This is a genomic window from Salmonella sp. SAL00672 (assembly GCF_046552175.1).
In the GTDB taxonomy this organism is placed as follows: domain Bacteria; phylum Pseudomonadota; class Gammaproteobacteria; order Enterobacterales; family Enterobacteriaceae; genus Salmonella; species Salmonella enterica.
Genome location: NZ_JBGDUQ010000002.1, coordinates 459,830 through 517,500, shown reverse-complemented (window position 1 = coordinate 517,500; position 57,671 = coordinate 459,830). Strand labels below are relative to the sequence as shown.

Here is a 57,671-nt window from a genome sequence, read left to right as displayed (position 1 = left end):
TTATGCATCCTCCGTCAGAGGCGCTAATGTAGCCGTCCGGAGAAAGCCAGATAAGTCCGCGCTTCAACGATATACTGTCAAAATAATTTTGACAGTAAAGGAGCTCGCCATGCTCAATTTGCAGCGTATGTCGCTGTTTATCGCCGTGGTAGATAGCGGCAGCTTCACGGCCGCCGCCGCCGCATCGGGCCAAACAAAAGCAGTAGTGAGTTTTAATATTCGGCAGCTTGAAAAAGAGCTTGGCGTAACGTTATTGCTACGTTCCACCCGACGACTGACGCTCACAGACGCCGGCGTCCTCTTTTACCAAAAAGGCGTGAATTTACTCAACGCAGCGAAAAATTTGCAGGATGAAGTGCGTGCCAGCCATAGTGGGCTGGGCGGCGAGTTACGTATTACCACTACGCCCGAGTTTGGCGAACAGGTGGTCATTCCGGTACTGGCGCAGTTTAGTCAGCGCCATCCCGATCTCCGTATTCGGCATATGTCCTCATCACATCATGCCGATTTAATTGCCGAGCGCTTTGATGTGGCGATTCGGCTTGGCTCGCTGGCGGACTCCCGCTATCGCGCCGCGCTGATATCCCGCTTTACCATTCTGCCGGTCGCCGCGCCGCAGTGGCTCGCCCGCCACCCCGTGTCGTCACTGGAGTCGTTGGCCCAGGCGGAATGGATTATTCATGAGCGATTACCTACGCCGCTACGGTGGACAGTAACGAATAATCATGGCCAACACTCACGCCTGGAGATAAGCAAAGCCGGCAAAATTTCTGTCGACAGCGCTCGCTCGCTGATGGCCTTCGCTCTCGCGGGAAGCGGCGTCGCATTACTGCCGCAATGGTTAGTCAACACCGCACTGGAGGATGGAACGTTAATTCACCTGTTACCCGACTATCATTTTCCCCGTCAGGGCATTTATGCCGTTTATCCGGACGCCCGCCATGTATCGACAAAAGTACGCGCATTTATTGATTTTTTACGTTCGCAATGGGATTGCGGGGAGCACGCCCCATCATTGTAGCCAGTCCGGGAGCATTGCGCTCCCGGACGGATAATACCGTCTTAATCCTTAACTACCAGCTTGTCTTTGATCCCCTGCGCCTGCCAACGCACCCACAGCATAATTGCCGCCAGAATGACGATCGGCAGTAACGGATCGAGCCAACTGCCGCCGGAACCGAACAGCAGGTTAATCAGCGCCACGCCGGTGCCGCCAATCGCCCAGGCAATGGTCGTCGGTACAGACCAAACCACCATCTGCTGTTTGACATCAGAGACGCCCATCATGCGGTTAACCACCCAGAACAGGCTATCGTTGAAGTAGCCGAAGAACAGCGACCCCATCGTTGCGGCCTGAGCGGCAAGCAACATATTGATGCCGGGGATCTGCGCCAGGATCGGCGCGGAAATCGAGGCGGCAGTGATCATCGCCACCGTCCCCGATCCCTGAATCAGGCGTACCAACGTCGCCACGATAAACGGGATCAGGATCGGCGAGATCGGCAGGTTGGCAACCTGCTCCGCCAGCTGTTGCCCCGCGCCGCTGTCGCGCAGGATCGCGCCCAACGCGCCGCCAGCGCCCGTGACCAGTAAGATAATCCCGGCGCTTTGCAAGCCCTCTTCCAGACGCTCTGCGGTGGTATGTTTATCCATGCGCGGCACCAGCGTATATACCGCCAGCAGAACGCTGATGGCCAACGCGATCACCGGGCTTCCCACAAAGTTGATTGCCTGTACCACCGGATGCGTCGCCAGGCCGGACCATCCTTCTACAGTGGCGAGGGTGGAACAGATAGCCTTCAGGAAGATCAGCACGATCGGCACCACAATAGGCAGCAGAGAGAGCGTCAGGCTCGGCAGATCCTTTTGCTCTTTCTCTTTATTGTACTGCTCCAGCGCGGCATTGACTTCATCGGCGTTCAGCGTACGCGGCACGAAATCAGGGTAGCGTTTATCCAGCCACTGCGCATAGAACACAATGCCGATCACACAGGGCACCGCCAGCGCCATCCCGGTCAATAACATTGCGCCGATGTCGACGTTAAAAATCCCGGCTACCCCCAGCGGACCGGGCGTCGGAGGTACCGTATGGTGAGTGACCACCAGCCCGCCCGCCAGCGCGACGCCCAGCGTCAGTAGCGAACGCTTACCGCTTTTCGCCAGCGCTTTCGCCACCGGATAAAGAATGACAAAAGCGGAATCGACGAAAATGGGGATGCTGACAATATAACCCGTGATCGCCAGCGCCCACTCTTCACGGCGTTTCCCCAGCCATTTGATAAAGCTCCAGGCGATACGCTCCGCCGCGCCGGAAACCTCCAGCAAGCGCCCCATCATTACGCCGAGACCAATCACCAGGCCAATGCTGCCCAGCGTCGTACCGAATCCGCTGGTGATGACAGAGAGCGTTTTATCAATGCCCATTCCCCCCAACAGACCGGCGATACAGGCCGCCGCCAGCATCGCGATCAGCGCATGAACACGGGTGCGTAACACCAGCCATACCAGCACGAAAACGGCAACGATCAGGCCGATAATTGGGGTCGGTAAACTTGTCATGACCTCCCCTCCATATCATCTTGTCGAAAGCGTTCGATAATGTCATCGAAGCGTTTATCGGCGACAAAACCTAACGCCAGCGCACGCTGGTTATCGATACGTCCCGGCCAGGAGGCGACAATTTTCTCGACGCCTTCGTCGCGCTGATGCGTAACCCGATCGCGCGCCGCCTGGCCGCCCGCCTGACACAACGTTTCCAGCATCTCGCCCACGGTTACGCTGATCCCGGGTAAGTTGATGCTGCTCGCCTCGCCAGGCGCGGGTAACGTTGCGGCCAGCGACAGGTTATGGATCACCGTCGCCGGGCTGGAAATCCACAGCCGCAAACTTTCCGACACCGGGCAGACGGTCGTCTCGCCCTGCAACGGTTCACGAATAATCGCGCTGACAAAAGAAGAAGCGGCGCGGTTTGGTTTACCCGGGCGAACACAGATCGTCGGCAAACGCAGCGCCAGCCCATCCACATAGCCTTTGCGGGTATAATCGTTGACCAACAATTCACAGGCGGCCTTCTGCGCGCCATAAGACGAGCGCGGCGTGAGCGCGGTGGTATCGGTGACGCATTCCGGCAGCGTACCGCCATAAACGGCAAGCGAGCTGGAGAAGACAAAACGAATTTTCTGCGGTTGTCGACGACACGCCTCAAGTAACTGGCGGGTAAGATCCAGGTTAACTTTCCATCCCAGATCGAAATCGTCTTCCGCATGACTGCTGACAATCGCAGCGAGATGATAAACAACGGAGGTATTAGCGGTAATCACACTCTCCAACACGCCCGGCTGGGTTAAGTCAGCTTCCAGGCAGCGTAAACGAGGGGAATCTGATAACCGTGCAGGCATTTTTAAATCAACAAGAAGCAGTTCGTTAAACGCCAGCGATGAGTTTAATAAGGCGCTTGCGAGTTTCTGGCCTAAAAAGCCGCCCCCGCCGGTAATGATAATCTGCATCCGGATGTCCTCTTTATTGTTGTGTAGGGTAGTTCAGGGTTAGCGCCAGGCGTTAAACCAGCCAAGCCCGTCCTGAGTGGTATTCCGTGGTTGGTATTCGCAGCCTATCCAGCCGCGATAACCTACGTCATCGAACAGCCGGAACAGCCACGGGTAGTTGATCTCGCCATCATCCGGTTCATGTCTGTCCGGTAGCGAGGCGATTTGTACATGGGCATAGCGGCCCGCGTACTCGCGAATCAGGTGACTCAAATTGCCATCCACTTTTTGCGCGTGGAAAGTGTCGAGCTGGATGAACACATTCGGGCGGTCAACCTCTTCTGCAATGCCCAGCGCCTGATATTGGCTGGAAAAGAGGTAGCCGGGTTTAACGCCGGGACTCAGCGCTTCGATCAAAATACGTTTATCGTGGGCGGCAAACCGGTCGGCGGCATAACGCAAATTATCGATAAACGTGGCGCGATAACGTGCGCCATCAGCGCCATCCTGCACTACGCCCGCCATGATGTGAACCTGCTCGCATTCCAGCGCCAGAGCGTATTCCAGAGCCAGTTCAATATCGGCGCGCGCGTCGCGTTCGCGCCCCGGTAGCGCGGCACGTCCCCACTCGCCCGCCGCGGTATCGCCCGCCGAAGTATTAAACAGCGCCAGCGTCAGATCATGACGCGATAGCTGGGCTTTAATCTCGCTGGCGGCAAAGCCGTAGGGGAACAGAAACTCAACGGCCTGAAAACCGGCTTCGGCAGCGGCGGCAAAACGCTCGATAAACGGCACTTCGGTAAACATCATCGACAAATTGGCGGCAAAACGCGGCATCGGGTTATCTCCTTAACTGCGCAATTTCTTCGGTGGTTAAATAACGAATCGGGCGTTCGCCAAGGATGAAAATCAGCTTTGCCGTCTCTTCCAGCTCCTCGGTATTATTAGCGGCTTCCTGCAAATTCTCCCCGCACACGACCGGCCCATGATTAGCCAGTAAAAAGGCCTGATGCCGGGCCGCCAGCGCGGCCAAATCGCGGGCAATTCGGTCATCTCCCGGGCGATAGTAGGGAACCAGCGGAATGTCCCCCATCCGCATCACCACATAGGGGGTAAACGGGCGAATCACATTTTGCGGGTCCAGTCCTTCGAGACAGGAAAGCGCCGTTGACCAGGTGCTGTGCAGATGAACCACGGCCTTGCAGCAAGGGTTATTGCGATACAACGCCAGATGAAAACGCACCTCTTTAGACGGTTTATCGCCGCTGAGCCATTCGCCTTGCGGGTCCACTTTGGATAGCCGCTGCGGGTCGAGATTACCCAGACACGAACCGGTGGGCGTCGCCAGAATATTGCCGTCCGGCAGTAACAGCGAGAGGTTGCCTGCCGAGCCGGTGGCATAGCCGCGCTGGAAAAACGAGGCGGCTATCCTGACCATCTCTTCTCGCAAAGCGTGCTCTTCTTTTGCCAGTATCGTCATACCTGAAACTCCCTTTGAGCGCGGATGAAAAAGGATTCATCGCCAAAATTGCCTGACTTTAGCGCCAGCGAGACCGGCGCATGGAGCGCGTTGACCCACGGCACGCCGGGTGAAATGCACGGTCCAATGTGAAAACCGGTAATACCGAGGCTTTGCGTCACCACGCCCGAGGTTTCGCCGCCCGCCACGATAAACCGGGTGATACCGCCTTCCGCTAAGCGAGCGGCCAGCAGGGAAAAGAGCGCCTCTACCGCATGGCTGGCTTCGGTAGCGCCATATTGCTGCTGGATGGCGGCCAGCGCCTGCGTGGAGGCGGTGGCGCTAATCATTGGCGCCAGTTCGCTGTCCTGACTGAGCACCCACTGCGCCAGCGCTTCAGCGTAGGCCTCGCGCGTCTCGGATGACAGGCAGCGCGCCACATCAACGTCGCGTGTGGGAGCATGTTGTCGATAGAAAGCCACCTGCTGATTCGTCATTTGCGAACAGGAACCGGAAAGCACCACCGCGCGACCGCTCAGCGGATAGCCTGCGGAACGGGCCTGAGAAACGCCGTGCTTCGCCCACTGACGCGCCAGCCCCATTGCCAGCCCGGAACCGCCGGTCACCAGCGGGACATCACGCAAAACCTCGCCCTGAATTTCCAGGTGTCGCTCATTGAGCGCGTCAAGTACCGCGTAGCGATATCCTTCCTGCTGTAAACGCGACAGCGCCGCACGGGTCGCGGCAACGCCTTCATCAAGCGTCTGAGCCGGAATAACGCCGCAGCGCCCTTGCGCCTGCGCTTCCATCAGACGCGGCAGGTAGCTGTCGGTCATCGGATTGATAGGGTGGTGGCGCATACCGGACTCCGCCAGCAAGTGGTTCATGACAAACAGATAGCCCTGATAAACCGTGCGTCCGTTAACCGGCAGCGCGGGAGAAATCACGGTAAATGAGGTATCCAGCGCCACCATCAGCGCGTCGGTGACCGGGCCGATATTGCCTTCGGCGGTACTATCGAAAGTCGAGCAATATTTGAAATAGACTTGCTGGCAGCCCTGTTTTTTTAGCCATACCAGCGCCGCCAGCGATTGTTTTATCGCCTCTTGCGCCGGGCATGAGCGGGTTTTCAGGCTGATAACCACCGCGTCGCATCCTTCCGGTTGCGTCCCGGTTGGAACATCATTGATCTGCACTGTCGGCATCCCGTTTTCGACCAGAAAACTGGCGATGTCAGTCGCGCCGGTAAAATCATCGGCAATGACGCCAATTTTTAACATGACGGCTCCTCAGGCGTGACGCCAGGCAGAGTAATCCCTGAGAAAATTTTGATCACAGCGCTGTCATCCTCTTTGCCATAACCGGCGTTACTGGCGCTGGTGAACATATTTAACGCCGTAGAGGCCAGCGGTAAGGGGAAGCGCAGCGCTTTCGCCGTGTCGGCAACCAGCCCCAAATCTTTGACAAAAATGTCGACGGCCGAACGCGGGGTATAGTCGCCGTCAACGACATGCTGCATACGGTTTTCAAACATCCAGGAGTTGCCGGCGGCATGGGTCACAACGTCATACATCACGTCCAGAGGAATACCGGCCCGCGCGGCCAGCGCCATCGCTTCGGCCGCCGCCGCAATATGCACGCCAGCCAGCAGTTGATGAATGATTTTGACGGTTGAGCCTGCGCCCGGCGTATCGCTGATGCGATAAACGTTGCTGGCAACGGCGTCCAGCACAGGCTTCAGGCGGGTAAACGCCGCCTCGCTCCCGGAGGCCATCACCGTCATTTCGCCCTGCGCCGCTTTTACCGCGCCGCCGGAAACCGGCGCATCCAGCATGTTAAGATTCAATGCCGTCAACGCCGCGGCGATCTCTTGCGCGTCGGCGCTTGAGATCGTGGACGAAACCATCACCGCGCTTCCGGGTTTCATCAGATGGGCGACGCCATCCTCACCGAATAACACCTGTCTGACCTGGGCGGCATTGACGACCAGAATGACTAACGCATCCACGACGCCGGCGAACTCCCTGGCGCTGGCGGCAGCCCCACAAGCCCCTTCAGCGAGAAGATTCGCGCACGATTGCGGGTTAAGATCGGCCCCCCATGTGGAAAGCCCGGCGCGCAGGCATGAACGCGCAGCGCCCATTCCCATTGAGCCAAGCCCCACAATGCCGACATGAAAATCGGTTCCTGTTGTCATTATCACTCCATGTTAATTTACGTGATATTATGTTTTGTTATGTGAATATAGGCGTTTTTGTAAACAATTGCGGTGAGTTGTTTCACAAAAAATAACAAAATGTGTTATTTTTTGTGAAGGCAATCCTCATAGAACTTCACACGCTGTGACGAGAAATCGCGTAAAATCGCGACAGGACTAAAGAAAGGAGCAGACGTTGATACCTACTGAGCGTCGACAAATCATTCTTGATATGGTGGCGGAGAAAGGCATCGTCAGTATCGCTGAACTGACCGAGCGCATGCATGTATCCCACATGACTATCCGCCGTGATTTACAAAAACTGGAGCAGCAAGGCGCGGTAATCCAGGTCTCTGGCGGCGTGCAATCATCGACTCGCGTGGCGCACGAACCCTCGCATCAGATCAAAACCGAACTGGCGACGCCGCAGAAAGCGGCGATTGGCAAACTGGCCGCCAGCCTGGTACAGCCAGAAAGCTGTATCTACCTTGATGCAGGTACGACCACGCTGGCGATTGCCAGGCAGCTGGTTACGATGAATAAACTTACGGTGGTGACGAATGATTTCGTTATCGCCGATTACCTGATGGACAATAGCAATTGCACAATTATTCACACTGGCGGGGCGGTATGCCGGGAAAACCGGTCGTGCGTCGGTGAAGCCGCGGCGACGCTTTTGCGCGGGCTGATGATTGACCAGGCCTTTATTTCCGCCTCTTCCTGGAGCGTGCGCGGTATTTCAACGCCGGCAGAAGATAAAGTCACGGTGAAACGGGCCGTCGCCAGCGCCAGCCGCCAAAAAATTCTGGTGTGCGACGCGACCAAATACGGCCAGGTCGCTACATGGCTGGCGTTACCGCTGGCGGAATTCAACCAAATCGTCACCGATGACGGCCTGCCGGAAAGCGCAATTCGGGCGCTGGCCAAAGTGGATATCTCACTGCTGATGGCCAAACAATAGCGAAGCGGCGCAAGCCGCTTACGTCATCATCTTGCGAACCAGTTGCGTAAACTGTTCGCGTTCTTCAGTGCTCAGTCGCCCCAAAAACTCATCGTCAACGCGATCCCCCAGTGGTATCGCGGCGGCGAGCAACGTTTGGCCCTGAACGGTGAGATAGACAAAACGCCGACGTTTATCCAGCGGATCGTTTTCTCGCTTTACCAGCCCACGATTTTCCATCCGGCTTAACATCTCCGCCAGCGTCGCTTTAGTGCTGACCGCCGCTTCGGTCAGATCGACCTGTTCAATACCCGGATGTTCAGCAATAACGCGCATCACCGCATATTGAGGTTTGGTGAGCTCCGGTAGTTCATGCTGCCAGCGTGCGGTATGTTGCTGAAAAAGTTGGCGTAACAGATGAAACGCGGTGTTTCGTAACTCCATGAGCGCTCCGGATAAATTAACTTTTTCTATCATAACGACTTATGCGCGGTTTTTTAATGACGAATGCTTTAGCTAAACGTGCGCAGGCGTCGGGAGCGATCTTGTCGCAAAGGCCGTGTGGGCGTATTTTGATCAAAATGTTCGTATACGAACGATATTTGAGGTAAGAAATGAGATTGATTGTGGGGATGACCGGTGCGACCGGCGCGCCGCTTGGCGTCGAGTTACTCCAGGCATTGCGGGCGATACCTGATGTTGAAACGCATCTGGTAATGTCAAAGTGGGCGAAAACCACTATTGAACTGGAGACGCCCTACACGCCCGCTGAGGTAGCCGCCCTGGCAGATTATTGTCATAGCCCGGCCGATCAGGCGGCGACCATTTCCTCCGGCTCATTTCGTACCGACGGCATGATTATTATCCCCTGCAGTATGAAAACACTGGCGGGGGTTCGCGCCGGCTATGCCGAGGGGCTGGTAGGACGCGCTGCCGATGTCGTGTTGAAAGAGGGTCGCAAGCTGGTGCTTGTGCCGCGGGAAATGCCGCTCAGCACGATTCATCTGGAAAACATGCTTGCGCTTTCTCGTATGGGGGTGGCGATAGTGCCGCCCATGCCCGCGTTCTACAACCTGCCGCAAACCGTTGACGATATTATCCAGCATATCGTAGCGCGCGTTCTCGACCAGTTTGGTCTGGAGCATACGCGCGCGCGTCGCTGGCAAGGACTGCGACAGGCAGCAAATTTTTCACAGGAGAATGGATAATGGCATTTGATGATTTGCGCAGTTTTTTACATGCGCTGGATCAGCAGGGACAACTGCTGAAAATCAGCGAGGAAGTGAATGCGGAGCCGGATCTCGCAGCCGCTGCCAACGCAACGGGACGAATCGGCGATGGCGCGCCCGCGCTGTGGTTTGACAATATTCGTGGTTTTACCGACGCCCGCGTGGCGATGAATACCATCGGTTCCTGGCAGAACCATGCCATCTCACTGGGTTTGCCGCCTAACACGCCGGTTAAAAAACAGATCGATGAATTTATTCGCCGCTGGGACAATTTTCCGGTAGCGCCGGAACGGCGGGCGAATCCGGGCTGGGCGGAAAATACCGTCGACGGCGACGCAATCAACCTGTTTGATATCCTGCCGCTGTTTCGTCTGAACGACGGCGACGGCGGATTCTATCTGGATAAAGCCTGTGTGGTATCACGCGATCCGCTCGATCCCGATAACTTCGGCAAGCAGAATGTCGGCATCTACCGCATGGAAGTTAAAGGCAAGCGTAAGCTGGGTCTGCAACCAGTGCCGATGCATGATATCGCATTGCACCTGCACAAAGCTGAAGAGCGCGGGGAAGATCTGCCGATTGCGATCACGTTGGGTAACGATCCGATCATTACCCTGATGGGCGCAACGCCGCTGAAATACGATCAGTCAGAGTATGAAATGGCAGGCGCGCTGCGTGAAAGCCCCTATCCTATCGCCACCGCGCCGTTTACCGGTTTTGATGTACCGTGGGGATCTGAAGTCATTCTTGAAGGGGTCATCGAAAGCCGTAAACGTGAAATTGAAGGACCGTTCGGCGAATTTACCGACCACTATTCCGGCGGTCGCAACATGACCGTGGTGCGTATCGATAAGGTCTCTTACCGCAGCAAACCCATTTTTGAATCGCTCTATTTAGGTATGCCGTGGACAGAAATCGACTACCTGATGGGGCCGGCGACCTGCGTGCCACTGTATCAACAGCTGAAAGCCGAATTTCCGGAAGTGCAGGCGGTAAACGCCATGTACACCCACGGCTTGCTGGCCATCATCTCGACCAAAAAACGCTACGGCGGCTTTGCCCGTGCGGTGGGCCTGCGAGCGATGACGACGCCGCACGGTCTGGGATATGTGAAGATGGTGATCATGGTCGATGAAGATGTCGATCCATTCAATCTGCCACAGGTGATGTGGGCGTTGTCGTCGAAAGTGAATCCGGCAGGCGATCTGGTACAGCTACCGAATATGTCCGTCCTGGAACTGGACCCGGGCTCAAGCCCGGCGGGGATTACCGACAAGCTGATCATTGACGCCACCACGCCGGTTGCGCCAGATAACCGTGGTCACTATAGCCAGCCGGTTGTTGATTTACCGGAAACTAAAGCCTGGGCTGAAAAGCTGACCGCCATGCTGGCCAACCGTAAATAAGGAGTAACCGATGATTTGTCCACGCTGTGCCGATGCACATATTGAACTCATGGCGACTTCGCCGGTAAAAGGAGTCTGGACGGTATATCAGTGTCAGCATTGTCTGTATACCTGGCGCGATACCGAACCGTTACGCCGTACCAGCCGCGAACACTATCCACAAGCGTTTCGCATGACGCAAAAAGATATTGATGACGCGCCAATGGTGCCGAGTATCCCGCCGCTGCTGGCAGAAGACAAACGGTAAAAAAAAGGCCAGTCGACAGACTGGCCTTTTTTTGACAAGGGTACTTACTCGCGGAACAGCGCTTCGATATTCAGCCCCTGCGTCTGCAGAATTTCGCGCAGACGGCGCAGGCCTTCAACCTGAATCTGACGAACACGTTCACGCGTAAGACCGATTTCACGGCCTACATCTTCCAGTGTCGCAGCTTCATATCCCAGCAGACCGAAACGGCGCGCCAGCACTTCACGCTGTTTGGCGTTCAGTTCGAACAACCATTTGACGATGCTCTGTTTCATATCGTCATCTTGCGTGGTGTCTTCCGGACCGTTCTCTTTTTCATCGGCCAGGATGTCCAGCAACGCTTTTTCGGAATCACCGCCCAGCGGGGTGTCTACCGAGGTAATGCGCTCGTTGAGACGAAGCATACGGCTGACGTCATCAACCGGTTTATCCAGTTGCTCTGCAATTTCTTCCGCACTCGGTTCGTGGTCCAGTTTATGCGACAACTCACGTGCGGTGCGCAGGTATACGTTCAGCTCTTTAACAATGTGAATCGGCAAGCGAATCGTACGGGTTTGGTTCATAATCGCCCGTTCGATTGTCTGGCGAATCCACCAGGTTGCGTATGTTGAGAAGCGGAACCCGCGTTCCGGGTCAAACTTCTCGACTGCACGGATAAGCCCCAGGTTGCCCTCTTCAATCAGGTCCAGCAACGCCAGTCCACGATTGCCATAACGGCGGGCAATTTTTACCACCAGACGCAGGTTACTCTCAATCATGCGACGGCGAGAAGCGACATCTCCACGCAGTGCGCGACGCGCAAAATAGACTTCTTCTTCGGCTGTTAACAGTGGTGAATACCCAATCTCACCAAGGTAAAGCTGAGTCGCGTCCAACACACGCTGTGTGGCCCCTTGCGATAACAGCTCTTCTTCAGCCAGGTCGTTATCACTGGGTTCCTCTTCACTCAAGGCTTTTTCGTCAAAAGCCTCTACTCCGTTCTCATCAAATTCCGCGTCTTCATTTAAATCATGAACTTTCAGCGTATTCTGACTCATAAGGTGGCTCCTACCCGTGATCCCTTGACGGAACTAGCAAGTCAAAGCCTGGTTCCGCCGCTTTATCGCTGCGGTAAATAACGCAGCGGGTTTACGGATTTCCCCTTGTAACGAATTTCAAAATGCAAGCGTGTAGAGCTGGTGCCGGTGCTACCCATAGTAGCGATTTTTTGCCCCGCCTTAACTTCCTGTTGTTCCCGGACCAGCATCGTATCATTATGGGCGTAGGCACTCAGGTAATCATCGTTATGTTTGATGATAATAAGATTACCGTAACCACGCAGTGCGTTACCGGCATATACGACGCGCCCATCAGCGGTTGCGACGATAGCCTGTCCCTTACTGCCTGCAATGTCGATCCCTTTATTGCCCCCTTCGGAAGCGCCAAAGTTTTCGATCACTTTGCCATCCGTCGGCCAGCGCCATGCGGAAATCGGCGCGCTGGTTGACGTACTGCTTGCATTTGGTTCGGTCGTGCTTACCGTTGGTGCCGTTACAGGCGCTGTGACAACCGTCCCAGCAGGCTTGTTGTTTGGCAACATTTTGTTAGCACTTTGTTCACCTGAGCCCTCAGAATACGTAATTGTTGGTTGAGACGCAACTGCAACGGTGGAATTTTGTGCAGACCTGGTCACAACTCCTTGCTGTGCTGCATCCGCCTGGGTGATCGCATTTCCGCCAGTAATTGGCGTACCGGATGCGTTACCAACTTGCAAAGTTTGCCCTACATTCAGGCTATACGGGGCAGAAATACTGTTTCTCTGGGCCAGATCGCGGAAATCGTTCCCGGTAATCCAGGCGATGTAAAAAAGCGTATCACCCTTTTTCACGGTGTAAGTACTGCCGCCCGTATAGCTACCTTTCGGAATATTCCCATACTGGCGATTGTATACGATTCGCCCATTTTCCATCTGCACGGGTTGTTCCGTGACCGGTTGAGTTTGCATGGGCTGCGTTACAGGACGCTGAACGGGTTGAATTTGCGGCGCTTGTTGCGGCGTCGCGCCCATTTTTGGCGGCGGTGTGATCAACATCCCGGAATTGGTATTTGATGACGAACCACTGTCCACAGACGTGACCGGCGCCGGAGGGTTTGACGAACTGGTACAACCTGCCAGCCATAGTGAAACCAGTGATAGTGCCGCAATGCGACTAACGGTGAATTTTGGGCTTCCCGCGCTCATTTATCCCCCAGGAAAAAATTTGGTTAACAACCAGTGACGTAAGAACCGTGCAACGCATTAAGTGAACACGGGAAAATGTGTTCACGATACGCTTAACCCACCGGGAATAACCAGGAAAACTCCAGGTATTCGTTTCGGCTTCATCAGGCGTAAGAGTGGGTGTTTGCAGGGCAAACTAGGCCAGCTCTCCCTTGACTAACGGGACGAAGCGAACGGCCTCCACGGTATCGATAATAAATTCGCCGCCCCGGCGACGCACGCGTTTCAAAAACTGCTGCTCATCGCCCACGGGCAGAACAAGAATGCCGCCTTCATCCAACTGTGCCATGAGCGCGGTAGGAATTTCCGGCGGCGCGGCCGTCACAATGATAGCGTCAAACGGCGCACGCGCCTGCCAGCCTTGCCAGCCATCGCCATGACGGGTAGAAACATTATGTAAATCGAGCTGCTTCAGACGGCGGCGCGCCTGCCATTGCAGCCCCTTAATCCGCTCAACGGAGCAAACGTGATGCACCAGATGCGCCAGAATCGCCGTCTGATAGCCGGAACCGGTGCCAATTTCCAGCACCCTGGATTGCGGCGTCAGTTCGAGCAGTTCCGTCATTCGCGCCACCATATAGGGCTGCGAAATCGTCTGACCCTGGCCTATCGGCAAAGCGATATTTTCCCAGGCCTTATGTTCAAACGCTTCATCAATAAATTTCTCGCGCGGCACTGCGGCAAGCGCATTAAGCACCTGCTCATCTCTGATGCCCTGCGCGCGCAATTGTTCAAGAAGAGCCTGTACACGTCCACTTACCATTGCGTGCCAACTCCCACGCTGTCTAACCAGTCTGAAACCACATCATGCGCGCTGTGCGCGGTTAAATCCACATGCAACGGCGTGACGGAGACGTAGCCTTCATCCACCGCCGCGAAATCGGTATCCGGCCCGGCATCGTATTTATCGCCCGGCGGGCCAATCCAGTACAATGTATTACCGCGCGGATCTTCCTGCGGGATCACTTTATCCGCTGGATGGCGACTACCGCAGCGAGTCACGCGGATGCCTTTAACCTGCGCTAACGGTAGATCCGGGACATTCACGTTGAGAATACGCCCGGTACGCAACGGCTCCCGGCTTAACCCTCGCAAAAGCGCGCAAGTCACGGCCGCCGCCGTATCATAATGCTGATAGCCGTTAAGGGAGACCGCTAATGCCGGAAAGCCGAGATGACGACCTTCCATCGCCGCGGCGACAGTACCGGAATAGATCACATCATCGCCCAGATTCGGACCCGCGTTAATACCGGAAACGACAATATCCGGACGCGGACGCATTAAGGCATTAACGCCCAGATAGACGCAATCGGTCGGCGTCCCCATCTGTACAGCGATATCGCCATTATCAAAGGTAAAAGTACGAAGCGAAGATTCCAGCGTGAGGGAATTAGACGCGCCGCTGCGGTTACGATCCGGGGCTACGACCTGTACATCAGCAAACTCACGCAGCGCTTTCGCCAGCGTTTGTATACCGGGCGCGTGAACCCCGTCATCGTTACTCAGCAATATGCGCATAATCACCCATTGTGTTGATCAGTTCCCTTACTACGCTGGTGGCAAAACTGCCTGCGGGCAGCCAGAAACGTAACTCGACGGTAACGTCATCCCACCAGTTCCAGCTTAATTGTTGCGGATAAAGCAGCATCGCTCTGCGCGACGCCTCTACTTTTTCGCGCAGCAACAGCGATTGCAACACCGTTTCCTGGGCAATGGCATCTTGCTCAAACGCCAGCGCCGCACGCTGTGTTCCCCACTCTCCGCTGCCCGGCAACGACGCTGTAATCATCAGCTCTTTTTCGTCTACCCGGCGCTGCAATTCAGGCAGTTCTTCAGATGTCGCGACGAACCAGCTTCCACGCCCCGCTAATTGTAGCGCATCGCCGTCAACAACTTGATTAAAGTCTGGTTTCTTCAGCCGCTGGTGAACAATTTGATTAAACAACGCGCTACGCGCCGCCGACAACCAAAAACTGCGTTTATTGCGATCGCGCACCGGCGCGTTACTTTGCGCCCAGCGCAGCGCGCCCTGCAAGTTGCTGCCGCCAATGCCGAATCGTTGTGCACCAAAATAGTTCGGCACGCCGCCATCGCGAATCGCCTGCAATCGTGTTTCGACATCGCGGCGATCGCTTATTTCACGCAATACCAGCGTAAAGGCATTGCCTTTCAGCGCGCCTAAACGCAGCTTACGCTTGTGACGCGCGTATTCCAGCACTTTACAACCTTCCAGCTGAAAGGCGCTGAAATCGGGCATCTCTTTCCCCGGCACGCGCGCGCACAGCCACTGCTCGGTAACGGCGTGTTTATCTTTTTGCCCGGCAAAGCTCACTTCGCGAGCGTGAATTTTCAGGAATTTCGCCAGCGCGTCAGCGACAAAACGGGTATTGCAACCGTTTTTCAAAATACGCAGCAGAATGTGCTCGCCTTCACCATCCGGCGTAAAGCCTAAATCTTCAACCACCACAAAATCTTCCGGATTCGCTTTCAGCAATCCGCTACCTTGTGGTTTTCCGTGCAGCCAGGTGAGATTGTCAAACTCTGTCATTTCGCCGCCTTCATCAGCAACGCGACCGCTTCGCAGGCAATGCCTTCTCCGCGTCCGGTAAATCCGAGCTTTTCCGTCGTCGTCGCCTTCACGTTAACGTCATCCATATGGCAACCGAGATCTTCGGCGATAAAGACGCGCATTTGCGGAATATGCGGCAGCATTTTCGGCGCCTGCGCAATAATGGTGACATCCACGTTGCCGAGGGTGTACCCCTTCGCCTGAATACGACGCCAGGCTTCACGCAGTAGTTCGCGGCTATCCGCTCCCTTAAATGCCGGATCGGTATCCGGGAAGAGCTTGCCGATATCGCCAAGCGCCGCCGCGCCCAGCAGCGCATCGGTCAGCGCATGTAACGCCACATCGCCATCGGAATGCGCCAATAGCCCTTTTTCATAAGGGATACGCACGCCGCCAATAATAATCGGCCCTTCTCCGCCAAACGCGTGTACGTCAAAACCGTGTCCAATTCGCATTATGCTTTCTCCTGGTGGATGGTTCGGGTCAGATAAAATTCCGCCAGCGCCAGATCTTCCGGACGGGTGACCTTGATGTTATCCGCGCGACCTTCTACCAGCGCCGGATGAAAACCACAATACTCCAGCGCTGACGCCTCGTCGGTGATGGTCGCGCCTTCATTCAGCGCACGCGTCAGACAATCGTGCAAGAGTTCGCGGGGGAAAAACTGCGGGGTGAGCGCGTGCCATAAATCGGCGCGCTCTACGGTATGGGCAATCGCGTTTTTCCCCGGTTCGCCGCGTTTCATGGTGTCGCGCACCGGACTGGCGAGAATACCGCCGACCCGGCTGTTTTCGCTGATGGCCAGTAACCGCGCAAGGTCATCCTGATGCAAACAGGGTCTTGCCGCGTCGTGCACCAGCACCCACTGCGCCTCTGCAACGGCCTGTAACCCGGCCAAAACGGAATCAGCGCGTTCGTTGCCGCCATCCACAACGGTGATTTGCGGATGATCCGCCAGCGGAAGTTGGGCAAAGCGATGATCGCCAGGGCTGATAGCAATAACAACGCGTGTCACCCGAGGATGCGCCAGCAGCGCATGAACTGAGTGCTCCAGAATGGTTTTATTACCGATTGAGAGATACTGCTTAGGACATTCTGTTTGCATTCGGCGGCCAAATCCGGCCGCCGGCACCACGGCGCAAACGTCCAATAAAGTGGCTGCCATGTTAAATCCCTGGATGGTTTATCGATGAGTTTGCCCCGCCGTTGCCGCGCGTTTTGAGGCGTCAGGCACCAGACGATAGAAGGTTTCGCCCGGTTTGGTCATGCTAAGTTCGTTGCGCGCGCGCTCCTCAATCGCTTCCTGGCCGCCATTGAGATCGTCAATTTCGGCAAAAAGCTGATCGTTACGCGCTTTAAGTTTGGCGTTTGTCGCCTGCTGCGCGACCACATCATCGTTGACGCGGCTATAGTCATGTATGCCGTTCTTACCGAACCACAGCGAGTACTGTAGCCAGACCAGTAAAGCCAGCAACAGCAGCGTTAGTTTACCCATCCTGCCCCCTGAAAAACGGCATCATCATCCCATAACGTCCTCTGTGACTCCACATTCAGGACGGGATTGCCGCGACAACGCCGGCAAATGTACCACATTTGCCGGATGTTACGTATACCCGAGTAAGGAGAACATAATCTCATTGTTGGTTACGGTTTGAATTATGACCGGAGGCGCAGTGATAACCCGTCTACCCTAATAGCCATATGAATAACGCGCCGAACAGCGCGCCTACGGCCAGTAGAGTAAACATGATGCTAAAAAGTATTTTGCCCTTTACCAACAGATGCAACGCAATGCCGATAATCACCGATACCGGCATTAACGCGAGGAAAAAGGGCCAGGTATAGAGGAAAAAAAACAGCGGGTTAGGGCCATAAAGCAGAAAAGGGATCCCCAACGCCAGCAGCCATGACACAAAGCCGACCACCGCCCCCGGAAATGCACTGGTGGCGTCATCGTCGACCATGAAGGCGTCTGACCTTGTGAAAGTAATGTTATGGCTATTACGCATATTAAATCCTGTAACCTTGACCATACCAGGCATACAAGCCCGGTGGTGTCTCAGGATCTGATAATATCGCGCCGTCTCAGCAGGTCTAATAATTGGGAAACCAAATTTGTTACTAATTGTTCACCATTAAGATGAACCTGGGGCGAGTCAGGCGCTTCGTAAATGGCGTCGATGCCGGTAAAGTTACGCAACTCGCCCGCGCGCGCTTTTTTATACAACCCTTTAGGATCGCGCTGTTCACAGATAGCCAGCGGCGTATTGACATAAATCTCGATAAAACGATCGTGGCCGACGCGCTCTTTTACCAGTTGCCGCTCGGCGCGGTGCGGAGAAATAAATGCCGTCAAAACAATCAGGCCGGCGTCCGCCATCAGACTGGCCACTTCGCCTACCCGCCGAATATTTTCCTGGCGATCGGCATCGCTAAAACCTAAATCACGGCACAAACCGTGGCGCACATTATCGCCATCCAACAGGTAGGTACTGACGCCACGCTGATGTAACGCCTCTTCCAGCGCGCCGGCCACCGTTGACTTTCCCGAACCGGAGAGTCCGGTAAACCACAGCACCACGCCACGGTGGCCGTGGAGCTGTTCACGGGCGGCGACAGTAACGGGATGAGAGTGCCAGACCACGTTCTCATCATGCAGCGCCATGTTTATCTCCCAGCAAATCTCGGGCGTCCCAGTGCGGAAAATGACGGCGTACCAGCGCATTCAGCTCCAGCTCAAACGCACTGTATTCCACGGGCGGCGTCGCTCCGCGTTCATCCAGTTCCCGCACCATGCCAGCGCCCACGGTAACGTTAGAAAGTCGGTCGATAAAAATCAGTCCGCCCGTCACCGGATTTTGCTGATAAATATCCAGCGCGAGCGGCTCATCGAATGTCATCTCCACCAGACCAATACCGTTTAACGGCAGGCTCTCGACGTCTCGTTGGGTCAGATTGTTGATATCAATCTGATAGCGAATAGCCTCGATACGCGCGCGGGTTTTCTTACCCGCAAGTTTAACATCGTAGCTTTGGCCCGGCGCCAGCGGCTGTTCCGCCATCCATACCACGTCGATCGCAGCGTGCCGCGCAGGTGCCAGCGTCTCGTTTGCCGCCAGCAGCAGATCGCCGCGGCTAATATCAATGTCGTCGTTGAGTACCAGGGTAATGGCTTCGCCCGCACAGGCTTCTTCTTTGTCGCCATCAAAAGTGACGATACGCGCCACGCTGGATTCCACGCCGGACGGCAGCACTTTAATGCGCTCTCCGACTTTGACGCTACCAGACGCCAGAGTGCCGGCATACCCCCGAAAATCAAGATTCGGGCGATTGACGTATTGTACCGGAAAGCGCATCGGCTGACGGTCTACCGCACGCTGTATGTCTACCGTTTCCAGGACTTCCAGCAGCGTCGGACCGCTGTACCAGCGCATATTCGCGCTCTGCGCGGCGACATTATCCCCTTCCAGCGCCGAAAGCGGGACAAAGCGAATGTCCAGATCGCCCGGCAACTGTTCAGCAAAGGTCAGGTAATCTTCACGAATACGGGCGAAGGTCTCTTCGCGGTAGTCAACGAGATCCATTTTGTTGATTGCCACCACCAGGTGTTTGATCCCCAACAGAGTGGAGATAAAGCTATGGCGACGCGTCTGATCCAGCACGCCTTTACGCGCGTCGATCAGTAGGATCGCCAGATCGCAGGTGGACGCCCCGGTCGCCATATTCCGGGTATATTGTTCATGGCCCGGCGTGTCGGCGATAATAAATTTTCGTTTTTCCGTGGAGAAATAGCGGTACGCGACGTCAATAGTAATGCCCTGCTCACGCTCGGCCTGTAGCCCATCTACCAGCAGCGCCAGATCGAGTTTTTCTCCCTGCGTGCCATGACGTTTACTGTCATTATGCAGAGAAGAGAGCTGATCTTCATAAATTTGCAGAGTATCGTGCAGCAAACGACCTATCAGCGTACTTTTACCGTCATCAACGCTGCCACAGGTTAAAAAACGCAGCAGGCTTTTGTGCTGTTGGGCAATCATCCAGGCTTCGACGCCGCCTTCATTGGCGATTTGTTGTGCAAGTATGGTGTTCATGGCGGCTCCTTAGAAATACCCCTGACGTTTTTTAAGCTCCATCGACCCCGCCTGATCGCGGTCAATCATCCTCCCCTGGCGCTCGCTGGTGGTAGAAACCAGCATCTCTTCGATAATTTCCGGCAGCGTTTGCGCGTGGGATTCCACCGCCCCGGTGAGCGGCCAACAGCCAAGTGTACGGAAGCGCACCATCCTTTTTTTGATGACTTCGCCAGGCTGGAGATCGATACGATCGTCATCCACCATCATCAACATGCCGTCACGTTCCAGAACCGGGCGTTCAGCAGCCAAATACAGCGGCACGATGTCGATGTTTTCCAGCCAGATGTATTGCCAGATATCCTGCTCTGTCCAGTTGGAGAGCGGGAAGACGCGTATACTTTCGCCTTTATTAATCTGACCGTTATAGTTACGCCACAACTCTGGCCGCTGATTTTTCGGGTCCCAGCGATGGAAACGGTCACGAAAGGAGTAAATACGTTCTTTCGCGCGGGATTTTTCCTCATCGCGCCGCGCGCCGCCGAACGCGGCATCAAAACCGTACTTATTCAGCGCCTGCTTTAACCCTTCGGTTTTCATAATGTCAGTGTGTTTAGCACTACCGTGAACGAACGGATTGATGCCCATCGCCACGCCTTCCGGATTTTTATGTACCAGCAACTCGCAGCCATATGCGTTGGCGGTACGATCGCGAAAGGCGTACATCTCACGGAATTTCCAACCGGTATCAACGTGCAATAGCGGGAACGGCAACGTACCCGGATAAAACGCCTTACGCGCCAGATGCAGCATGACGCTGGAGTCTTTACCAATGGAGTACAGCATGACCGGGTTAGCGAATTCCGCTGCCACTTCACGGATAATGTGGATACTTTCCGCCTCCAGTTGCCGCAGGTGGGTGAGTCGTTTTTGATCCATAACCGTTCCTTTGCAATACCGTTTTTTGCTAAACATTTCGATTACACGACTATAGGGAGCGCAGGAGAGTGAATGAAATGACGAATTGGAATGAGTAGTTCCTCAAAGGAATAACGCGGCCCAAAAACCAATATCAAAAAATGCTTAACGTACCGGATTGCCAGCATTTAGGAGCAAATGAAATTGTATTAACACGATCGCGGTTTCATACTAGCCACGTAAAATTTTGTTCTGTATTTAAGGACTCATTATGTTTTCCGCAACGCGCCGCTTTGCCGTCATTCTGGCGCTCGGCGTAGGCTTTATCCTTCCTGCACAAGCAGCATCACCAGGGCCTGGTGAAATAGCGAATACTCAGGCACGACATATCGCCACCTTTTTTCCCGGGAGAATGACGGGCTCCCCCGCCGAGATGTTGTCTGCCGATTATTTACGCCAACAATTTACCCAGATGGGATACCAAAGCGATATTCGAACGTTTAATAGCCGATTTATTTATACCACGAAGGATAATCGCAAAAACTGGCATAACGTGACGGGCAGTACGGTCATCGCCGCCCATGAAGGGCGCGTGCCGCAACAGATCATCATTATGGCGCATCTGGATACGTACGCTCCGCAGAGCGACGCTGATGTCGATGCCAATCTGGGCGGTTTAACGTTACAGGGAATGGATGATAATGCCGCGGGATTAGGCGTTATGCTGGAACTGGCGGCGCGTCTGAAAGATATACCGACCCATTACGGGATTCGTTTTATCGCCACCAGCGGGGAAGAAGAGGGAAAGCTAGGCGCGGAAAATTTACTCAAACGAATGAGTGACGCTGAGAAGAAAAATACGCTGCTGGTCATTAATCTCGATAACCTGATTGTTGGCGACAAGCTCTATTTTAATAGCGGGAAAAATACGCCGGAAGCGGTGCGTACACTGACCCGCGATCGGGCATTAGCGATTGCGCGCCGTTATGGTATCGCCGCCAACACCAATCCGGGACGCAATCCATCCTACCCCAAAGGAACGGGTTGCTGTAATGATGCGGAGGTTTTCGATAAAGCAGGAATATCGGTGCTTTCTGTTGAGGCGACGAACTGGAATCTGGGTAAAAAAGACGGATACCAGCAACGCGTGAAAAATGCATCCTTCCCGAACGGCAATAGCTGGCACGACGTACGGCTTGATAATCAACAGCATATTGACAAGGCGCTGCCAGGGCGGATTGAGCGCCGTAGCCGCGATGTAGTGCGGATAATGCTGCCGTTGGTAAAAGAGCTGGCGAAGGCGGAAAAAACGTCCTGATATGCTGTTGAAACGTGTTTATCCCCGCTGGCGCGGGGAACACGCAGGATGACCGGCGGCTGGTTCTCCTGCGTTCGGTTTATCCCCGCTGGCGCGGGGAACACTCTCTTGTCCCGCAGAATTCATCTGGCGTCTCCGGTTTATCCCCGCTGGCGCGGGGAACACGATGAGCAACACGCCCGCACTGGCGTAACTTACGGTTTATCCCCGCTGGCGCGGGGAACACATATCCAGCCTGCGATAGAGATAGTTTTCCGGCGGTTTATCCCCGCTGGCGCGGGGAACACTTTTCAGCTCGCCGCAGAATATCAGTGAGGCGCGGTTTATCCCCGCTGGCGCGGGGAACACGATAAGAACGTGACCGTCAACGCAATCTAATGCCGGTTTATCCCCGCTGGCGCGGGGAACACAAAGAAAGCGTTTGGGGTGATCTGACGCACGGCCGGTTTATCCCCGCTGGCGCGGGGAACACTGATTTCCCTGTTTTGTTCGTTTTAGTTAACGCGGTTTATCCCCGCTGGCGCGGGGAACACACTGCTACAGCAATAAGAATAGCGATTTCAAACGGTTTATCCCCGCTGGCGCGGGGAACACAAAAACCAGGACTTTCCTTGTTTCCCCGGCCACGGTTTATCCCCGCTGGCGCGGGGAACACCGCACCGCCATGCTCCGGGGTAATCACAGAGACGGTTTATCCCCGCTGGCGCGGGGAACACGCAATAACAGAACGATAGTCACTCACGATTTTCGGTTTATCCCCGCTGGCGCGGGGAACACGTAATTTTTTATAATCAGCCAAGGATCAACCTCGGTTTATCCCCGCTGGCGCGGGGAACACGTAGCGTCTATCATTTTCAGCACAAGTTGGGTCGGTTTATCCCCGCTGGCGCGGGGAACACGCCAGTCTTTAAGCGCCATCCCCTCAGCCATGCGGTTTATCCCCGCTGGCGCGGGGAACACTCTAAATCTACCCAATTGAATTTAAATACTTTTTTAGCGCACAAAAAACCCACCAACTTTTCCTAATTTTTAAAGATCTATAACTTATTGATTTTCAACAGGTAGAAACGACACCAATCGCAGTCCATCAAGATCTACCGGAATACGTCGATTTACACCAAAAGTCTGAAACTCAAAACTTGATTCTGTATTTGTCGCCCACGCCATAACAACATTTCCCTCATCTGCCAGAACGGAAACCTGTTGCCATATCATCTCGCGGATCTTTGTGGAAACATCACCAACATACACACCAGCTCGAATTTCCAGTAACCAGACGGCCAGCCTCCCCCGCAGACGAGGAGGAACATTTTCGGTAACGACAACCAGCATACTCATCGTTAGGTACTCCGATGACCGGAATCTCCCAACGCAACAGGAAGAGGGATCGCTATGGGTTGTGAATCTTCAGGAGGTAACGGCGGTTGAATTTCCCCTGCCGCGAGAACATCTTCAATAAGAGGAATCAATTTCGCCAATGTTTTTCCACTGCGGAAGATATCCCGGCAGGCAATACGGACATCACGATCAGGCTCGGCAGGATTACGTCGCGCAATTTCAAATGCTTTCGGTACAACGGTCTCAAATTTAATGATATCGGCAATATCATAGACAAAAGAAAGCGGCTTGCCGGTGTGCACAAATCCAATCGCGGGCGCATATCCGGCAGCCAGTATTGCCGCCTCCGTTACGCCATAGAGGCAGGAGGTTGCCGAGCTGATACACTGATTAATGACATCGCCTTTCTCCCAGTCTTTCGGATCGTAGCGACGTCCCTGCCATTTCACGCCATACTGCTTAGCAAGTAGTGCATAGGTTGCCCGCACACGGCTCCCCTCAATACCACGCAATTGATCTACAGAACGACGGCTCGGCGCGGGTTCGCCAAAACGTAATTCAAACATTTTACGCACGACCTTCAGCCGCAAATCTTCATCCAGTGCAAGTTTCGCCTGATAAAGCAATTTGTCGGAACGGGCACCACCAGGCTGCCCCGAAGCGTAAACGCGTACGCCCGCTTCCCCCACCCACACCAGTAACGTACCCACCGTTGCCGCAAGTCGCACGGCGGCATGGGAAACCCGCGTCCCCGGTTCCAGCATGATGCAGGCCACCGATCCAACAGGAATATGGGTACGTACACCCGTTTTATCGATAAACACAAACGCACCGTCGATCACATCTATTTGTCCGTACTGGAGAAATATCATCGAAACACGGTCTTTCAACGGGATGGGATTCAGCGGCAGCCAGCTCATCAGCGTTTCCTTTTTACCATCAGCATTCCGCAGCCCAGCGCTTTACTTTTACCTAATCCGGAAAATAAAGCCTGTTTAAACAGTGCTGCATCGGTGATACAGAGCGCACCGTTAAAATCAACGCTACTGAAAGTGATCGGTTTTTGCTGGTCTTTACGGACAAAACGATGCTGCTGATACGCTTGCACGCATCCACAATGCGCCTGCAATTCACTGTACTCGTCACCAGCCCACATAGCGAAATCATCAGGTTCCGGTGCAATCAACCGGAAACCATGCTGCTGCCCTTGTTGTTCCAGCCACGCCTGCGCGGCCTGCTGTTGAAGCTCCCACCACCGCTCTTTCTCCACACCATTCGCCTTCGCCTGATGTTTCGCGTTCATCATCACGTCACTGCGCTTACCGTTACGGGTTATCACCGGGTTAGCTCGTAGTTGAAAATCAAGCTCAAGACCATTTGTCAGTTGCGGATTAAATAGTTTGGTTTCAATAAGAAACAGGGAGTGCTGCAATAACGGCGGTATTGCCGAGAGCATAAAAAAGCCGCCATGCGCCTCTTCGCGAAACAGAAACTGACGCAATTCCTGTTCCGGAAAGAGCTGCCATAACCACTGGTGGCTGGCATAAGGCCTGGCTGAATTCCACTTTGCCAACATCTCCGGTCGCAAATTATTAAACCGGAGTTGAATACGAGAAAGATACATTATGTTCTCTCCTGCAACGGCCCATTGAAGCGGGTGTAGCCGCCAAACTGCCAGCGTTGGCGGCTAACTGGCTGGTTATTGCTATGCTGCTTTTGTTGCCAGACCAGACTCTCCTCATCAGGATCATCCCAATAACAAATGCCCTCACGCAGGGTAAATCCACTTAATTCCGCTGCGGAAATCTCCTCCACAGCATGGGTGAATACCTCTTTTAAGGTGCCGGTCATTAAACGCGCCGCTAACGGTAACGCCAGCGGGCAGGATTTTCTCCCCAGATAGAGCGGAAAATGCGGTGTCAGCAGCGCCTCTCGCAATTCGCTAAGCGAATGTGGTGCATCAGGCGTGGCGCTTATTGCCACATGCCAGTAGCCGTCGCAGCGATATTCTCGCTGCGAGATAAGCGTCCCCACTTCATCCGGCGCGAGAGTCAGTTCATCCCGGCGCGTGTAATAACGATACTTTTTGTTTTCTCGCGGCGCGCTAACCGTGTGATAATCCCGCAACCAGCGATCTTGTGAAGCCAACGCGTGCACCGCCAGATGATAGTGCCGGTTAAAGTTATTCAGCCGCGCTTCTTCGTCGCGACGAATTCCTAACGCTGCGGCAAGCAGACCCAATAGCGCAGAGCGCGTGGGAACCGTAGCTGAGTGGCGAATCTCGCCAGACGCTTCTTCCCCCCACGACGCCAGCGGCGCATAGAGCTGAAAAACCAGATATTCCTTCATTATTCATCCTTACTGGCTAACAAAGGCCAGTAATTCCGCCAGAGATCCCGTACCTTCCTGAACGTTCAACTCGCGATAATCGTCTGCACAGTTTCCGTATACGCTATCGAAGCTGGCGCGCTGCTGTTTTAAACGGGTTATTGCCGCAGGAATTTGATCGGTATCGCGTACCGGCTGGAAAAATGCCGCCGCCAGAGAACGCGGTTGTTTTTGCCCGACTTCGGCCAACGCATAGATGGCATAGGCACGAGAAGCGAAGCTGTTTTGTTTACCGGTTGGCGAGACGGTTAACGCTGTTTCAGTGAGTGCCGCGATAGTACGCTTCGCCAGTTCTTCGTTACCACCCAGGTTTTCCACCAGCAGATCGCGGCTGATACAGACATAGGTATAGAAAAGCGCCGAGGCAAAACCCTGCTCGCCCATATGTCCGGAACCTGCGTCTTCCTCTTTATTATTCAGATCGTCAACGGCGGTGAAAAAATCAGACTCAACGGTCACGGCACTTACGCCCAACGCATGGGATACCTGACAAGCAGCCTCGACGTTGAACTCAGGCGATGACGCCAGCATACGGCCAAACAGCGCCATATCTACGCTACGCTGCTTTTTGCGCAACAACTCCACTTCTTCATCGTTAGGTTCGCGTTTGTCGGCAATTAGCGTATCAACCAGTTGCTTAATCAAACTAATTTCATGGTTACTGACGTGAACGATCTGCTCAATTTCGAGATTTTTTTCCGGTTTCGCATCTTTATCACTTTTAAGCTTGCCAAATTGCTTAGCGATTAACTCAGACGAACTCTTAGCAATTTTTTCTTCAATTCCGGCATCTTTCATCGGACGATAAACATAATCCACGCCAATTCGACGAGTACGCTTACCCATAAAGCCATCCATTGCCGCTTCAAAAGTTTCCGACACCCGCCAGGCACGCTTCAGACTTTGCGACGATACGCGTAAACGCTCAACTCCTCCCATAAACGCGGTCTTCGGTCTGCCAGACTCATCACGGTTCAGGTTAGCGGGCGCATAAGCAGTCAATAAATGCAGTTGAATAAAAGTTGTCATTATCAAATCCTTCTAAAAATGATTATTTGCCACGCGACGTGGAAAGATATTCGTTCGCCCAACGAATGCGATTTCGTTCAAAGGGGTTACGGAATTCCGGCTGATGGTTTTCGCGTCGTTGCCACTCTTCCATCCACAGGAAAATGCCATCGGCAAGTGAAAGAACATTCACCCCCTCCGTACCGCGAATCTTCACTGCCTGAATCAACAACTGGCAAAATGTTTCCGGGTCGGACGCTTTTTGCAAACGTTCAAAACGCAGACCAGAAACGCACGACGTGGAACCTTTAAGCTTTTCCCCTAACTGCGCAGCGAAACTAATATTCGCCTTATGACTCTTAATATGCACAGCGACGCTGACAAACAGAGCCAGAGCCATCTCATCAAGAGGTTGCAGTCGCATATGTTTAAGCAGAGCCTGGCGGAGAGCGTCATGCCCTTCACATATCATTACGCCATATGGCGGCGCCATTCTTTTCAACTCAGCCCGCCAGGCGCGACCGTTGACTCGTTTACCATCCTTGCGCTCATAACGCTCAGACAGCGTAGCAAACCAGTCAAGTAGCGCCTTCTGCGCATCGGGGTGGAGAATTCTGCATAACACTGCTGTATTGCTATTCAGCATATTTGGCTTCCTTCTGTTATTCGACCAGCGCCAACACATCCTTGCGCGCTTTATGTTTACGATAGCTGCTGGCTAACTCCTGTCGGGCCGTCAGCTGGCGCTGCAGGATATCGTCCGGGCAGTCGGGGTTGGTCAGGGCATCACGGTCAAAAACGTGAAATAGATAGTGTGCTAATTCCGCCTCCCACTGACTTACTGCGTGACGAGTCTGTGTATCCTGCCGAAGCGGATCGACAGCCAGCGCCTCTTGCAACGTCCGAAAAGCGGGTTCGGTTTCCTGCCAGAAGGCGATATCCACCATACTAAAATCCATTTTGGCTTCTTTCGGACAATCGAATTTGGCGCTCTTTAACGCGTTCCGTAACAGCGACAGCGACTCACTAGCCAGCACCAGCACAATGTTAAGCGCAGCGAGAAATTGCTCTTCGTGCGAAACGCTAATGAGCGGAATTCGGTGCTGATACCAGCAGCGGACCTTGGCCTTATCCATATCCCAGGCAAAGCACCACAGGCTCATTTTGTTCCGCTGACCAGCGGCACGAACGACCTTTGCAGGCTGCATTTTGTTGAACTTATCCTCACGATTGAGCATCAGCCCCAACCAGTCTTTATAACTTAACCCGCCCGGCTGCCCTTTAAACGCCAGCCAGGGTGCGGATGGATCTTTCAATGCCTGCCGATATGGGGAGAAGGGATGTAGCCAACTGTCGTACTGAACGCCATAATTTTTACTACGCATTTGCAGTAGCAGTGATTCGTGATGCTCCCCGCACAAATCGCAGATACCTGCCACAGTGTGGGTGAAATCCAGTTCTATGCGCCGCGGCATCCCCCAGTAGGCTTGCAAGGGGTGCGCATTATCCGGTGTGACCACATTCCCCGCTTTTTCGCTGGTTTTCGTCGGCGCAAGCCAGGGAAAAATGAGTGGATGCTGTGTAACATTCGGCGGCTCTTCCTGCGGCAAAACGTTAAGCCAAAGTTTTTTCCATAGTGGATATTTATCTTCTTCCTGCGGTACCACCAGCGTAGTCAGCGGACCACCGCCGCGCATCCCTACCCGGTAACCCGCCCCGCCGGCAGGTGAATTGGTTTGAATCGCAAATAGCGCTATCGCCGCGCAGTGAGGACATATTTGTTCTACGTTGCCACGTTTTACAAAATGATCTTTATTGAGCTTGAGCGCATTCCCGCCCGGCGCATCCACCAGCAGCCCGGCAATAGAACCATATTCACTATCGAGAGGATCAAAACTTTGCAGGAAGGAAGGTTTTTGCTCGCCGAACTGTAGAGCCAGAGAAATCGTATTTAACGCCTTCTCCCATTGTTCGAATTCGATACTTTCATGCCAGATATCTGCCCATTCTTCTTTATCTTCCGGCGCGACGGTACATTGTAAAATACCAATCAGCATTTGCCATGCCGCCCCCTGAAAGTCAGCCCGAGGATAGGCAAGATCCTGAATGCGGTTATCCAGAAGATCGCGTAATGATATTTTCTTTTTATCGCCGTTTGAGAATATGACGGGAAGCCATTTCTCTTTGGTTAAATCCATACCTTTACTCCTGCAGGGCTATTTATTAAGCCAATTTGGAATATTACCTACCTATAGGTAGGTTCCGTCCTGAGGTATCTCTTAAATACTGTCATCGGAGTTATACTACATTTTCTCGAAGACGAAAATATAAATAAAAAGTAGATACAGTCTTAAATCAGACTATGTATTTTTTATAGTTATCTGTTATCTTTAATACGTTCCCTAAAATTATGGGATAAACCGTAGATGCAGTCTTAATAGCGCAGCGTTCCCCGCGCCAGCGGGGATAACCTAATCCAGACAAAAAAACTGGCCAATTACCCGTATCCCAATTTATTATCGATTTCATTGTAATCCCCCTGCTACAGGAAAAAGATGACACAGATAGAATATCTGGACTACCTCTGCTATTGGGGGAAAACTGATAAATCAACAAAAAACATAATCTGTAATTATCATTTACTGGCATACCATTGCCTGGACGTTGCTGCATGCGGGAAATACATAATAAAAAACAATATATTCAATTCATGTAATATATTAAAGGAATGTAATATCTCAGGTACAAATGCAGAAAACTGGATAATCTGGTTTCTTGCCAGCCACGATATCGGAAAATTCGCCAGAGGATTTCAAAAATACGCCGAATTCCCAGACTCTCCCTTAGTCTCTCCCGTTAGCGGTGTTTCCGCATTTGAGAGACATGATTCCTTAGGCTTCTATTTATGGGGTAAATTATTTGAAGCGTGGAGTTCAGGAAGTAATGAAATTATCGCAGGCATTGAACCAGAAAACCGCAACAGGTTTGAAAGCGCTTTAAATAGCTGGATGCTTATTAGCACCGGGCACCATGGCATCCCGCCGGACACCATGAAAAACAGAAGCTCGCTGGCATTCACCGATGAAGACATTGTCGCAGCAACGCATTATCTGGAAGCATTAAGTGAATTATTTCCTTTCACTCTACCTCAGGAGTGGAAAACCAAAGCAGGGAGAAAATGTTTAAAACAGCACAGTTGGTTTTTCGCTGGGCTTGTCACCCTTGCCGACTGGATGGGCTCGGATGAAAGCCAGTTTCCACTGCTCAGCAGCGCCATGCCATTGAAAGATTATTGGCCTCTCGCTTGTGAAAAAGCCCAACAGGCCATCCTCCGAATGCCGCCGTTATCTCAGCACAGCCATTATCAAGATCACCGGGCATTATTTCCGTTCATTCAGACACTCACCCCTCTTCAACAACGAGCAAGCGAACTGGATATTTCAGCACCCGGTGCACAACTGGTTGTCCTGGAAGACGTTACCGGAGCAGGCAAAACAGAGGCCGCGCTGATTCTGACTCACCGCTTAATGTCAGCCAATAAAGGCCACGGTCTCTACGTTGGGTTGCCGACAATGGCCACCGCAAACGCCATGTATCAGCGCCTGGCATCGGCTTACCATGCGCTATTTACCGATGAGTCCAGGCCATCGCTCATCCTGGCACACGGTGGGCGAGAAATGTCGGACTCTTTCCGACAATCCATCTGGCAGCCAACAGAAAATATAGCTGAAGATTATGCCCGTGATGATGGCAACGCGACTACTGAGTGCCATACCTGGTTTGCAGATTCACGCAAAAAAGCGCTGCTGGCGGAAGTCGGCGTAGGTACTCTGGATCAACTCTTAATGGCGGTGATGCCTTTTCGCCATCAATCACTCCGATTGCTAGGGATGCGCGACAAAATCCTGCTGCTGGATGAAGTGCACGCCTATGATGGTTATATGGTTAAATTGCTGGAAGGTTTATTGCGCTTCCATGCCGCCCAGGGCGGTAGCGCTATTATTCTGAGCGCCACTCTTCCCGCCGCTTTACGGGAAAAATTACTTAATGCGTTTAGCGATGGCGCGGGATTTATGAGCGCTGGTGGTAGCGATAACGCGGGTTATCCATGGTTAAGCCACCTCACTTCCTCCGGTCTGTTAGAGCAACCACTGGCCACACGTCCCGAAGTCCAAAGGACTGTAGCCGTTAATTGGATACAGCAGCGCCAGGAAGCACTGGACATTATTTATCGCGTTGTGGCAACCGGACAGTGCATTTGTTGGATCCGCAACACGGTTGATGATGCGCTGGATACTTACCAGCAGTTGCTACACGAGGGAATCGTTCCACAGCAGGATCTTTTGCTTTTCCACAGCCGTTTTGCTTTTATCGATCGTATTGCTATTGAAAATAAAACGTTAAACTGGTTTGGTAACAATGCCCCCGTTTCTGAACGACGTGGTAAGGTATTAATCGCCACACAAGTCGTTGAACAAAGTCTCGATCTGGACTTTGACTGGATGATCACCGATCTGGCGCCGATTGATTTATTGATCCAGCGCGCCGGTCGCCTGCAACGCCATATCCGCGATGCCCATGGGCAACGAAAATCTACGCTTCCGGATGAACGCCAGCCACCAGTATTGCATATTCTGGCCCCTCACTGGCAGGAGCAGGCAGAAGAGGGCTGGTTGGTGCAAGAGCTAAAAGGTACCGGCTTTGTTTACGCCGATCATGCCTGCCTGTGGCGTACACAGGCGCTGCTGCGTCAACATGGTGAGATCCGTATGCCGGATAATGCCAGAGCACTCGTTGACGGCGTATACGAGCAGAAAATTGCTGCGCCAGCAGGCTTGCAGACGATCTCTGACGTTGCCTTTGGCAAAGTCCTTAGCCAACGTTCAGTGGCTGCGCAAAATTTATTACGTTACGATCTCGGTTACGATCGGGAAGCCAGCGACTTTTTATGGGATAAAGATAGAGAATTTTCTACCCGTCTGGGTGAAGAGAGTGTTGATGTTTATCTCGCCAGAAAAGACATTGATGGACAGCTACGCCCTTTAGTTGATGAAATAGATTTCTGCTGGGAAAAAAGTCGCTTATCCGTCCGAAAATCATGGTGGCAAAAAAATTCTGGTACATTCCAATGTCCAGATGAGGAAACATTAGCCTGTTTCAGAAAACGCCACCATCGCCCTTCCGGACAGATTGTGCTGGTATCTGATGCCGGAGAAGCTAGCTATTACAGTAAACGTTTTGGATTGGTTGGATAACAGGTATTATTCTAACTCCGTTGTATAGAGAAGTTATTACATTAGATTCACTAAAATCTTTGTAGCTTCTCTATCTACATCCATTTCCATGAATACCTTTAATTAATTAAATTTAACTACTTCATTTCATCATACTTTATCTCTCAGCATCAACACCATTCATGACAAACCAAAATTTAAAAAAACGACCATTTGCGGCGAATAATCTACCTTTTGTCTGAATTATCGTCACCACAAAGGATTACCAACCATAAATGTGCTGTATTAATAATGTCGTTCAAATTCTCTCCTGTAGTAAACTTTATCTGTTTAATAAAAAAGAGAGAATTGAACGATATATTTTACTCCGGATATTGAATAATATAAATTTGAAGGAAAATATTATGCCAGTCACTTTAAGCTTCGGTAATCATCAAAATTATACGCTTAATGAAAGTCGGCTTGCTCATCTGTTAAGCGCAGATAAAGAAAAAGCAATCCATATGGGGGGTTGGGATAAAGTCCAGGATCATTTTAGAGCGGAAAAAAAGGACCATGCGCTGGAAGTGTTACACTCCATCATTCACGGGCAGGGCCGTGGTGAACCTGGAGAGATGGAAGTTAACGTAGAGGATATAAATAAAATTTACGCCTTTAAACGGCTACAACATCTGGCCTGCCCGGCTCATCAAGATCTGTTTACTATCAAGATGGACGCTTCTCAGACACAATTTTTACTTATGGTCGGCGACACGGTGATCAGCCAAAGCAATATTAAGGACATCCTTAATATATCAGATGATGCAGTGATAGAATCTATGAGTAGAGAGGAGAGACAATTATTTTTACAAATATGTGAGGTGATTGGTTCGAAGATGACCTGGCACCCGGAATTACTTCAGGAGTCGATTTCAACTCTACGAAAAGAAGTGACGGGAAATACACAAATCAAAACGGCGGTTTATGAGATGATGCGTCCCGCAGAGGCTCCAGACCACCCGCTTGTCGAATGGCAGGACTCACTTACTGCAGATGAAAAATCAATGCTGGCCTGTATTAATGCCGGTAACTTTGAGCCTACGACTCAGTTTTGCAAAATAGGTTATCAGGAGGTACAAGGTGAAGTCGCTTTTAGCATGATGCATCCGTGTATCTCCTATTTACTACATAGCTATTCACCGTTTTCAGAGTTTAAACCAACAAATTCTGGTTTTTTAAAAAAACTTAATCAGGATTATAACGACTATCATGCAAAAAAAATGTTTATTGATGTAATTCTTGAAAAGCTATATCTAACCCATGAACGTTCTTTGCACATTGGTAAAGATGGGTGCAGTCGTAATATATTACTGGTATAAAGATAGTCAGTAATATACCCTTCATACTTCAAGTTGCTTATGTGTTGGCTACGCTCGTTCACCCCAGTCACATAGTTATCTATGCTCCTGGGGACTCACTCCCTTGCCGCCTTTAAGCAACTCGAATTATTTTGGGTATATAACCAATTTAAAATCCGGCTGCCTGCCGGATTTTTCATAGCAGCAAGTATAATCATACCGCGTAAGGACAATCACCCTTCATGCAGCCCGCACTCGCGCTTCAGCCCGAAGAACCGCGTCTCTTCTTCCGCCATGCCCGGCTCCCACTTGCGGGTAGTATGTATATCGCCCACCGACAGATAGCCCTGATCCCACAGCGGATGGTATTTCAGACCGTGCTTTTGCAGATACTGGTAAACCGTGCGGTTATCCCAGTCGATAATCGGCAGCACTTTAAACACGCCGCGCTGGATAGCGAGAACGGGTAAATGCGCGCGGCTGCCGGACTGCTCGCGACGCAGACCCGCAAACCACGTCTGCGCTTTCAGCTCTTTTAGCGCCCGGTTCATCGGCTCGACTTTGTTGATGTCATTGTATTTCTCAATGCCCTCAACGCCCTGCTCCCACAGCTTGCCGTAGCGCGCTTCCTGCCAGGCCGGACTTTCGCCCGCGCGGTAAACTTTCAGGTTGAGTTTGAGTTTGTCCGTTAGCTCATCAATAAACTGGTAGGTTTCCGGGAACAAATAGCCGGTATCGGTGAGGATCACCGGGATATCTGGGCGAATCTGGTTCACCAGGTGCAGGCTCACCGCCGCCTGGATACCAAAGCTTGAGGAGAGCACGTATTCGCCGGGCAGATTTTCCAGCGCCCATGCCACGCGTTCTTCGGCGCTCAGTTTTTCCAGTTGGGCGTTGGCTTCTGCCAGAGCCATTACGCGATCGACTTTTGGCAGGTCGTTCAGGGCATTTAGATCGAGTTGGGACATGAGTTCCTCACTGTTTGCCTTGCCTGATGGCGCTGTGCTTATCAGGCCTACACAGACGCCATCCGGCAATTCAGGTTATTCCCAGAAATCACGCGCGGGATCGAGCACCGGGCGAATGATGCCCGCACGCACCGTAAAGTCGCCGAAGCCTTCACCCGCTTCACGCTCTTTCGCCCAGCGCCCAATCAGTTCATCCAGCGAGGCCAGAATATCCGGCTCGGCGATATTTTCTTTATACATCCGTGGGATACGACTCCCGATGCGGTTGCCACCAAGATGCAGGTTATAACGACCAGGCGCTTTCCCTACTAAGCCAATTTCCGCCAGCATCGCGCGGCCACAGCCGTTCGGGCAGCCGGTCACGCGCATCACGATATGCTCATCAGGAATGCCGTGTTTTTCCAGAATCGCTTCCACTTTGTCCGTGAACGACGGCAGGAAACGCTCGGCTTCCGCCATTGCCAGCGGGCAGGTTGGGAACGACACGCAGGCCATTGAGTTTTCACGCTGCGGTTTCACCGCATTCATCAACCCGTGGTCGCGCGCCAGCGTCTCGATCTTCGCTTTCTGGCTTTCCGGCACGCTGGCAATAATCAGGTTCTGGTTAGCGGTGATACGGAACTCGCCCTGATGAATCTTCGCGATCTCCAGCAGGCCGGTTTTCAGCGGACGCCCCGGATAATCCAGGATACGGCCGTTCTCAATAAACAGCGTCAGGTGCCATTTATCATCAATGCCTTTCACCCAGCCAATCCTGTCGCCACGCCCGGTAAACTCATACGGGCGGATCGGCTCAAATTTGATCCCCGCGCGACGCTCGACTTCCGCTTTAAATGTCTCCAGTCCCACGCGCTCAAGGGTGTATTTGGTTTTGGCATTTTTCCTGTCGGTACGGTTACCCCAGTCGCGCTGCGTCGTCACTACCGCTTCGGCCACCGCCAGGGTGTGCTCCAGCGGCAGATAGCCAAACTCGCTGGCCGTACGAGCGTAGGTTTTCTTATTACCATGCTCAATAGACAGACCGCCGCCCACCAGCAGGTTAAAGCCGACCAGCTTGCCGTTCTCGGCAATCGCCACAAAGTTCATGTCGTTGGCGTGCAGATCGATATCATTTTGCGGCGGGATCACCACCGTGGTTTTAAATTTACGCGGCAGATAGGTCTGCCCGAGGATCGGTTCTTCATCGGTGGTCGCGACCTTCTCCTGATCGAGCCAGATCTCCGCATACGCACGGGTGCGCGGCAGCAGATGTTCGGAGATCTTCTTCGCCCACTCGTAGGCTTCCGCGTGCAACTGCGATTCGTACGGGTTGGAGGTGCACAGCACGTTACGGTTCATGTCGTTAGCGGTTGCCAGCGCATCCAGCCCCACCGAGTGCAGCATCTGGTGCACCGGCTTGACGTTCTTCTTCAGAATGCCGTGAAACTGGAAGGTCTGGCGGTTGGTCAGACGGATACTGCCATAAATCGTGTTATCCGCCGCGAATTTATCGATCGCCTGCCATTGCGTCGTAGTAATCACCCCGCCCGGCAGACGGCAGCGCAGCAGCATGGCGTGGCGCGGCTCCAGCTTCTGCGCCGCACGCTCGGCGCGAATATCGCGGTCATCCTGCTGATACATGCCTTGAAAGCGTATTAGCAGGAAGTTGTCGCCTTTAAAACCGCCGGTGAGACCGTCGTTCAGATCTTCCGCAATGGTACCGCGCAGGTAGTTGCTTTCCAGCTTCATGCGCTCGGCATCGGACAGTTTACCTTCGACCACTAAAGGCCCTGGGTGTTTTTCGCTCATTAGTAGACATCTCGCTGATAACGGCGCTCGACGCGCAGCTCACTTAAAAATTCATCCGCCGCTTCGATGTCCATTGCACCGAACTCAGCAATCACTTCCAGCAACGCTTTTTCGACATCTGCGGCCATGCGCCTGGCGTCGCCGCAGACATAAATGTGGGCGCCGTCATTGATCCAGCGCCACAGCTCCGCGCCCTGTTCGCGCAGTTTGTCTTGTACGTAGATTTTTTCTTTTTGATCGCGAGACCAGGCCAGATCGATCCGGCTCAGCACGCCTTCTTTCACGTAACGCTGCCATTCAACCTGATAAAGGAAATCTTCGGTGAAGTGCGGGTTACCGAAGAACAGCCAGTTCTTGCCTTCCGCACCGTCGGCGGCGCGCTGCTGCATAAAGGCGCGGAACGGCGCGATGCCGGTGCCCGGGCCAATCATGATGACCGGGGTCTGCGGGTTCGCCGGCAGGCGGAAGTTGTCGTTGTGTTCAATAAACACGCGCACTTCGCCCTCTTCTTCCACGCGGTCGGCGAGGAAGCTGGAAGCACCACCCGCGCGGGCGCGGCTTTCAATATCGTAGCGCACGACGCCGACGGTTACGTGTACTTCGCTTTCGACTTCCGCCTGCGCGGAGGCGATGGAGTACAGACGCGGCGTCAGCGGACGCAGCAGGCCGATTAATGCTTCAGCGTCGAGCTGCGCCGGGGAGAAACGCACCATATCGACGATTGGCGTGGTAGCTGCATATTGCTGAAGCTGCGTTTTATCGCCCACCAGCGGCAGCAGAGACTCGCTGCGCGTCAGCGTAGCGTAGTTCTCCACGATATTCGCGGTGTTGACCGTCAGTTCGAAGTGCCACTGCAGCGCTTCGGCCAGCGGCAGGGTTTTACCATCAACCGTCACCGGCTCATCGCCTTTCAGCCACAGCAACTCAACCAGCTCCTTCACCAGAGCCGGATCGTTCTGATACCAGACGCCCAGCGCATCGCCCGGCTGATAGCGCAGGCCGGAGTCGCCGAGGTCAATTTCAATATGACGAACGTCTTTTTCCGAGTTGCGACCGGTGATTTTCTGATTCACGGAGAGGGTCGCGGTCAGCGGCGCGTCTTTGGTATAGGGGCTGGTGTGGATGTCGTTTACCGCGCCAGTAGCGACGGATTGCGAAGGTGCCGCGACAGGTGCGCGGGACTTCAGAACATCAACCACGCGGGCGCGCCATTCGCTGGCAGCTGCCTGATATTCAACGTCAGCATCGACACGGTCGAGCAGACGTTCACCGCCCAGTTCCGCCAGTTTGCTGTCGAAATCTTTTCCGGACTGGCAGAAAAATTCATAAGAGGTGTCGCCGAGGCTAAACACGGCAAAAGCGGTGTTTTCCAGTTTCGGCGCTTTTTTCGAGAACAGGAACTTATGCAGAGCGACGGCCTCTTCCGGCGGCTCGCCTTCTCCCTGGGTGGACGTCACTATCACCAGTAGTTTTTCACTGGCAATCTGTTTGAATTTGTAGTCGCCGGCGTTCACCAGTGTCACATTAAGGTTGGCCGCCAGCAGATCATCACGCAGCGCTTCCGCCACACGACGCGCATTGCCGGTTTGCGAAGCGGAGATAAGCGTAATCCCCGGCATCTTCCCCTCAGGAGCAGGCGTGACTGCAACAGCGCCTGAGCGCGGGTTCAGTACGCCCCAAAAATAGCCGGAGACCCAGGCAAGCTGTTCGGGAGTAAGGTCGGTTGTCGCGGCCTGAAGGCGCGCCAGTTGCTCCGGATTAAGCGGAAGCAACCCAGTCAGTGGAGCCGGTGTCGTCATGCGTCGTTATGTTCCAGTAAGCAAAGCGGATCTATACACAAAATCATTCAAGTTCGCCGTAAGCTGAGCGCGCCCCAGGAGCGTACATAAATACGTGACTGGGGTGAGTAAACGCAGTCAACACAGATGCGGCTTGAAGGATGAAGTGTATAAGCGATAAATCCCAAACTAAGGATAAGGGTAACGGTGAGAGGAATAACAATTAAAGAAGGGTTGGAAATAACAAATAACCAAATGAACTAACCTGTTTTAGTTATCGTTATTAACGCCAAAATCGATTTTATAATTGATTGATAATTATTAAATTTTCTGGAAATTCTTAAATTAATTGCCCGTCACAAGGCGGAGAATGGTTTTAGTTAATGATAAAAAATGCGCTTTCCGTTACCCTACGGCGGTTTTTTTATTGCCTGAGAGTTCATCATGTCCACCACGTTGTATAAAGATTTCACCTTTGAAGCCGCTCACCGCCTGCCTCACGTGCCTGAAGGGCATAAGTGCGGCCGCCTGCACGGACACTCGTTTATGGTGCGTCTCGAAATTACCGGTGAAGTCGATCCGCATACCGGTTGGATTATGGATTTCGCGGATCTCAAAGCGGCGTTTAAACCTACTTACGATCGTCTTGATCACTACTATCTGAATGATATTCCAGGGCTGTCCAATCCCACCAGCGAAGTGCTGGCAAAATGGATTTGGGATCAGGTTAAACCTGTCGTGCCGCTACTGAGCGCCGTGATGGTGAAAGAGACCTGTACAGCCGGCTGCGTCTATCGCGGCGAATAAGGTTTATTAACGCGTGGGCTGGATGGCAGATTGATTCCAGCCTATCCACACGACGTTTTATCAGTGAAAACATTGTCCAGCGCGGTGTTAAAAGCGCAGCACATCACCGGTTGCAGGTGCGGTTATTTCCGGTAGCCACAACCGCCCCCAGGCTCCTGTACAGTGACAACCGCATAGTTTTTCAGGTTTTTGTTCTTGCAGAAAGCGCCTGACTCGCCACAGCGTGAACGGTGATGCGCAGCGGAGATGAAATCCGCCGATAAGCGCGTAAATCCGCTTTATACCGGTAATGTTCTGACAGTGCCGGACAATATTTACGATCCCCCGATGCCCGCATCCCGTAATGATGACTAATCCTTTTGTCGATTGGTAAATCAGTACGCCCTCATCCAAAATGGAGTCCGGCTCCGCATCGTGGCCGCCAAAAATGCCGTAGGCTTCAGGCGCAACCACCGGTATTTCCCCTGACCAGATAAAGTTTTTGCCAATCGGCAGGGGGTCACGCGTGTACATCATTCGGTAGCGTGAATAGTCTACCTCACACGACAATTTTTTTATTTTTCGGGTAATACCGAGAAAAGTCATTGCCGCATAACGTTCGCGCGCAATATCGGGATGGCAGATGATTCGACTGTTATCAGGAAGCCACGGCACGCCGCCGCAATGATCGTAATGACCATGCGAAAGCACCACAGCAGACACATCGGACAGGTCGATCCCCATCGCCAACGCGTTTTGCATAAAACTGCCATCAGGGCCGGTATCGAACAAGATAGACGTAGACTCATCCTCGACCAACAGGCTTAACCCTGGCCGGACCTTCAACGATTTATCCGCTCCAGCTCCCTTATGATTTTCGAGCAATACCCTGATCCTTAACGCCATGGCCTTCTCCTGTCTAAAAGCCTCCCCGGGAAAACGCGGCCTTTTTACTTTACAGGTTTGTAGCTGCCATTACTGGTACACAGATTATGATTATGCAACGGCTATCCTTGTTGGCGCGGGGAACACATCTTCATATTGCGTGACGCTGCCGATGAACGCGGTTTATCCCCGCTGGCGCGGGGAACACTGCGTAATGGGCTACCTGAACTTCACATATCCCGGTTTATCCCCGCTAGCGCGGGGAACATATTAAGCGCGCAAAGTTTGGGTTAATTGGACACGGTTTATCCCCGCTGGCGCGGGGAACACCGTATTCGTCACACAGCCCCGTCCAGAAATGACGGTTTATCCCCGCTGGCACGGGGAACACTAACGAACTGAATAAAATGTCAGAAAGTGACGCGGCTTATCCCCGCTGGCGCGGGGAACACGCAGCTTAGCGACGAAATTAAAACCGAACTCACCGGTTTATCCCCGCTGGCGCGGGGAACACTGCCAGTGACTACAGAAGCGTCGCTATCGGGGCGGTTTATCCCCGCTGGCGCGGGGAACACTGCTCAATAACGTCGTAAATAGCGTAAGCTGGCGGTTTATCCCCGCTGGCGCGGGGAACACTATTTCGCCTTCGGCACTGACGTCACCGTCAACGGTTTATCCCCGCTGGCGCGGGGAACACATCGAATCGAAACCCCAGCCACAGAAATAATTCGGTTTATCCCCGCTGGCGCGGGGAACACGCTCATGTCAAACGCCATCAGCGTTCCGGCATCGGTTTATCCCCGCTAGCGCGGGGAACACAATCGCCAGCCTCGGAAATATTCCATCCTCCGCGGTTTATCCCCGCTGGCGCGGGGAACACCAATATTTATATTTTGTCTGTTGTACGGTTTTCGGTTTATCCCCGCTGGCGCGGGGAACACAGGAACTAAACAACCTGACCGTTGAGGATCTGCGGTTTATCCCCGCTGGCGCGGGGAACACTGAATCAGGTTCATGCTCAAAACTGAAATGTCCGGTTTATCCCCGCTGGCGCGGGGAACACGTGTTGTTTAACGGGATTCTTTAAAATGACCGCGGTTTATCCCCGCTGGCGCGGGGAACACTTCGTCGTCGCCATTATCGAGAACATCCCATTCGGTTTATCCCCGCTGGCGCGGGGAACACACCGGACAAATCTTTTTTTTCCTGTTCCTGTTCGGTTTATCCCCGCTGGCGCGGGGAACACGGGCGGTCCCCGGCCTCAATACCGCGCTGACGCGGTTTATCCCCGCTGGCGCGGGGAACACGGAAACCGACTGCATACCCTGCGCAATGAAAGCGGTTTATCCCCGCTGGCGCGGGGAACACGAGTGGGTACAGACGGATAAGCGGTTCGATGCCGGTTTATCCCCGCTGGCGCGGGGAACACTAGCGAATAATGGTTGTGTTTAAGTGGATATTCGGTTTATCCCCGCTGGCGCGGGGAACACTACTATATGAATGCAAAAACGAAAAACATGGCCGGTTTATCCCCGCTGGCGCGGGGAACACCTTTCTTGAACTCTTCAAAGTTGAGCCATTCGCGGTTTATCCCCGCTGGCGCGGGGAACACCCACATTAGTCCAGATTTAATAGCAGAAGCCGCGTTTTATCCCCGCTGGCGCGGGGAACACTTTACCGCTTTGCTGTATTCGCCATTCGATATCGGTTTATCCCCGCTGGCGCGGGGAACACTCCTCTTCTTTCTCAGTCTGCGGATTAAACACCGGTTTATCCCCGCTGGCGCGGGGAACACTTTCATCGGGTTTGTTTCTCCGTTGGTTTTGACGGTTTATCCCCGCTGGCGCGGGGAACACCAGAAGGCATTCATTGAGTGCCTGTGATAATGCGGTTTATCCCCGCTGGCGCGGGGAACACCCATTTGTTTATTTAACTTCTCCTGATCGGCGCGGTTTATCCCCGCTGGCGCGGGGAACACGACCATCATATCCCCTGCCAGCGCGCGCGATTCGGTTTATCCCCGCTGGCGCGGGGAACACGCGGCGTTTAACTCCGTGCATATAGTCGATGCCGGTTTATCCCCGCTGGCGCGGGGAACACCACCTGCTCGTAGCCCTCTGCATCGTGGCCGACGGTTTATCCCCGCTGGCGCGGGGAACACACTAAACGGATATAATTGTTTATAAACTACTTTTTGTCAGCACCACATTCTACCAACATAATCGCAACAATTTAAATTATTAAAGAACAGCTAATTTGCTGATTTTGATGCAAAAAAGTTCATAGAATGATTTTTTCTTTAAATTTACCAAAATAGCGTGATCCGTGCATCGCTATGGGAAAATTTATCAGCGCTTTTATACACTCATCGAAATTCACATAGAGAAAATAAACAATGCAAGGTAATGGATGAGTCACAGACGGCATCGGCAGGCCGTCTGTAAGATTAGTAATGCATCAGGCGATATTTAAATATTTATGCGTTTGCATAGACAGCCGCCAGTTACGTGCAATACACGTTTCAATACACAGACGCGTCGCGTCTTCTTTCTGGCTAATGGGCTGCAAAGCAATCACACGCGGTTTATCATCGCTCAACGTGGCTAACAGTTCATCCAGCGCCTCAATATCACGAACTCGCCCAACGGGATGCTTGATTTCATTGGCGCGCTCCAGCGCCTGGGAAAGCACGTCATATCCCCCGCGCATATTCACTTTTGGTGAAACCGTGACCCAGGTGTTAGGCGTACAGCGCACTTCGTGCGTCCCGCTGGTTTCAATCTGACAACTAAAACCACTCTTTTCAAGCAGATCGGTGAGCGGCATGAGGTCGTGAATACAGGGTTCGCCACCGGTGATGACAACGTGACGCGCGGTATAGCCCTGACGATTAATTACTGCCAGCAAGTCTTCACTGCTCGCAGCACCCCATTTGTCGCTCTCTTTGGTTTTTGCCAGAATGCTGAACAGAGACACTTCCCGATCGCTCAGTTTATCCCAGGTATGCTTAGTATCACACCAGGCACAGCCGACCGGACATCCCTGTAAACGAATAAAAATAGCGGGGACGCCGGTAAAATAACCCTCGCCTTGTAGGGTCTGGAACATCTCGTTAATCGGGTACTGCATAGCGTTCTCTATTAAGGGGATAATCGTTAATTATTGCAGATTTCGTCTGCCCGGTCATGCACAGCGGCTGCGCTATTGAACAGATACAAAAAAACCCGCCGAAGCGGGTTTATACGTTAAGAGGTAAAAGCAGGATTACGCCTGGCCTTTGATCTCTTTACGACCGTTATACGGTGCTTTTTCGCCCAGAGCTTCTTCGATACGAATCAGCTGGTTGTATTTAGCAACACGGTCAGAACGGCTCATAGAACCGGTTTTGATCTGGCCTGCAGCGGTACCAACAGCCAGGTCAGCGATGGTAGCGTCTTCAGTTTCGCCAGAACGGTGAGAGATGACAGCAGTATAGCCAGCGTCTTTCGCCATCTTGATTGCAGCCAGAGTTTCGGTCAGAGAACCGATCTGGTTGAATTTGATCAGGATGGAGTTAGCGATGCCTTTCTCGATGCCTTCTTTCAGGATTTTGGTGTTGGTTACGAACAGGTCGTCACCAACCAGCTGGATTTTGTCGCCCAGTACTTTGGTCTGGTATGCAAAACCGTCCCAGTCAGACTCGTCCAGACCATCTTCGATGGAAACGATCGGGTACTGTTTGGTCAGTTCTTCCAGGAAGTGGGTGAATTCTTCGGAGGTGAACGCTTTGTTGCCTTCGCCAGCCAGAACGTATTTACCGTCTTTGTAGAATTCAGATGCTGCGCAGTCCATCGCCAGGGTGATGTCTTTACCCAGCTCGTAACCAGCCGCTTTAACCGCTTCAGCGATAACAGCCAGCGCTTCCGCGTTGGATCCCAGGTTCGGCGCATAGCCGCCTTCGTCACCCACAGCGGTGTTCATGCCTTTGCCTTTCAGCACTTTTGCCAGGTGATGGAAAACTTCAGAACCCATACGGATGGCTTCTTTAACCGTTTTCGCGCCAACCGGCTGGATCATGAATTCCTGGATGTCGACGTTGTTGTCAGCGTGCTCGCCGCCGTTGATGATGTTCATCATCGGAACCGGCATGGAGTATTTGCCCGGCGTGCCGTTCAGTTCAGCAATGTGCTCGTACAGCGGCATACCTTTAGCGGCAGCAGCAGCTTTGGCGTTAGCCAGAGAGACAGCCAGGATGGCGTTTGCACCGAAGTTAGATTTGTTTTCAGTACCGTCCAGGTCGATCATGATTTTGTCGATGCCAGCCTGGTCTTTAGCGTCTTTGCCAAGAATAGCCTGAGCGATCGGGCCGTTAACCGCGCCAACAGCTTTGGTTACGCCTTTACCCAGGAAACGGGATTTGTCGCCATCGCGCAGTTCCAGCGCTTCGCGGGAACCAGTAGAAGCACCTGACGGAGCCGCCGCCATACCTACGAAACCACCTTCCAGGTGTACTTCAGCTTCAACAGTCGGGTTACCACGGGAGTCGATGATTTCACGACCGATGACTTTAACGATTTTGGACATTAGGTTTTCCTCAAGTCACTAGTTAAACTAAAACTTCAGACAAACGGTGCACCGCTGAGGGTGCACCGCCGTTCTAACTTTTTTACTTCGCCTGACGTTTCTGATGCTCGTTGGCGGCTTTAACAAAGCCAGCGAACAACGGATGTCCATCACGCGGCGTGGAAGTAAATTCCGGATGGAACTGACAGGCCACGAACCACGGATGATTCGGTACCTCAATGATCTCGACTAACTGATCATCACCGGAACGGCCTGCGACACGCAGACCCGCTGCTTCAATTTGTTTCAACAACATATTGTTGACTTCGTAACGATGGCGATGACGTTCAACAATCGTCGACGCGCCGTACAACTGACGTACCAGGCTGTCATCGCTAAGCTGGCACTGCTGCGCGCCCAGGCGCATGGTGCCGCCCAGATCGCTCTTCTCGCTACGGACTTCAACGTTACCGTCTTCATCGCGCCACTCGGTAATTAACGCCACAACCGGGTACTTACAGTCTGGCACAAATTCCGTTGAGTTGGCGTTGTCCATGCCGGCCACGTTACGAGCGAACTCAATCAACGCAACCTGCATCCCCAGGCAAATGCCCAGATAAGGAATATTATTTTCACGCGCATAGCGCGCAGTGGCGATTTTACCTTCAACGCCACGATAGCCGAAGCCGCCGGGGATCAGGATAGCGTCCAAATCTTTCAGAATTTCGACGCCGCGCGTTTCAACATCTTGCGAATCGATCAATTTGATGTTGACGGTAACGCGGTTTTTCAGACCACCGTGTTTCAGCGCTTCGATCACCGACTTATAGGCATCCGGCAGTTCAATATATTTGCCGACCATGCCGATAGTCACTTCGCCTGCCGGGTTCGCTTCTTCGTAAATGACCTGTTCCCATTCAGACAGGTTAGCTTCCGGACAGTTCAAGCTGAATCGTTTACAAATATAATCATCAAGCCCCTGAGATTTCAACAGGCCTGGAATTTTATAAATGGAATCGACATCTTTCATTGAAATAACGGCTTTTTCCGGCACATTACAGAACAATGCAATTTTTGCACGCTCGTTGGCAGGAACCGCGCGATCGGAACGACAAATCAGAATATCGGGCTGAATACCGATAGACAGCAGCTCTTTCACGGAGTGCTGAGTCGGTTTAGTTTTCACTTCGCCCGCAGCCGCCAGGTAAGGTACCAGCGTCAGGTGCATAAACAGCGCGTGTTCACGACCGATATCTACCGCCAATTGACGAATCGCCTCAAGAAACGGCAGCGATTCGATATCACCGACGGTACCGCCGATTTCCACCAGTACCACATCGTGGCCTTCGCCACCTTCCAGCACGCGCTCTTTAATCGCGTTAGTGATGTGAGGGATTACCTGTACGGTTGCGCCCAGATAGTCGCCACGGCGTTCTTTACGCAGAACGTCGGAGTAGATGCGGCCAGTCGTGAAGTTGTTGCGGCGAGACATCTTGGTGCGGATGAAACGCTCGTAGTGCCCCAGGTCCAGGTCGGTTTCAGCGCCGTCTTCAGTAACGAACACTTCCCCGTGTTGGATTGGGCTCATAGTACCCGGATCGACGTTGATGTACGGATCCAGTTTCATGATGGTCACGTTGAGACCACGGGCTTCCAGAATGGCTGCGAGGGAGGCTGCGGCAATGCCTTTACCCAGAGAGGATACGACCCCGCCGGTCACAAAAATATAGTTCGTTGTCATGCGGAACCTGAGAAGTTAGGTTTAAAAGACGATGGAATAACCAGGACGGGAAAGCAGTATACCCGAACATGACCTACGCCACAAACTTTCATTATTCCTCCTCTTCGTCAGGCTGACATTCACACAGGGAGGGAGAAAATAGCCCCTTTGAGGTAAATGTTTTTGACGTAAATCAAGCGCTTGTTATTTAAAAAATCACACAAATCGCTCTTGACCGCCTAAAACCTTTAGAGATCAATTTCCTGGCGTTTTACTTCCTGCCAAACTTCTTCCATTGTTTCCAGGTCCACCCCGGTCATTTCCAGGCCTCTGGCTGCGACAATACGTTCAACTTCGCGAAAACGACGTTCAAATTTATCGTTCGCTTTTTGCAAAGCGAGCTCCGCTTTCGTACCTAAATGACGCGCCATGTTGACCGTGGCAAAGAGCAAATCGCCCATTTCCTCTTCCAGTTTAGCCTGATCAACAACCGCCTGCCGCGCCTCGAACATCACCTCATCGATCTCTTCATAGACCTTATCGACGACCGGTCCCAGCGTCGTCCAGTCAAAGCCCACGTTTGAGCAACGTTTCTGGATTTTTTGCGCGCGCATTAAGGCCGGTAAGCTGCGCGGAATATCGTCCAGCGCGGAATGCTGCGCTTTTTGCGCGCGCTCTTCCGTTTTGATTTGCTCCCAGCGAGCTAAGACTTCTTCGCTATTATCAGCGGAAAGCTCGCCAAAAACATGCGGATGGCGGCGCTCCAGCTTGTCGCTGATGGCAGCGCAGATATCATTAAAATCGAAGCGGCCTTCTTCCTGCGCCATCTGCGCGTAAAACACCACCTGGAACAACAGGTCGCCCAGTTCGCCGCGCAAATCGTCAAAATCCTCACGCGCAATCGCATCCAGTACTTCATAGGTTTCTTCCAGCGTATAAGGCGCGATGCTGGCGAAGGTCTGCTCTTTATCCCACGGGCAGCCGTTTTCCGGGTCACGCAGGCGCTGCATGAGGGTGAGAAGACGGTCAATTTGATGGTTAGTTGTCATGGTTTTTAATCGGTTGTAAATACCAGCGACAATTGTAACGTATTATTCTTAACCATTCACGCACAGAGACACTACGACAACGCCTATATAATAAAATATATTGTTAACAGGTGTTGAATGCTACCTTTCCCGTATAACTTTAAAATTATTAATCGATACACAACAATATAATAATCATATAACTAATTTATTAAAAAAACAGATATTTGCACCAGACGTTATAAATAACATCAATTAAGTAAAAAAATCATGCAAACACTATAAGCACCCCACCCAAAGAGCCTTCCCTTTCAAAAAAAAATAAATTATTTCACTTTTACGGAAAAACGAGTAGCATGCACGCCAGTTTAATATTCAAAAAAGACCGCTTTTTTGTTTTTTCTGGAACATACATGAAATAAATATATTGAAAGTATTACATATAATATTCTATGAGCAGGTGCGATCATTCAGCTCATAAGAATATACTCATAAAAATGTAGAAATATAATATTTTTATTATGACCTATTTTTTACTCAAAGCCCGCAGCATGGCTCTATGCCGCATATCCCTTGGTATACGCGTACAAAATGCTGCCATAAAACACGTTAATTAAGGATAACACGATGAAGTCATCTCATTTTTGTAAACTGGCAGTAACTGCATCTTTAGTTATGGGAATTGTCTCCGGCGCTCAAGCCGCGGGTAGCAACACAGCAAAGGTCACTTTCCTTGGTAATATTGTTGACTCCCCCTGCTCCGTCACATTGGATACGGAAGATCAAACAGTCAATATGGGTTCAAGTATCGGTAATGGCACGCTGAGTAATGGTAAAACGACCATCAACAATGCCCGTACCTTTCATATCGATCTTGAGGGTTGTACCTGGGCTACCGAGAAAAATATGAATGTGGTATTCACTACAGGTAGTGGAACCACAGCGGCTACAGGCGCCACGGATAATCTCGCGCTGATGAAGACTGACGGCACTGGCGCTATTAGCAACGTAAGCCTGGCAATCGGCGATGCTGGCAAAAACAATATCAAACTGGGCGATACCTATACACAGGCCATTGCGGACCTGGACGGAGATACCATTCTTGATGAGAAGCAAAGCCTGAATTTCACCGCCTGGCTGGTTGGCGCAGCAACCGGCACCGTAGGCACAGGTGAATTCAGCAGCGCCGCCAACGTCACTATCTCTTACCTGTAATTCAGTTAACAGAGTCACGACGATAATACCCTGCCGCTTTAGGTAGGGTATTCCTGTTGAGTTTTATTGCGGAATATATTTGATGAATAACACATGGAAAAGTGTTCTTTGCCCAATAGCGTGCGGAGTGGGAATGCTTCTAAGCCTCTCCCCTTATAGCGCGTCAGGCAAAGACATCGAATTTAATACCGATTTCCTCGATGTAAAAAATCGCGATAACGTTAACATTGCACAGTTTTCTCGTAAGGGTTTTATTCTGCCAGGCGTCTACCTTTTACAAATTAAAATTAACGGACAGACTCTGCCGCAGGAATTTCCTGTTAACTGGGTTATTCCAGAACATGATCCACAAGGAAGTGAGGTTTGCGCAGAACCAGAATTAGTTACGCAATTGGGTATAAAGCCGGAACTCGCGGAAAAACTCGTCTGGATAACGCACGGTGAACGACAATGTCTGGCGCCAGATTCACTGAAAGGCATGGATTTTCAGGCTGACCTGGGACACTCCACGCTGCTGGTGAATTTACCCCAGGCGTATATGGAATACAGCGATGTCGACTGGGACCCGCCCGCCCGCTGGGATAATGGTATTCCCGGCATCATTCTGGATTACAACATTAATAATCAGCTCCGCCACGATCAAGAAAGCGGCAGCGAAGAGCAAAGCATCAGCGGCAACGGGACGTTAGGCGCGAACCTGGGCGCATGGCGACTGCGGGCCGACTGGCAGGCCAGCTACGACCATCGTGACGATGACGAGAACACTTCCACCCTCCACGATCAGAGCTGGAGCCGCTACTACGCCTATCGCGCACTACCAACGCTCGGGGCCAAACTTACGCTGGGCGAAAGCTATCTCCAGTCCGATGTTTTCGACAGCTTTAACTATATCGGTGCCAGCGTCGTTTCTGACGATCAGATGCTGCCGCCGAAACTGCGCGGCTATGCGCCGGAGATCGTAGGCATTGCGCGCTCTAATGCCAAAGTCAAAGTCTCCTGGCAGGGACGCGTACTGTATGAAACGCAGGTGCCCGCAGGACCGTTCCGTATTCAGGATCTCAACCAGTCCGTTTCCGGTACGTTGCACGTCACCGTGGAAGAGCAGAACGGTCAGACCCAGGAGTTTGACGTTAACACCGCATCGGTTCCCTTCCTGACGCGCCCCGGCATGGTGCGCTACAAGATGGCGCTGGGCCGCCCGCAGGACTGGGATCATCACCCCATTACCGGCACATTCGCCTCGGCGGAAGCTTCGTGGGGGGTCACCAACGGCTGGTCGCTCTATGGCGGCGCAATTGGAGAAAGCAACTATCAGGCCGTGGCGCTGGGAAGCGGTAAGGATCTTGGCGTGGTGGGCGCGGTGGCGGTGGACATTACGCACTCCATCGCCCACATGCCGCAAGACGACGGGTTTGACGGCGAAACGCTGCAGGGTAACTCATATCGCATCAGCTACTCCCGTGACTTTGATGAAATCGACAGCCGACTGACCTTTGCCGGATACCGCTTCTCAGAAAAGAACTTCATGAGCATGAGCGACTATCTGGATGCGAAAACCTATCATCATCTCAATGCCGGTCACGAAAAAGAACGCTATACGGTCACCTATAACCAGAACTTCCGTGAACAGGGCATGAGCGCCTATTTCAGCTATTCACGCAGTACCTTCTGGGACAGCCCGGATCAGAGTAACTATAACCTGTCTCTTTCCTGGTACTTCGACTTAGGGTCGATAAAAAATCTCAGTGCGTCGCTGAACGGCTATCGCAGCGAATATAACGGTGATAAAGATGATGGCGTCTATATCTCGCTGTCTGTTCCCTGGGGCAATGATTCCATCAGCTACAACGGTACGTTTAACGGTAGTCAACACCGTAATCAGCTCGGCTATTCCGGCCACAGCCAGAACGGCGATAACTGGCAGCTTCACGTCGGGCAGGATGAACAAGGCGCGCAGGCAGACGGTTATTACAGCCATCAGGGCGCGCTGACGGACATCGATCTGAGCGCGGATTATGAAGAAGGATCGTACCGTTCGCTGGGTATGTCGCTGCGCGGCGGCATGATGCTGACCACCCAGGGCGGCGCGCTACACCGGGGAAGTTTAGCGGGCAGCACACGTTTGCTGGTTGATACCGACGGCATTGCGGACGTCCCCGTTAGCGGTAACGGCTCGCCAACCTCAACCAACATTTTCGGCAAGGCCGTGATTGCGGATGTCGGAAGCTATTCGCGCAGCCTGGCGCGTATCGATCTGAACAAATTGCCGGAGAAGGCGGAAGCTACTAAGTCGGTTGTGCAGATCACGCTCACCGAAGGCGCCATCGGCTACCGTCACTTTGACGTGGTCAGCGGCGAGAAAATGATGGCGGTTTTCCGGCTGGCAGACGGCGACTTCCCACCGTTCGGCGCCGAAGTGAAAAACGAACGCCAGCAGCAGTTGGGCCTGGTGGCCGATGATGGCAACGCCTGGCTGGCGGGCGTAAAAGCCGGGGAAACATTGAAAGTCTTCTGGGATGGCGCGGCGCAGTGTGAAGCATCACTCCCGCCCACGTTTACACCAGAGCTATTGGCCAACGCGCTATTGCTGCCGTGCAAAATGCTGGAAGGTCAGCCCACCACCGCACCGCAGAAAAGTTCTCCGCTGCCTGCGCAACCGCTAATCCAGGAACATACGCAAACCGATGGCCAACCGGCCGCGCCGGTGGCGACAACCACTCAAACCCCGCCCATACCGCTGGCTGACAACCATGCGGTGAATCGCAAGGATATGGAATAAAGGGAACCTGTAATGAACAAGACCAACCATTTTAAGCGCCAGGCGCTTATCGCTTCGGTATTACTGGCTGCGCCGCTGGTATCGCACAGCGCGATTGTGCCGGATCGTACCCGCGTTATTTTTAACGGCAATGAAAATTCAATCACCGTCACGCTGAAAAACGGCAACGCCACTCTGCCCTACCTCGCACAGGCGTGGCTGGAAGACGATAAGTTCGCCAAAGATACCCGCTATTTTACCGCCCTGCCGCCGCTGCAGCGTATTGAGCCAAAATCCGACGGGCAGGTTAAAGTCCAGCCGTTACCAGCCGCGGCTAGCCTACCGCAGGACCGGGAAAGTCTGTTTTATTTCAACGTGCGGGAAATTCCGCCGAAAAGCGATAAGCCTAATACGCTCCAGCTGGCGCTGCAAACGCGTATTAAGTTTTTCTACCGCCCGGTAGCCGTCGCCCGGCAGGTGGATAAGACGCACCCGTGGCAGACGAAGCTCACGCTGACCTACCAGGGCGATGGTGTGATCTTCGACAACCCCACACCGTTTTACCTCGTCATCAGCAATGCCGGTAGCAAAGAGAACGAAACCGCCTCCGGCTTTAAAAACCTGCTGATTGCCCCGCGTGAAAAAGTGACCTCTCCCATCAAAGGTGCCTCGCTCGGCAGCTCGCCGGTGGTGGGCTACGTCGATGATTACGGCGGCCATCGCCTGCTGGTTTTTACCTGCTCAGGGAATACCTGCAAGGTCAATGAGGAAAAAACCCGTGACGCTGAGAAGAAAGCGAATAAGTAATCCTGTGCGAAAGAGATCTATGACGATGTTGACTCGCTGGAAAATGCTGGTGCTGCTGTGCGGTGGATTCGTTACCGGCACCGAGGCTGCCGGCACAAAAACCGTGCAACTGGAGCTGCATCTGGTCGTCACTCAACCACCGCCCTGTACGGTAGGCGGCGCTTCCGTAGAGTTTGGCGATGTCCTGACCACCAAAGTTGGCGATGCTTCTCAAACGAAACCTGTGGGCTACAGCCTGAACTGCGATGGCAGAGCGAGTGACTATCTGAAGCTACAAATTCAGGGGACCACCACCACCATCAGCGGGGAGCAGGTTCTGCAAACTTCGGTACAGGGGTTAGGCATCCGTATTCAGCAGGCGGGCAATAAGCAACTGGTTCCGGTTGGCATAACGGATTGGCTGAACTTCACCCTGAGCGGCAGCAATGGGCCGGAGCTGGAAGCCGTACCGGTTAAAGAGCCCACCACGCAGTTAGCGGGTGGCGATTTTAACGCCAGTGCGACGTTAGTCGTGGATTACCAGTGATGGAGAGATTCATAGTGAAAAGGGTGCTTATCCTGACGCTTTTAATCACCCAGTTTGCCTGCGCCGACAATTTGACCTTTCACGGCAAACTGATAAACCCGCCCGCCTGTACTATCAATAATGGTGAAACGCTGGAGGTCAGTTTTGGTAGCGTGATTATTGATAATATTGACGGCGTCAATTACCTGACCGAGATCCCGTGGACCCTTACCTGCGACAGCAGCTTTCGCGATGACGCATTAACTTTTACGTTGAGCTATCTGGGCACGGCGACGCCTTACTCCGCAAATGCCTTAACCACCAATGTCCCTGAGCTGGGCATTGAACTTCAGCAGAACGGCACGGTGTTTCCTCCCGGCACGTCGCTAACCATCGATGAATCATCGCTTCCCACACTAAAAGCCGTGCCGGTAAAACAGCCCGGTAAAGAGCCTGCCGAAGGCGATTTTGAGGCTTTTGCCACGTTACAGGTGGATTACCAATGAACCGTATTTTTCAAACTGCCGGGCATTTGATCGGAGGCGTAATGTTATGGGCGGTTTGCAATACGCTACCTGCCGCCACGCCTAATGTGCACTACAGCGGTAAGCTGGTTGCCGGCGCCTGTAACCTGGTAGTGGATAATGACACGATGGCGACGGTGGATTTTCATACTATTGGCAGTGACAATTTCGACGCCAGCGGGCAAACGACTCCTGTTCCATTCACACTTAGCCTCCAGGATTGCAAAACAGCGCTAGCCAACGGCGTGCTGGTGACCTTTCAGGGCATTGAAGACAGTACTCTGCCCGGACTGCTGGCGCTGGAGCCCTCGTCGGAAGCCAGTGGTTTTGCGATTGGCGTGGAAACGGCTGCACAGCAACCAGTGAGTATCAATGCAACAGAGGGTACAGCTTTTGTGCTGAAAGAAGGGATTACCACCATCAACTTGCAGGCCAGGCTGCAAAAATACGCTGGTGAAGATGTTATGCCGGGGGAATTTAAGGGTAGCGCAACAGTGAGTTTTGAATATCAGTAACTTCTCAAGTTATATACTCATTTCTAATATTTTATTTAAATAATGGAAATTTAAATGAATCAAAAAGTATTATTTTTTCTAAGTATAATTGCATACCCTGGGATAACTCAGGCCATTAACCAAAATGTAATGATTGAACCATTAGTAATACGTGACTCAACAAATTATTTAGTACTACCTCAGGCTCAACAGGCTGAATTCTCACAATGCAAAAGCTGGCCGCATGATAGCACTGTTATTCCAGCAAAATATGAGGCAACCCTGCTTAATGGAAGTCTCATATCTATGTTTATTGGTGGCATAACAGTTAATTTATATACAACAGCAGATGTCAAAGTTAATACAGATGCCCAGTGTACATTACTCAATGGTAATTTTCCTGGTTATTACGGCATAACATGCTTTGTTACTGGTTATGACACAGACAAAGCTGTACCTGTAAGGACAGATAATGGCATGTCAATTATCGAAAGTAAATTATATGCTACAGGAACAATGAGATATATAACAGAGATCCCGATGGATGGCAGTGGCTTTCAGGGTATGGCGATTGGTGGTGCAGTAGTAATTAATACAGGCGCAATAACACCACCCCCTAATACGGGTGTTATTTCTAACATAACAATGCCACCACTATATGATCCCGGGTTTATTTTTACGGTACCTGGATGCGGTCAATACAAATATCATTCTGGGACAGGTTCTGTTTTTACGAATAACAATTCAACTTATACGGTTGCATCGCCGATTGGTTTCATAACTGCGTCTTTGGATAAGAACTCCGTGTTAAATTATAATGAACTTCATTATAACGACAAGGCAGAAAATATAGAACTAGGGAAAATTTATTTGATGTATAAGGAGAAAAATGTCACGTGGGGTGAAGGATTCGATTATACATTGGAAAATAGCACGATCAATGTAGTTTGTGCTGATAGCAGGATTAAAACAAATGTAGATTATCAATGTAGGAATGGTGATATGGGGGCATGCAACAATGGCGAACTGGGAAGAATAATCGGCAACTGGGAACGAATAAACGTTGATACTAATTGCAGCGTGACAGTTATTTTGCCCTGGCAATAGTATTTTTCTTAATAGATCTGAGTTTACGATTGCATACTTTTATACTCATATACCCTAAATAATTCGAGTTGCAGGCAGGCGGCGACGCAGTGACAAATTCGTCTGATACGAATTTGAACAGCCGAAGGCTACCTGCGGTGGGGGACAAGGATGTCCCCCATCAATCCCCGAGGCTTACGCTGGTCAGTGACTGGGGGGAGCGAGGACAAATTGGCAAGGCCGATGTGAACGCCGCTTACGGCGGCCCTTTAGGGCGAGGCCCGGAGAGCCGGGCCATGCCAACACACAGGCAACGTAAAGTATAACGGGTAGATATATCAGACTACTTTGTAGATAATAACGTTTCACTTTACCCCCCGTGCAGTCGCCGTGCATCAATCACATCCGGCACCTGGTTCAGCTTACCGAGCACGCGGCCCAGCACCTGCAGGTTGTAGATCTCGATGGTCATATCAATGGTGGCGATCTGCTGTTTAATGTCGCTGCGGCTGGCGACGCCCAGCACGTTGACTTTTTCGTTAGCCAGAATAGTGGTGATATCGCGCAGCAAGCCGCTGCGATCGTTGGCCTGGACGCGCACCACCAGCGAATATCCCGCCGAGTAGCTTTCGCCCCATACCGCCTCTACGATCCGCTCCGGCGCATGGGAGCGCAGTTCCGCCAGCTGTTCGCAGTCGGCCCGGTGCACGGAAATCCCCCGCCCCTGAGTAATGAAGCCGACAATTTCATCCCCCGGAATCGGCTGGCAGCAGCGGGCAATGTGGTGCATCAAATTACCCACGCCTTCTACCACCACGCGCCCGTCGTCTTTACGACGATTTTGCGGCGCGTATGTTTTTTGCTGAAGCTGTTTCAGCGCCGCTGCATCCTGCTCCTCTGCACTCGGCTTATTGAACTGCGATTGCAGGAAATTCACCATCTGATTAAGACGGATATCGCCGCCGCCTATCGCCGCCAGCAACTCTTCCAGCTCATTAAAGTTGTAGCGCGGCAGCAGATGTTTCTCGGCCTCTTTCAGGCTAATCCCCAAATGCGCCAGCTCATCGTCGAGGATCTGCCGTCCAGCCAGGATATTTTTGTCACGGTCCTGTTTACGGAACCAGGCGTGAATTTTCGAGCGTCCGCGGCTGGTCGTCACATAGCCCAGGTTTGGATTCAGCCAGTCGCGGCTGGGATTCGGCTGCTTCTGCGTGATAATTTCAACCTGATCGCCCATCTGCAACTGATAGGTGAATGGCACAATACGGCCGCCGATTTTAGCGCCAATGCAGCGGTGCCCGACATCGCTGTGGATGTGGTAAGCAAAATCGAGCGGCGTAGATCCGGCAGGCAAGTCAACCACGTCGCCTTTTGGCGTAAAAACGTAGACCCGATCGTCAAACACCTGGCTGCGCACTTCATCCAGCATTTCGCCGGAGTCGGCCATCTCTTCCTGCCAGGCGATCAGCTTACGCAGCCACGCAATTCTGTCTTCATGACCGGAACGCACGCCGCCGGACGCGGCGCCTTCTTTATACTTCCAGTGTGCCGCCACGCCCAGTTCGGCGTCTTCATGCATCTGTTTGGTACGGATCTGGATCTCAACGGTTTTACCGCCCGGCCCCAGGACCACGGTGTGGATAGACTGGTAACCGTTCGGTTTGGGGTTAGCGACATAATCATCGAATTCATCCGGCAGGTGGCGATAATGCGTATGCACTATCCCCAACGCGGCGTAGCAGTCTTGCAGACGTTCAGCGACGATACGCACGGCGCGCACGTCAAAGAGTTCATCAAACGCCAGATGCTTTTTCTGCATTTTGCGCCAGATGCTATAAATATGTTTTGGTCGTCCGTAGACTTCCGCCTGCACGCCTTCGTTTTTCATTTCGGCGCGCAGATGTCCAACAAACTCTTCGATGTAATGTTCGCGATCGAGACGGCGCTCATGCAGCAGTTTGGCGATGCGTTTGTATTCCGCCGGATGCAGGTAGCGGAAACAGTAGTCTTCCAGTTCCCACTTCAGTTGCCCGATGCCCAGACGATTAGCGAGCGGCGCATAGATGTTGGTACATTCTTTCGCCGCCAGCACGCGCTCATCTTCCGGCGCCTCTTTCACTTCGCGCAAATGAGCGATTCGCTCGGCCAGTTTGATGACCACGCAGCGGAAATCATCCACCATCGCCAATAACATTCGACGGACGTTATCAACCTGCTCCGAAGAAACAGAGTCGTTATGAGTGGCGTTTAGCTGACGGATCGCCGCCATATCACGCACGCCATGAATCAGGGTAACGATAGATTTGCCGACGCTTTCGCGCAGTACATCTTCGCTGACTACGTTGGCGTCGGCCAGAGGGAACAGTAGCGCCGCCCGCAGCGTGTCGATATCCATACTCAGCGTGGAAAGAATTTCTACCATCTCCACGCCACGCCACAGCAACAGATCCGCATCCGGATGTCCTTGTGTCTGTTGCAGGCAATACGCCCAGGTTTCGGCTAAGCGCTCACACGACTGCTGGCTGGAAATTCCCAGGCTTGCGATCCACTTCTTCGGATCAAATTCACCAGCTTTATTAATATGTGCACTTCTTACCGCGACCATCGTCCTCTCCTTAAGGGACCAGGCCTACCGAAGTCGGTAAGCCGGTAATCATTACATGCGCTCGAACAGAACCATTGATTCCAGATGTCCTGTGTGCGGGAACATGTCGAGCATCGCTAAACGCGTAACCTCATATCCCGCATTGACCAGCGCTTCACTATCGCGCGCCAGCGTCGCCGGGTTACAGGATACATAAACAATGCGAATAGGTTTTAATTTTATAATATGTCGCATCACTCCTGTAGCCCCCGCACGCGCAGGATCGAGTAAGACTTTGTCAAAGCCGTTTTTCGCCCACGGCTGCTTCGTGACATCTTCCTCCAGGTTCTCATGGAAGAATGTCACATTATGTAAACCATTGCGGATGGCGTTTTCACGGCCTTTTTCTACCAGCGCCTGAACGCCCTCAACCCCTACCACGCTTGCCGCGCGCGTTGCCAGCGGCAGCGTAAAATTCCCCATTCCGCAGAACAGATCCAGGACACGATCCTCGGCGCGCACATCAAGCCACTCCAGCGCGCGGGCGACCATTTGCTGGTTTACCGCCTCATTAACCTGAATAAAGTCTCGCGGACTGAAGGCTAAACGTAAGCCGTGCGAATCATACCAGGGCGCTTCGCCAGATACCGTTTCCAGTATCTCGCTAAACGGCGCCAGAAACAGAGACAATCCCTCAGAATGCGAAAAGCGTTCCAGTTTTTCTTTATCCGCCGCACTTAATGGCGCGGTATGGCGCAGAATCATCAGCGTACCGCTTCCCGCCTGTACCAGCTCAACAT

At 52.6% G+C, this 57,671-nt stretch carries 54 protein-coding genes and 2 CRISPR repeat arrays (2 of these 56 running past the window's edge); of the genes, 17 read left to right on the top strand and 37 right to left on the bottom strand.

Annotated elements, in window-relative coordinates:
- A protein-coding gene (locus ACLJTG_RS08245) for an MFS transporter (protein WP_000222407.1) crosses the window boundary here: on the bottom strand, window position 1 shows a 1-nt sliver of it. Its footprint begins 1,208 nt before the window's first position; only 1 of the gene's 1,209 nt is visible here; the start codon is cut by the window's left edge — 1 of its three bases falls inside, at window position 1; the stop codon falls past the left edge of the window.
- A gap of 87 nt (window positions 2-88) precedes the next feature.
- On the opposite strand from ACLJTG_RS08245, the gene ACLJTG_RS08240 reads away from it, so the two are divergent.
- A complete protein-coding gene (locus tag ACLJTG_RS08240) occupies window positions 89-1,021 on the top strand; it encodes a LysR family transcriptional regulator (RefSeq protein ID WP_072102872.1) in 933 nt (310 codons plus the stop codon).
- 41 nt (window positions 1,022-1,062) lie between these two features.
- On the opposite strand, the gene ACLJTG_RS08235 is transcribed toward ACLJTG_RS08240, so the two are convergent.
- Genes ACLJTG_RS08235 through ltnD form a run of 6 tightly spaced genes read right to left on the bottom strand, consistent with a single transcriptional unit; the run spans window position 1,063 to window position 7,141 of the window.
- Window positions 1,063-2,559: a GntP family permease gene (locus ACLJTG_RS08235; RefSeq protein ID WP_079951081.1), complete on the bottom strand. Its 1,497-nt coding sequence runs from the start codon at window positions 2,557-2,559 to the stop codon at window positions 1,063-1,065.
- Window positions 2,556-3,506 (bottom strand): D-erythronate dehydrogenase, encoded by a 951-nt coding sequence (gene denD, locus ACLJTG_RS08230; RefSeq protein ID WP_001165740.1) that lies wholly within the window; start codon window positions 3,504-3,506, stop codon window positions 2,556-2,558. The genes ACLJTG_RS08235 and denD overlap by 4 nt, the downstream gene beginning before the upstream one ends.
- A 39-nt stretch (window positions 3,507-3,545) precedes the next feature.
- A complete protein-coding gene (locus tag ACLJTG_RS08225; RefSeq protein ID WP_001619795.1) occupies window positions 3,546-4,322 on the bottom strand; it encodes an HPr family phosphocarrier protein in 777 nt (258 codons plus the stop codon).
- A gap of 4 nt (window positions 4,323-4,326) precedes the next feature.
- Window positions 4,327-4,965, bottom strand: a complete 639-nt coding sequence (locus tag ACLJTG_RS08220) for an aldolase (protein ID WP_000153636.1) — start codon at window positions 4,963-4,965, stop codon at window positions 4,327-4,329.
- Window positions 4,962-6,224, bottom strand: coding sequence for a 3-oxo-tetronate kinase (gene otnK / locus ACLJTG_RS08215; protein WP_000912492.1), 1,263 nt, complete (start codon window positions 6,222-6,224; stop codon window positions 4,962-4,964). The genes ACLJTG_RS08220 and otnK overlap by 4 nt, the downstream gene beginning before the upstream one ends.
- The gene (ltnD, locus tag ACLJTG_RS08210) at window positions 6,218-7,141 is read right to left on the bottom strand and encodes an L-threonate dehydrogenase (RefSeq protein WP_000206967.1); all 924 of its coding nucleotides are present in this window, start codon (window positions 7,139-7,141) and stop codon (window positions 6,218-6,220) included. The genes otnK and ltnD overlap by 7 nt, the downstream gene beginning before the upstream one ends.
- Before the next feature lie 196 nt (window positions 7,142-7,337).
- On the opposite strand from ltnD, the gene ygbI reads away from it, so the two are divergent.
- Window positions 7,338-8,102: a DNA-binding transcriptional repressor YgbI gene (gene ygbI / locus ACLJTG_RS08205; protein ID WP_000613185.1), complete on the top strand. Its 765-nt coding sequence runs from the start codon at window positions 7,338-7,340 to the stop codon at window positions 8,100-8,102.
- An 18-nt stretch (window positions 8,103-8,120) separates the two neighbouring features.
- Here the strand turns inward: ygbI and ACLJTG_RS08200 are convergent, their stop codons facing one another.
- Window positions 8,121-8,525, bottom strand: coding sequence for a MarR family winged helix-turn-helix transcriptional regulator (locus tag ACLJTG_RS08200; protein WP_000423342.1), 405 nt, complete (start codon window positions 8,523-8,525; stop codon window positions 8,121-8,123).
- 170 nt (window positions 8,526-8,695) lie between these two features.
- On the opposite strand from ACLJTG_RS08200, the gene ACLJTG_RS08195 reads away from it, so the two are divergent.
- Genes ACLJTG_RS08195 through ACLJTG_RS08185 form a run of 3 tightly spaced genes read left to right on the top strand, consistent with a single transcriptional unit; the run spans window position 8,696 to window position 10,963 of the window.
- Window positions 8,696-9,289, top strand: a complete 594-nt coding sequence (locus tag ACLJTG_RS08195; RefSeq protein WP_001237180.1) for a non-oxidative hydroxyarylic acid decarboxylases subunit B — start codon at window positions 8,696-8,698, stop codon at window positions 9,287-9,289.
- Window positions 9,289-10,716 carry a non-oxidative hydroxyarylic acid decarboxylases subunit C gene (locus ACLJTG_RS08190; protein ID WP_198898166.1) on the top strand — a complete coding sequence of 476 codons (1,428 nt, stop codon included), beginning with the start codon at window positions 9,289-9,291 and terminating at the stop codon, window positions 10,714-10,716. Before ACLJTG_RS08195 ends, ACLJTG_RS08190 begins: the two co-directional genes overlap by 1 nt.
- A gap of 10 nt (window positions 10,717-10,726) precedes the next feature.
- Window positions 10,727-10,963 (top strand): non-oxidative hydroxyarylic acid decarboxylases subunit D, encoded by a 237-nt coding sequence (locus ACLJTG_RS08185; RefSeq protein WP_000562964.1) that lies wholly within the window; start codon window positions 10,727-10,729, stop codon window positions 10,961-10,963.
- Between the two features lie 44 nt (window positions 10,964-11,007).
- Here ACLJTG_RS08185 and rpoS read toward each other — a convergent pair whose 3' ends face one another.
- Complete coding sequence (rpoS, locus tag ACLJTG_RS08180; protein WP_000081498.1) at window positions 11,008-12,000, bottom strand: RNA polymerase sigma factor RpoS; 993 nt, start codon at window positions 11,998-12,000, stop codon at window positions 11,008-11,010.
- Window positions 12,001-12,062: 62 nt separating this feature from the next.
- On the bottom strand, window positions 12,063-13,133 hold the full coding sequence (gene nlpD, locus ACLJTG_RS08175) for a murein hydrolase activator NlpD (RefSeq protein WP_223151137.1): 1,071 nt from the start codon (window positions 13,131-13,133) through the stop codon (window positions 12,063-12,065).
- On the opposite strand from nlpD, the gene ACLJTG_RS08170 reads away from it, so the two are divergent.
- Window positions 13,063-13,221, top strand: a complete 159-nt coding sequence (locus ACLJTG_RS08170) for a peptidase (protein WP_223148970.1) — start codon at window positions 13,063-13,065, stop codon at window positions 13,219-13,221. The two genes, nlpD and ACLJTG_RS08170, sit on opposite strands and share 71 nt — an antisense overlap.
- Window positions 13,222-13,359: 138 nt before the next feature.
- Here ACLJTG_RS08170 and ACLJTG_RS08165 read toward each other — a convergent pair whose 3' ends face one another.
- The 10 genes from ACLJTG_RS08165 to cysD all read right to left on the bottom strand — a co-directional run bounded on the left by ACLJTG_RS08165 (window position 13,360) and on the right by cysD (window position 20,801).
- Complete coding sequence (locus tag ACLJTG_RS08165; protein WP_000253545.1) at window positions 13,360-13,986, bottom strand: protein-L-isoaspartate(D-aspartate) O-methyltransferase; 627 nt, start codon at window positions 13,984-13,986, stop codon at window positions 13,360-13,362.
- Window positions 13,980-14,741 (bottom strand): 5'/3'-nucleotidase SurE, encoded by a 762-nt coding sequence (gene surE, locus ACLJTG_RS08160; RefSeq protein ID WP_001221538.1) that lies wholly within the window; start codon window positions 14,739-14,741, stop codon window positions 13,980-13,982. Before surE ends, ACLJTG_RS08165 begins: the two co-directional genes overlap by 7 nt.
- Entirely contained in the window at window positions 14,722-15,771 is a 1,050-nt protein-coding gene (truD, locus tag ACLJTG_RS08155; RefSeq protein ID WP_000134246.1) for a tRNA pseudouridine(13) synthase TruD, read from the bottom strand. The genes surE and truD overlap by 20 nt, the downstream gene beginning before the upstream one ends.
- On the bottom strand, window positions 15,768-16,247 hold the full coding sequence (gene ispF / locus ACLJTG_RS08150) for a 2-C-methyl-D-erythritol 2,4-cyclodiphosphate synthase (RefSeq protein WP_001219244.1): 480 nt from the start codon (window positions 16,245-16,247) through the stop codon (window positions 15,768-15,770). Before ispF ends, truD begins: the two co-directional genes overlap by 4 nt.
- A complete protein-coding gene (gene ispD / locus ACLJTG_RS08145; RefSeq protein ID WP_000741641.1) occupies window positions 16,247-16,957 on the bottom strand; it encodes a 2-C-methyl-D-erythritol 4-phosphate cytidylyltransferase in 711 nt (236 codons plus the stop codon). The genes ispF and ispD overlap by 1 nt, the downstream gene beginning before the upstream one ends.
- Window positions 16,958-16,975: 18 nt before the next feature.
- A complete protein-coding gene (gene ftsB, locus ACLJTG_RS08140; RefSeq protein WP_000517480.1) occupies window positions 16,976-17,287 on the bottom strand; it encodes a cell division protein FtsB in 312 nt (103 codons plus the stop codon).
- Between the two features lie 190 nt (window positions 17,288-17,477).
- Window positions 17,478-17,801, bottom strand: a complete 324-nt coding sequence (locus ACLJTG_RS08135) for a DUF3561 family protein (RefSeq protein WP_170914559.1) — start codon at window positions 17,799-17,801, stop codon at window positions 17,478-17,480.
- Between the two features lie 50 nt (window positions 17,802-17,851).
- Window positions 17,852-18,457 carry an adenylyl-sulfate kinase gene (gene cysC, locus ACLJTG_RS08130; RefSeq protein WP_001173663.1) on the bottom strand — a complete coding sequence of 202 codons (606 nt, stop codon included), beginning with the start codon at window positions 18,455-18,457 and terminating at the stop codon, window positions 17,852-17,854.
- Window positions 18,444-19,883, bottom strand: coding sequence for a sulfate adenylyltransferase subunit CysN (gene cysN / locus ACLJTG_RS08125; protein WP_001092256.1), 1,440 nt, complete (start codon window positions 19,881-19,883; stop codon window positions 18,444-18,446). Before cysN ends, cysC begins: the two co-directional genes overlap by 14 nt.
- A gap of 9 nt (window positions 19,884-19,892) precedes the next feature.
- Complete coding sequence (gene cysD, locus ACLJTG_RS08120) at window positions 19,893-20,801, bottom strand: sulfate adenylyltransferase subunit CysD (protein WP_000372384.1); 909 nt, start codon at window positions 20,799-20,801, stop codon at window positions 19,893-19,895.
- A 250-nt stretch (window positions 20,802-21,051) separates the two neighbouring features.
- On the opposite strand from cysD, the gene ACLJTG_RS08115 reads away from it, so the two are divergent.
- The gene (locus ACLJTG_RS08115; RefSeq protein WP_000490481.1) at window positions 21,052-22,098 is read left to right on the top strand and encodes an aminopeptidase; all 1,047 of its coding nucleotides are present in this window, start codon (window positions 21,052-21,054) and stop codon (window positions 22,096-22,098) included.
- Window positions 22,099-22,112: 14 nt separating this feature from the next.
- Window positions 22,113-23,058: direct repeats of the CRISPR family, unit length 29 nt; unit sequence CGGTTTATCCCCGCTGGCGCGGGGAACAC.
- 84 nt (window positions 23,059-23,142) lie between these two features.
- On the opposite strand, the gene cas2e is transcribed toward ACLJTG_RS08115, so the two are convergent.
- From cas2e to casA, 7 genes are read right to left on the bottom strand one after another with little or no spacing between them, the layout of a single operon-like run.
- A complete protein-coding gene (cas2e, locus tag ACLJTG_RS08110) occupies window positions 23,143-23,436 on the bottom strand; it encodes a type I-E CRISPR-associated endoribonuclease Cas2e (protein ID WP_000062284.1) in 294 nt (97 codons plus the stop codon).
- A gap of 2 nt (window positions 23,437-23,438) precedes the next feature.
- Window positions 23,439-24,356 (bottom strand): type I-E CRISPR-associated endonuclease Cas1e, encoded by a 918-nt coding sequence (gene cas1e, locus ACLJTG_RS08105; protein ID WP_410958920.1) that lies wholly within the window; start codon window positions 24,354-24,356, stop codon window positions 23,439-23,441.
- Window positions 24,356-25,060, bottom strand: a complete 705-nt coding sequence (gene cas6e / locus ACLJTG_RS08100) for a type I-E CRISPR-associated protein Cas6/Cse3/CasE (protein ID WP_079951083.1) — start codon at window positions 25,058-25,060, stop codon at window positions 24,356-24,358. The genes cas1e and cas6e overlap by 1 nt, the downstream gene beginning before the upstream one ends.
- Entirely contained in the window at window positions 25,060-25,785 is a 726-nt protein-coding gene (gene cas5e / locus ACLJTG_RS08095; protein WP_000666424.1) for a type I-E CRISPR-associated protein Cas5/CasD, read from the bottom strand. The genes cas6e and cas5e overlap by 1 nt, the downstream gene beginning before the upstream one ends.
- Before the next feature lie 9 nt (window positions 25,786-25,794).
- Window positions 25,795-26,853 (bottom strand): type I-E CRISPR-associated protein Cas7/Cse4/CasC, encoded by a 1,059-nt coding sequence (cas7e, locus tag ACLJTG_RS08090; RefSeq protein ID WP_001748703.1) that lies wholly within the window; start codon window positions 26,851-26,853, stop codon window positions 25,795-25,797.
- Window positions 26,854-26,875: 22 nt separating this feature from the next.
- Window positions 26,876-27,478, bottom strand: a complete 603-nt coding sequence (gene casB, locus ACLJTG_RS08085) for a type I-E CRISPR-associated protein Cse2/CasB (protein ID WP_000935106.1) — start codon at window positions 27,476-27,478, stop codon at window positions 26,876-26,878.
- A 16-nt stretch (window positions 27,479-27,494) separates the two neighbouring features.
- Entirely contained in the window at window positions 27,495-29,030 is a 1,536-nt protein-coding gene (gene casA, locus ACLJTG_RS08080) for a type I-E CRISPR-associated protein Cse1/CasA (RefSeq protein ID WP_024792504.1), read from the bottom strand.
- Window positions 29,031-29,387: 357 nt separating this feature from the next.
- Between casA and ACLJTG_RS08075 the strand changes: the two genes are divergently transcribed.
- Complete coding sequence (locus ACLJTG_RS08075; RefSeq protein WP_079951084.1) at window positions 29,388-32,087, top strand: CRISPR-associated helicase/endonuclease Cas3; 2,700 nt, start codon at window positions 29,388-29,390, stop codon at window positions 32,085-32,087.
- A gap of 383 nt (window positions 32,088-32,470) precedes the next feature.
- A complete protein-coding gene (gene sopD / locus ACLJTG_RS08070) occupies window positions 32,471-33,424 on the top strand; it encodes an SPI-1 type III secretion system effector SopD (RefSeq protein ID WP_079951085.1) in 954 nt (317 codons plus the stop codon).
- A 212-nt stretch (window positions 33,425-33,636) separates the two neighbouring features.
- On the opposite strand, the gene cysH is transcribed toward sopD, so the two are convergent.
- From cysH to cysJ, 3 genes are all read right to left on the bottom strand, one after another.
- Window positions 33,637-34,371, bottom strand: a complete 735-nt coding sequence (gene cysH / locus ACLJTG_RS08065; RefSeq protein ID WP_079951086.1) for a phosphoadenosine phosphosulfate reductase — start codon at window positions 34,369-34,371, stop codon at window positions 33,637-33,639.
- Between the two features lie 75 nt (window positions 34,372-34,446).
- The gene (cysI, locus tag ACLJTG_RS08060; RefSeq protein ID WP_410958919.1) at window positions 34,447-36,159 is read right to left on the bottom strand and encodes an assimilatory sulfite reductase (NADPH) hemoprotein subunit; all 1,713 of its coding nucleotides are present in this window, start codon (window positions 36,157-36,159) and stop codon (window positions 34,447-34,449) included.
- Window positions 36,159-37,958 carry an NADPH-dependent assimilatory sulfite reductase flavoprotein subunit gene (gene cysJ / locus ACLJTG_RS08055; RefSeq protein ID WP_410958918.1) on the bottom strand — a complete coding sequence of 600 codons (1,800 nt, stop codon included), beginning with the start codon at window positions 37,956-37,958 and terminating at the stop codon, window positions 36,159-36,161. The genes cysI and cysJ overlap by 1 nt, the downstream gene beginning before the upstream one ends.
- Before the next feature lie 423 nt (window positions 37,959-38,381).
- Here cysJ and queD point away from each other — a divergent pair, with 423 nt between their 5' ends.
- Window positions 38,382-38,744 carry a 6-carboxytetrahydropterin synthase QueD gene (gene queD / locus ACLJTG_RS08050; protein WP_000108313.1) on the top strand — a complete coding sequence of 121 codons (363 nt, stop codon included), beginning with the start codon at window positions 38,382-38,384 and terminating at the stop codon, window positions 38,742-38,744.
- A gap of 87 nt (window positions 38,745-38,831) precedes the next feature.
- Here queD and ACLJTG_RS08045 read toward each other — a convergent pair whose 3' ends face one another.
- The 5 genes from ACLJTG_RS08045 to mazG form a co-directional block, all read right to left on the bottom strand.
- Window positions 38,832-39,629 (bottom strand): MBL fold metallo-hydrolase, encoded by a 798-nt coding sequence (locus ACLJTG_RS08045; protein ID WP_058144919.1) that lies wholly within the window; start codon window positions 39,627-39,629, stop codon window positions 38,832-38,834.
- 158 nt (window positions 39,630-39,787) lie between these two features.
- Window positions 39,788-41,769: direct repeats of the CRISPR family, unit length 29 nt; unit sequence CGGTTTATCCCCGCTGGCGCGGGGAACAC.
- Window positions 41,770-42,065: 296 nt separating this feature from the next.
- A complete protein-coding gene (gene queE / locus ACLJTG_RS08040; protein ID WP_001199961.1) occupies window positions 42,066-42,737 on the bottom strand; it encodes a 7-carboxy-7-deazaguanine synthase QueE in 672 nt (223 codons plus the stop codon).
- Window positions 42,738-42,872: 135 nt separating this feature from the next.
- Window positions 42,873-44,171: a phosphopyruvate hydratase gene (eno, locus tag ACLJTG_RS08035; protein WP_000036734.1), complete on the bottom strand. Its 1,299-nt coding sequence runs from the start codon at window positions 44,169-44,171 to the stop codon at window positions 42,873-42,875.
- Between the two features lie 82 nt (window positions 44,172-44,253).
- Window positions 44,254-45,891, bottom strand: a complete 1,638-nt coding sequence (gene pyrG / locus ACLJTG_RS08030) for a glutamine hydrolyzing CTP synthase (RefSeq protein ID WP_000210863.1) — start codon at window positions 45,889-45,891, stop codon at window positions 44,254-44,256.
- Window positions 45,892-46,118: 227 nt separating this feature from the next.
- The gene (gene mazG / locus ACLJTG_RS08025) at window positions 46,119-46,919 is read right to left on the bottom strand and encodes a nucleoside triphosphate pyrophosphohydrolase (RefSeq protein ID WP_000210454.1); all 801 of its coding nucleotides are present in this window, start codon (window positions 46,917-46,919) and stop codon (window positions 46,119-46,121) included.
- 606 nt (window positions 46,920-47,525) lie between these two features.
- Between mazG and ACLJTG_RS08020 the strand changes: the two genes are divergently transcribed.
- The 7 genes from ACLJTG_RS08020 (at window position 47,526) to ACLJTG_RS07990 (ending at window position 54,308) form a co-directional block, all read left to right on the top strand.
- On the top strand, window positions 47,526-48,113 hold the full coding sequence (locus ACLJTG_RS08020) for a fimbrial protein (protein ID WP_000842512.1): 588 nt from the start codon (window positions 47,526-47,528) through the stop codon (window positions 48,111-48,113).
- Window positions 48,114-48,195: 82 nt separating this feature from the next.
- On the top strand, window positions 48,196-50,892 hold the full coding sequence (locus tag ACLJTG_RS08015; protein ID WP_369557168.1) for a fimbrial biogenesis outer membrane usher protein: 2,697 nt from the start codon (window positions 48,196-48,198) through the stop codon (window positions 50,890-50,892).
- A gap of 12 nt (window positions 50,893-50,904) precedes the next feature.
- Window positions 50,905-51,678 carry a fimbria/pilus periplasmic chaperone gene (locus ACLJTG_RS08010; RefSeq protein WP_001044459.1) on the top strand — a complete coding sequence of 258 codons (774 nt, stop codon included), beginning with the start codon at window positions 50,905-50,907 and terminating at the stop codon, window positions 51,676-51,678.
- 19 nt (window positions 51,679-51,697) lie between these two features.
- Window positions 51,698-52,204 (top strand): fimbrial protein, encoded by a 507-nt coding sequence (locus ACLJTG_RS08005; RefSeq protein WP_000178270.1) that lies wholly within the window; start codon window positions 51,698-51,700, stop codon window positions 52,202-52,204.
- A 14-nt stretch (window positions 52,205-52,218) separates the two neighbouring features.
- Window positions 52,219-52,689, top strand: a complete 471-nt coding sequence (locus ACLJTG_RS08000; RefSeq protein WP_000832396.1) for a fimbrial protein — start codon at window positions 52,219-52,221, stop codon at window positions 52,687-52,689.
- Entirely contained in the window at window positions 52,686-53,222 is a 537-nt protein-coding gene (locus ACLJTG_RS07995; RefSeq protein ID WP_021000726.1) for a fimbrial protein, read from the top strand. Before ACLJTG_RS08000 ends, ACLJTG_RS07995 begins: the two co-directional genes overlap by 4 nt.
- A gap of 54 nt (window positions 53,223-53,276) precedes the next feature.
- Window positions 53,277-54,308: a hypothetical protein gene (locus ACLJTG_RS07990; RefSeq protein WP_001072350.1), complete on the top strand. Its 1,032-nt coding sequence runs from the start codon at window positions 53,277-53,279 to the stop codon at window positions 54,306-54,308.
- Window positions 54,309-54,657: 349 nt separating this feature from the next.
- On the opposite strand, the gene relA is transcribed toward ACLJTG_RS07990, so the two are convergent.
- Window positions 54,658-56,892, bottom strand: a complete 2,235-nt coding sequence (gene relA / locus ACLJTG_RS07985) for a GTP diphosphokinase (protein WP_000226841.1) — start codon at window positions 56,890-56,892, stop codon at window positions 54,658-54,660.
- A 51-nt stretch (window positions 56,893-56,943) separates the two neighbouring features.
- On the bottom strand, window positions 56,944-57,671 hold the 3' portion of the coding sequence (rlmD, locus tag ACLJTG_RS07980; protein WP_021000727.1) for a 23S rRNA (uracil(1939)-C(5))-methyltransferase RlmD. It continues 568 nt past the right edge of the window; 728 of the gene's 1,296 nt are visible here — the last part of the coding sequence; the start codon falls outside the window, past its right edge; its stop codon occupies window positions 56,944-56,946.

Bases quoted from the DNA above. Each gene is read 5' to 3' on its own strand.
- ACLJTG_RS08235 (WP_079951081.1), bottom strand. From the start codon at position 2,559: ATGACAAGTTTACCGACCCCAATTATCGGCCTGATCGTTGCCGTTTTC.
- denD (WP_001165740.1), bottom strand. From the start codon at position 3,506: ATGCAGATTATCATTACCGGCGGGGGCGGCTTTTTAGGCCAGAAACTC.
- ACLJTG_RS08225 (WP_001619795.1), bottom strand. From the start codon at position 4,322: ATGCCGCGTTTTGCCGCCAATTTGTCGATGATGTTTACCGAAGTGCCG.
- ACLJTG_RS08220 (WP_000153636.1), bottom strand. From the start codon at position 4,965: ATGACGATACTGGCAAAAGAAGAGCACGCTTTGCGAGAAGAGATGGTC.
- otnK (WP_000912492.1), bottom strand. From the start codon at position 6,224: ATGTTAAAAATTGGCGTCATTGCCGATGATTTTACCGGCGCGACTGAC.
- ltnD (WP_000206967.1), bottom strand. From the start codon at position 7,141: ATGACAACAGGAACCGATTTTCATGTCGGCATTGTGGGGCTTGGCTCA.
- ACLJTG_RS08200 (WP_000423342.1), bottom strand. From the start codon at position 8,525: ATGGAGTTACGAAACACCGCGTTTCATCTGTTACGCCAACTTTTTCAG.
- ACLJTG_RS08195 (WP_001237180.1), top strand. From the start codon at position 8,696: ATGAGATTGATTGTGGGGATGACCGGTGCGACCGGCGCGCCGCTTGGC.
- ACLJTG_RS08190 (WP_198898166.1), top strand. From the start codon at position 9,289: ATGGCATTTGATGATTTGCGCAGTTTTTTACATGCGCTGGATCAGCAG.
- ACLJTG_RS08185 (WP_000562964.1), top strand. From the start codon at position 10,727: ATGATTTGTCCACGCTGTGCCGATGCACATATTGAACTCATGGCGACT.
- rpoS (WP_000081498.1), bottom strand. From the start codon at position 12,000: ATGAGTCAGAATACGCTGAAAGTTCATGATTTAAATGAAGACGCGGAA.
- ACLJTG_RS08165 (WP_000253545.1), bottom strand. From the start codon at position 13,986: ATGGTAAGTGGACGTGTACAGGCTCTTCTTGAACAATTGCGCGCGCAG.
- surE (WP_001221538.1), bottom strand. From the start codon at position 14,741: ATGCGCATATTGCTGAGTAACGATGACGGGGTTCACGCGCCCGGTATA.
- truD (WP_000134246.1), bottom strand. From the start codon at position 15,771: ATGACAGAGTTTGACAATCTCACCTGGCTGCACGGAAAACCACAAGGT.
- ispF (WP_001219244.1), bottom strand. From the start codon at position 16,247: ATGCGAATTGGACACGGTTTTGACGTACACGCGTTTGGCGGAGAAGGG.
- ispD (WP_000741641.1), bottom strand. From the start codon at position 16,957: ATGGCAGCCACTTTATTGGACGTTTGCGCCGTGGTGCCGGCGGCCGGA.
- ftsB (WP_000517480.1), bottom strand. From the start codon at position 17,287: ATGGGTAAACTAACGCTGCTGTTGCTGGCTTTACTGGTCTGGCTACAG.
- ACLJTG_RS08135 (WP_170914559.1), bottom strand. From the start codon at position 17,801: ATGCGTAATAGCCATAACATTACTTTCACAAGGTCAGACGCCTTCATG.
- cysC (WP_001173663.1), bottom strand. From the start codon at position 18,457: ATGGCGCTGCATGATGAGAACGTGGTCTGGCACTCTCATCCCGTTACT.
- cysN (WP_001092256.1), bottom strand. From the start codon at position 19,883: ATGAACACCATACTTGCACAACAAATCGCCAATGAAGGCGGCGTCGAA.
- cysD (WP_000372384.1), bottom strand. From the start codon at position 20,801: ATGGATCAAAAACGACTCACCCACCTGCGGCAACTGGAGGCGGAAAGT.
- ACLJTG_RS08115 (WP_000490481.1), top strand. From the start codon at position 21,052: ATGTTTTCCGCAACGCGCCGCTTTGCCGTCATTCTGGCGCTCGGCGTA.
- cas2e (WP_000062284.1), bottom strand. From the start codon at position 23,436: ATGAGTATGCTGGTTGTCGTTACCGAAAATGTTCCTCCTCGTCTGCGG.
- cas1e (WP_410958920.1), bottom strand. From the start codon at position 24,356: ATGAGCTGGCTGCCGCTGAATCCCATCCCGTTGAAAGACCGTGTTTCG.
- cas6e (WP_079951083.1), bottom strand. From the start codon at position 25,060: ATGTATCTTTCTCGTATTCAACTCCGGTTTAATAATTTGCGACCGGAG.
- cas5e (WP_000666424.1), bottom strand. From the start codon at position 25,785: ATGAAGGAATATCTGGTTTTTCAGCTCTATGCGCCGCTGGCGTCGTGG.
- cas7e (WP_001748703.1), bottom strand. From the start codon at position 26,853: ATGACAACTTTTATTCAACTGCATTTATTGACTGCTTATGCGCCCGCT.
- casB (WP_000935106.1), bottom strand. From the start codon at position 27,478: ATGCTGAATAGCAATACAGCAGTGTTATGCAGAATTCTCCACCCCGAT.
- casA (WP_024792504.1), bottom strand. From the start codon at position 29,030: ATGGATTTAACCAAAGAGAAATGGCTTCCCGTCATATTCTCAAACGGC.
- ACLJTG_RS08075 (WP_079951084.1), top strand. From the start codon at position 29,388: ATGACACAGATAGAATATCTGGACTACCTCTGCTATTGGGGGAAAACT.
- sopD (WP_079951085.1), top strand. From the start codon at position 32,471: ATGCCAGTCACTTTAAGCTTCGGTAATCATCAAAATTATACGCTTAAT.
- cysH (WP_079951086.1), bottom strand. From the start codon at position 34,371: ATGTCCCAACTCGATCTAAATGCCCTGAACGACCTGCCAAAAGTCGAT.
- cysI (WP_410958919.1), bottom strand. From the start codon at position 36,159: ATGAGCGAAAAACACCCAGGGCCTTTAGTGGTCGAAGGTAAACTGTCC.
- cysJ (WP_410958918.1), bottom strand. From the start codon at position 37,958: ATGACGACACCGGCTCCACTGACTGGGTTGCTTCCGCTTAATCCGGAG.
- queD (WP_000108313.1), top strand. From the start codon at position 38,382: ATGTCCACCACGTTGTATAAAGATTTCACCTTTGAAGCCGCTCACCGC.
- ACLJTG_RS08045 (WP_058144919.1), bottom strand. From the start codon at position 39,629: ATGGCGTTAAGGATCAGGGTATTGCTCGAAAATCATAAGGGAGCTGGA.
- queE (WP_001199961.1), bottom strand. From the start codon at position 42,737: ATGCAGTACCCGATTAACGAGATGTTCCAGACCCTACAAGGCGAGGGT.
- eno (WP_000036734.1), bottom strand. From the start codon at position 44,171: ATGTCCAAAATCGTTAAAGTCATCGGTCGTGAAATCATCGACTCCCGT.
- pyrG (WP_000210863.1), bottom strand. From the start codon at position 45,891: ATGACAACGAACTATATTTTTGTGACCGGCGGGGTCGTATCCTCTCTG.
- mazG (WP_000210454.1), bottom strand. From the start codon at position 46,919: ATGACAACTAACCATCAAATTGACCGTCTTCTCACCCTCATGCAGCGC.
- ACLJTG_RS08020 (WP_000842512.1), top strand. From the start codon at position 47,526: ATGAAGTCATCTCATTTTTGTAAACTGGCAGTAACTGCATCTTTAGTT.
- ACLJTG_RS08015 (WP_369557168.1), top strand. From the start codon at position 48,196: ATGAATAACACATGGAAAAGTGTTCTTTGCCCAATAGCGTGCGGAGTG.
- ACLJTG_RS08010 (WP_001044459.1), top strand. From the start codon at position 50,905: ATGAACAAGACCAACCATTTTAAGCGCCAGGCGCTTATCGCTTCGGTA.
- ACLJTG_RS08005 (WP_000178270.1), top strand. From the start codon at position 51,698: ATGACGATGTTGACTCGCTGGAAAATGCTGGTGCTGCTGTGCGGTGGA.
- ACLJTG_RS07995 (WP_021000726.1), top strand. From the start codon at position 52,686: ATGAACCGTATTTTTCAAACTGCCGGGCATTTGATCGGAGGCGTAATG.
- ACLJTG_RS07990 (WP_001072350.1), top strand. From the start codon at position 53,277: ATGAATCAAAAAGTATTATTTTTTCTAAGTATAATTGCATACCCTGGG.
- relA (WP_000226841.1), bottom strand. From the start codon at position 56,892: ATGGTCGCGGTAAGAAGTGCACATATTAATAAAGCTGGTGAATTTGAT.